The 46,148-nt window shown below is 68.7% G+C and carries 40 protein-coding genes and 1 pseudogene (1 of these 41 only partly in view); 16 read left to right on the top strand and 25 right to left on the bottom strand.

What is annotated here, in order from left to right:
• The 6 genes from ACE3PU_RS13205 to ACE3PU_RS13180 all read right to left on the bottom strand — a co-directional run.
• A partial coding sequence (locus ACE3PU_RS13205; RefSeq protein ID WP_374390520.1) for a glucan biosynthesis protein occupies positions 1 to 1,265 on the bottom strand: 1,265 nt, incomplete at its 3' end.
• Between the two features lie 108 nt (positions 1,266 to 1,373).
• Entirely contained in the window at positions 1,374 to 1,901 is a 528-nt protein-coding gene (locus ACE3PU_RS13200) for an extensin family protein (protein ID WP_374390518.1), read from the bottom strand.
• A gap of 290 nt (positions 1,902 to 2,191) precedes the next feature.
• On the bottom strand, positions 2,192 to 2,371 hold the full coding sequence (locus ACE3PU_RS13195; protein ID WP_374390516.1) for a DUF2256 domain-containing protein: 180 nt from the start codon (positions 2,369 to 2,371) through the stop codon (positions 2,192 to 2,194).
• A 50-nt stretch (positions 2,372 to 2,421) separates the two neighbouring features.
• Entirely contained in the window at positions 2,422 to 4,368 is a 1,947-nt protein-coding gene (gene rpoD, locus ACE3PU_RS13190; protein ID WP_374390514.1) for an RNA polymerase sigma factor RpoD, read from the bottom strand.
• A gap of 72 nt (positions 4,369 to 4,440) precedes the next feature.
• A complete protein-coding gene (gene dnaG / locus ACE3PU_RS13185; RefSeq protein WP_374390512.1) occupies positions 4,441 to 6,300 on the bottom strand; it encodes a DNA primase in 1,860 nt (619 codons plus the stop codon).
• Between the two features lie 156 nt (positions 6,301 to 6,456).
• Positions 6,457 to 6,804: an arsenate reductase gene (locus ACE3PU_RS13180; protein ID WP_374390510.1), complete on the bottom strand. Its 348-nt coding sequence runs from the start codon at positions 6,802 to 6,804 to the stop codon at positions 6,457 to 6,459.
• 120 nt (positions 6,805 to 6,924) lie between these two features.
• On the opposite strand from ACE3PU_RS13180, the pseudogene ACE3PU_RS13175 reads away from it, so the two are divergent.
• Positions 6,925 to 7,419: pseudogene (locus ACE3PU_RS13175) on the top strand (CHASE3 domain-containing protein); the annotation flags it as partial.
• Between the two features lie 256 nt (positions 7,420 to 7,675).
• Positions 7,676 to 8,722 (top strand): ATP-binding protein, encoded by a 1,047-nt coding sequence (locus tag ACE3PU_RS13170; protein ID WP_374390508.1) that lies wholly within the window; start codon positions 7,676 to 7,678, stop codon positions 8,720 to 8,722.
• Here the strand turns inward: ACE3PU_RS13170 and ACE3PU_RS13165 are convergent, their stop codons facing one another.
• Positions 8,723 to 11,356, bottom strand: a complete 2,634-nt coding sequence (locus ACE3PU_RS13165) for a TonB-dependent receptor domain-containing protein (protein WP_374390506.1) — start codon at positions 11,354 to 11,356, stop codon at positions 8,723 to 8,725.
• A 132-nt stretch (positions 11,357 to 11,488) separates the two neighbouring features.
• Here ACE3PU_RS13165 and ACE3PU_RS13160 point away from each other — a divergent pair, with 132 nt between their 5' ends.
• From ACE3PU_RS13160 to ACE3PU_RS13150, 3 genes are all read left to right on the top strand, one after another.
• Positions 11,489 to 12,031, top strand: coding sequence for an FKBP-type peptidyl-prolyl cis-trans isomerase (locus tag ACE3PU_RS13160; protein ID WP_374390504.1), 543 nt, complete (start codon positions 11,489 to 11,491; stop codon positions 12,029 to 12,031).
• A 74-nt stretch (positions 12,032 to 12,105) separates the two neighbouring features.
• On the top strand, positions 12,106 to 14,061 hold the full coding sequence (locus tag ACE3PU_RS13155) for a M61 family metallopeptidase (RefSeq protein WP_374390502.1): 1,956 nt from the start codon (positions 12,106 to 12,108) through the stop codon (positions 14,059 to 14,061).
• 68 nt (positions 14,062 to 14,129) lie between these two features.
• Positions 14,130 to 16,103: a M61 family metallopeptidase gene (locus ACE3PU_RS13150; RefSeq protein WP_374390500.1), complete on the top strand. Its 1,974-nt coding sequence runs from the start codon at positions 14,130 to 14,132 to the stop codon at positions 16,101 to 16,103.
• A 43-nt stretch (positions 16,104 to 16,146) separates the two neighbouring features.
• Here ACE3PU_RS13150 and ACE3PU_RS13145 read toward each other — a convergent pair whose 3' ends face one another.
• Entirely contained in the window at positions 16,147 to 16,530 is a 384-nt protein-coding gene (locus tag ACE3PU_RS13145; RefSeq protein WP_374390498.1) for a DoxX family protein, read from the bottom strand.
• Between the two features lie 87 nt (positions 16,531 to 16,617).
• Entirely contained in the window at positions 16,618 to 17,316 is a 699-nt protein-coding gene (locus ACE3PU_RS13140) for a pirin family protein (protein WP_374390496.1), read from the bottom strand.
• 114 nt (positions 17,317 to 17,430) lie between these two features.
• Here ACE3PU_RS13140 and ACE3PU_RS13135 point away from each other — a divergent pair, with 114 nt between their 5' ends.
• The gene (locus tag ACE3PU_RS13135) at positions 17,431 to 18,357 is read left to right on the top strand and encodes a LysR family transcriptional regulator (protein ID WP_374390494.1); all 927 of its coding nucleotides are present in this window, start codon (positions 17,431 to 17,433) and stop codon (positions 18,355 to 18,357) included.
• 3 nt (positions 18,358 to 18,360) lie between these two features.
• Here the strand turns inward: ACE3PU_RS13135 and ACE3PU_RS13130 are convergent, their stop codons facing one another.
• The 4 genes from ACE3PU_RS13130 to ACE3PU_RS13115 are packed head-to-tail and all read right to left on the bottom strand — an operon-like array spanning position 18,361 to position 20,973.
• Positions 18,361 to 18,666, bottom strand: coding sequence for a hemolysin (locus tag ACE3PU_RS13130; protein WP_374390492.1), 306 nt, complete (start codon positions 18,664 to 18,666; stop codon positions 18,361 to 18,363).
• Between the two features lie 24 nt (positions 18,667 to 18,690).
• A complete protein-coding gene (locus ACE3PU_RS13125) occupies positions 18,691 to 19,059 on the bottom strand; it encodes a hypothetical protein (RefSeq protein ID WP_374390490.1) in 369 nt (122 codons plus the stop codon).
• Complete coding sequence (locus ACE3PU_RS13120) at positions 19,017 to 19,475, bottom strand: DNA polymerase III subunit chi (RefSeq protein WP_374390488.1); 459 nt, start codon at positions 19,473 to 19,475, stop codon at positions 19,017 to 19,019. The genes ACE3PU_RS13125 and ACE3PU_RS13120 overlap by 43 nt, the downstream gene beginning before the upstream one ends.
• Positions 19,476 to 19,497: 22 nt before the next feature.
• Positions 19,498 to 20,973, bottom strand: coding sequence for a leucyl aminopeptidase (locus tag ACE3PU_RS13115; RefSeq protein ID WP_374390487.1), 1,476 nt, complete (start codon positions 20,971 to 20,973; stop codon positions 19,498 to 19,500).
• Between the two features lie 140 nt (positions 20,974 to 21,113).
• Between ACE3PU_RS13115 and ACE3PU_RS13110 the strand changes: the two genes are divergently transcribed.
• From ACE3PU_RS13110 to ACE3PU_RS13080, 7 genes are all read left to right on the top strand, one after another.
• Entirely contained in the window at positions 21,114 to 22,250 is a 1,137-nt protein-coding gene (locus tag ACE3PU_RS13110) for an LptF/LptG family permease (RefSeq protein WP_374390485.1), read from the top strand.
• Positions 22,247 to 23,386 (top strand): LPS export ABC transporter permease LptG, encoded by a 1,140-nt coding sequence (lptG, locus tag ACE3PU_RS13105; protein ID WP_374390483.1) that lies wholly within the window; start codon positions 22,247 to 22,249, stop codon positions 23,384 to 23,386. The genes ACE3PU_RS13110 and lptG overlap by 4 nt, the downstream gene beginning before the upstream one ends.
• Positions 23,387 to 23,430: 44 nt before the next feature.
• Positions 23,431 to 25,926, top strand: a complete 2,496-nt coding sequence (locus ACE3PU_RS13100; protein ID WP_374390481.1) for an LPS-assembly protein LptD — start codon at positions 23,431 to 23,433, stop codon at positions 25,924 to 25,926.
• Positions 25,927 to 26,005: 79 nt separating this feature from the next.
• A complete protein-coding gene (locus ACE3PU_RS13095) occupies positions 26,006 to 27,373 on the top strand; it encodes a peptidylprolyl isomerase (protein ID WP_374390479.1) in 1,368 nt (455 codons plus the stop codon).
• Complete coding sequence (gene pdxA, locus ACE3PU_RS13090; RefSeq protein WP_374390477.1) at positions 27,370 to 28,365, top strand: 4-hydroxythreonine-4-phosphate dehydrogenase PdxA; 996 nt, start codon at positions 27,370 to 27,372, stop codon at positions 28,363 to 28,365. Before ACE3PU_RS13095 ends, pdxA begins: the two co-directional genes overlap by 4 nt.
• An 8-nt stretch (positions 28,366 to 28,373) precedes the next feature.
• Positions 28,374 to 29,183 (top strand): 16S rRNA (adenine(1518)-N(6)/adenine(1519)-N(6))-dimethyltransferase RsmA, encoded by an 810-nt coding sequence (gene rsmA, locus ACE3PU_RS13085; protein WP_374390475.1) that lies wholly within the window; start codon positions 28,374 to 28,376, stop codon positions 29,181 to 29,183.
• A gap of 8 nt (positions 29,184 to 29,191) precedes the next feature.
• Positions 29,192 to 30,313: a pyridoxal phosphate-dependent aminotransferase gene (locus ACE3PU_RS13080; protein WP_374390473.1), complete on the top strand. Its 1,122-nt coding sequence runs from the start codon at positions 29,192 to 29,194 to the stop codon at positions 30,311 to 30,313.
• Here ACE3PU_RS13080 and ACE3PU_RS13075 read toward each other — a convergent pair.
• The 10 genes from ACE3PU_RS13075 to ACE3PU_RS13030 all read right to left on the bottom strand — a co-directional run bounded on the left by ACE3PU_RS13075 (position 30,310) and on the right by ACE3PU_RS13030 (position 41,278).
• A complete protein-coding gene (locus ACE3PU_RS13075) occupies positions 30,310 to 31,521 on the bottom strand; it encodes a cation:proton antiporter (protein WP_374390471.1) in 1,212 nt (403 codons plus the stop codon). The genes ACE3PU_RS13080 and ACE3PU_RS13075 overlap by 4 nt on opposite strands.
• A gap of 60 nt (positions 31,522 to 31,581) precedes the next feature.
• On the bottom strand, positions 31,582 to 33,339 hold the full coding sequence (locus tag ACE3PU_RS13070) for an ATP-binding protein (RefSeq protein ID WP_374390469.1): 1,758 nt from the start codon (positions 33,337 to 33,339) through the stop codon (positions 31,582 to 31,584).
• 204 nt (positions 33,340 to 33,543) lie between these two features.
• A complete protein-coding gene (gmk, locus tag ACE3PU_RS13065) occupies positions 33,544 to 34,185 on the bottom strand; it encodes a guanylate kinase (RefSeq protein WP_374390467.1) in 642 nt (213 codons plus the stop codon).
• Positions 34,175 to 35,059 (bottom strand): YicC/YloC family endoribonuclease, encoded by an 885-nt coding sequence (locus tag ACE3PU_RS13060; protein ID WP_374390465.1) that lies wholly within the window; start codon positions 35,057 to 35,059, stop codon positions 34,175 to 34,177. The genes gmk and ACE3PU_RS13060 overlap by 11 nt, the downstream gene beginning before the upstream one ends.
• A complete protein-coding gene (mltG, locus tag ACE3PU_RS13055) occupies positions 35,056 to 36,237 on the bottom strand; it encodes an endolytic transglycosylase MltG (RefSeq protein ID WP_374390463.1) in 1,182 nt (393 codons plus the stop codon). The genes ACE3PU_RS13060 and mltG overlap by 4 nt, the downstream gene beginning before the upstream one ends.
• Before the next feature lies 1 nt (position 36,238).
• On the bottom strand, positions 36,239 to 37,513 hold the full coding sequence (fabF, locus tag ACE3PU_RS13050; protein ID WP_374390461.1) for a beta-ketoacyl-ACP synthase II: 1,275 nt from the start codon (positions 37,511 to 37,513) through the stop codon (positions 36,239 to 36,241).
• A 130-nt stretch (positions 37,514 to 37,643) separates the two neighbouring features.
• The gene (locus ACE3PU_RS13045) at positions 37,644 to 37,883 is read right to left on the bottom strand and encodes an acyl carrier protein (protein ID WP_249749913.1); all 240 of its coding nucleotides are present in this window, start codon (positions 37,881 to 37,883) and stop codon (positions 37,644 to 37,646) included.
• Between the two features lie 170 nt (positions 37,884 to 38,053).
• Positions 38,054 to 38,794 carry a 3-oxoacyl-[acyl-carrier-protein] reductase gene (fabG, locus tag ACE3PU_RS13040; protein ID WP_374390458.1) on the bottom strand — a complete coding sequence of 247 codons (741 nt, stop codon included), beginning with the start codon at positions 38,792 to 38,794 and terminating at the stop codon, positions 38,054 to 38,056.
• 15 nt (positions 38,795 to 38,809) lie between these two features.
• Positions 38,810 to 39,754 carry an ACP S-malonyltransferase gene (gene fabD, locus ACE3PU_RS13035; RefSeq protein ID WP_374390456.1) on the bottom strand — a complete coding sequence of 315 codons (945 nt, stop codon included), beginning with the start codon at positions 39,752 to 39,754 and terminating at the stop codon, positions 38,810 to 38,812.
• 216 nt (positions 39,755 to 39,970) lie between these two features.
• Positions 39,971 to 41,278, bottom strand: a complete 1,308-nt coding sequence (locus tag ACE3PU_RS13030; RefSeq protein WP_374390454.1) for an Nramp family divalent metal transporter — start codon at positions 41,276 to 41,278, stop codon at positions 39,971 to 39,973.
• 100 nt (positions 41,279 to 41,378) lie between these two features.
• Between ACE3PU_RS13030 and lgt the strand changes: the two genes are divergently transcribed.
• The 3 genes from lgt to pgeF are packed head-to-tail and all read left to right on the top strand — an operon-like array spanning position 41,379 to position 44,082.
• Positions 41,379 to 42,245 (top strand): prolipoprotein diacylglyceryl transferase, encoded by an 867-nt coding sequence (gene lgt, locus ACE3PU_RS13025; RefSeq protein ID WP_374390452.1) that lies wholly within the window; start codon positions 41,379 to 41,381, stop codon positions 42,243 to 42,245.
• The gene (locus ACE3PU_RS13020; protein ID WP_374390450.1) at positions 42,242 to 43,315 is read left to right on the top strand and encodes a class I SAM-dependent methyltransferase; all 1,074 of its coding nucleotides are present in this window, start codon (positions 42,242 to 42,244) and stop codon (positions 43,313 to 43,315) included. The genes lgt and ACE3PU_RS13020 overlap by 4 nt, the downstream gene beginning before the upstream one ends.
• Positions 43,312 to 44,082: a peptidoglycan editing factor PgeF gene (gene pgeF, locus ACE3PU_RS13015; protein WP_292069260.1), complete on the top strand. Its 771-nt coding sequence runs from the start codon at positions 43,312 to 43,314 to the stop codon at positions 44,080 to 44,082. Before ACE3PU_RS13020 ends, pgeF begins: the two co-directional genes overlap by 4 nt.
• Here pgeF and lpxC read toward each other — a convergent pair.
• On the bottom strand, positions 44,079 to 44,978 hold the full coding sequence (gene lpxC / locus ACE3PU_RS13010) for a UDP-3-O-acyl-N-acetylglucosamine deacetylase (protein ID WP_292069261.1): 900 nt from the start codon (positions 44,976 to 44,978) through the stop codon (positions 44,079 to 44,081). The two genes, pgeF and lpxC, sit on opposite strands and share 4 nt — an antisense overlap.
• A gap of 202 nt (positions 44,979 to 45,180) precedes the next feature.
• On the bottom strand, positions 45,181 to 46,148 hold the 3' portion of the coding sequence (ftsZ, locus tag ACE3PU_RS13005) for a cell division protein FtsZ (RefSeq protein ID WP_374390447.1). The gene runs 622 nt beyond the window's last position; the window shows 968 of its 1,590 coding nt (coding positions 623-1,590); its start codon lies beyond the right edge, outside the window; the stop codon is at positions 45,181 to 45,183.

Raw genomic sequence — 46,148 nt, 5'->3', positions numbered from 1 at the left:
CGCCCGGCTCCGGGCGGCGCGCCAGGGGGGCCGGCCCGGCCGGCTCGCGTCGCCACCACTCGCCCGAGGTCGCGCAGGCCGGGGGCGTCCCCATCCCAGGTCAGGCGGTAGCGCAAGGTGCGCGTCTGGCCGGCTTCGGGGCGGACCGCCGGCGTCCAGAAGGCGACGATGTTGTCCAGCGTCTCGGTGCGGGTCGGCGCCTCGACCAGCCGGACGCTGCCTCGCCCCCAGTTTCCGATCGGCTCGACCCACAGGCTGGGCCGCCGGTCGTAATAGGCCTGGCTGTCCTGATAGTGGTCGTGGTCGCGGTCGCGCTGGATCAGGCCGAAGCCGCGTGGGTTCTCGTCGGCGAAGGTGCTGGTCACGACGCGCGGCGGATTCGACAGGGGCCGCCAGATCCGCTCGTCGGCGCCGGTCCAGATCGCCAACCCGTCCGAGTCATGGATTTCGGGCCGCCAGTCCTCGCGCGGGCCCGATGAGTTCTCGCCGTACCAGAACATGCTGGTCAGGGGCGCGATCCCGGGCTGTTCGAAGCCGCGCCGAAACACCAGCATGGCCTCGACGTCCTGAACCAGCGCCTCGCCGGACCAACCATGGGCGAAGCGGTAGGCGCCGACCACCCCGGGGCTTTCCATCAGGGCATGGACCACCAGCCGGCCATCCGCGTCCGGCCCCAGCCAGAAGCGCGTGAAATCCGGAAACTCCTCCGGCTGCTTGGCGTAGGTGTCCAGCGCCAGCCCTCGCGCCGACAGGCCGTACTGCGCGAACGGTGCGGGCGAACGAAAATATGACGCGCCCAGGAAGGACAGCCACTCCGCCCGCCCCGGCCCCGCAACCGCCCGAAATCCGGCGAAGCCGATGTCGTCAGGCAGGGCGTTGAACGGGCTGTCTTCCGGCACGATGAACCAGGACGGATCATACGCCAGCCGCCGGCTGACGCCTCCTTCCACCAGGTTGATCTCGACCGCGCGCCGCGTCAGCGTGCCCAGGGGGAAGAACTGCAGGCCCCAGTCGCCGCCCATCGTAACCGTCCGCCGCGGATTGAAGACGACGCGGAACCCTTCGTCATAGGTCAGGGCGTCAAGGTCGCCCGCCGCCTCGGGGCGTGGCACGTGCGGGCGCGCGGCCAGGTCTCGGGCCAGCGCCTTGAGGGTGTCGAAGCTGAAGGTCTCGCCGTCTTGGGCCAGCGCCAGCCCGGGCGGCAGGGCGAAGGCGGCGCCCAGGCCGGACAAGCCCTGGAGAACGGCGCGTCTGCGCAGGTTCATGCAAACCTCGTCGTGGACACCCCCGCCCGGAGGTCTAGAAAGCGGAGCCGCGCATCCGGTTCAACCTGCATCTCGCATTTGCGAAGGACGCGATGTCGCGCCTTCGCCTCAGCGGCAGAAGCGGGTGTCGGTCGCTTCCAGGTGCAGGTGATCGCGGTGAACGGCGTTGTAGTCGGGGCTTAACGTCGTGCCGAAGACGCGACAGGCGTCGTCGCGGATGCGGCGCAGGAAGCGGGCTTCGGCCGTATCGCCGCTCCAGTCGTCGGCGACGGTGATGCGTCGTCCGTCCCTCAGACGCACGCCGGCGAAGTCGAGGGCGGCCGCCTGGGCATGGGCGCTGATCCGCTTCGAGCCGACGCCGTTGTTCACGTTGCGGCACGCATAGGCGCCGAAATGATCGATCTGGACCACGTCCGAGCCCAGGATCTCGCGCGCCGCCGGCTCCACCGACTGGCGCCGCCAGATGCTCAGCGCCAAGGCGGTCTGGCAGGTCATGTCCACGTCGCCCGGCGCCATGCGCGCGACCGTCCCCATGTCCGCGCCCAGCACACCACCCTGCCGCAGGCCGCAGGTCTCGGTGTTGACGCGATCCGGCGCCGGACTGAACCGCACCCGGGCGGCCGTCAGTTGCGCCATGCATTGCCCCAAATCGGACCCGACCCGCACGACCGCGCCCTGCGTCCCTCTGTCGATCGGCCGATCCACCAAGCCGCCGACAAGCGGCGCGGGCGTCTGCGAATGGGGATAGGGCCTCGGGCGCAACGGTTCGGGCGGCCGCCGCACGCAGCCCGCCATCGTCAGCGCGCTGGCCAGCCCTAGACACAGGGCGACCCGGACGGCGCGGGACGGCGATGGGCGATGTGCGGAACGGCTGGGGATCATGGCGCCAGCCTACCCGATTCCGCCTGGGTCCCCAGCCCCATCGATCACGGCTTGTGAGCCTGCGCGCCCTTCGCCCGGCATCGATCCGAGCAGAAACGGACTTGCGCCCAGTCCCGCGCCCATTTCCTGCGCCAGGTGAACGGCAGACAGCAGGCGGCGCAGACCTTTTGCGGCAGATCGCCCTTCGCCGGCGCCTGCCCCAGATTGACGTGCTTTCGGCCCATGCCCTCTCGCCAAGGAAAAGGGCGGCCCCATCGGAGCCGCCCTGATCATCCTAGCTGTCCAGGAAGGACCGCAGCTTGCGCGACCGGCTGGGGTGCTTCAGCTTGCGCAGCGCCTTGGCCTCGATCTGACGGATCCGTTCGCGGGTGACCGAGAACTGCTGGCCGACCTCTTCCAGCGTGTGGTCGGTGTTCATGCCGATGCCGAAGCGCATCCGCAGAACCCGCTCCTCGCGCGGCGTCAGCGACGCCAGCACGCGGGTGGTGGTCTCGCGCAGGTTCGACTGGATGGCGGCGTCGATCGGCAGGACGGCGTTCTTGTCCTCGATGAAGTCGCCCAGGTGGCTGTCTTCCTCGTCGCCGATCGGCGTTTCGAGCGAGATCGGCTCCTTGGCGATCTTCAGGACCTTGCGCACCTTCTCCAGCGGCATGGCTAGCTTTTCGGCCAGTTCCTCCGGGGTCGGCTCACGGCCGATCTCGTGCAGCATCTGGCGGCTGGTGCGGACGATCTTGTTGATCGTCTCGATCATGTGCACCGGGATGCGGATGGTGCGGGCCTGGTCGGCGATCGAGCGGGTGATCGCCTGGCGGATCCACCAGGTGGCGTAGGTCGAGAACTTGTAGCCGCGGCGGTACTCGAACTTGTCGACCGCCTTCATCAGGCCGATGTTGCCCTCCTGGATCAGGTCCAGGAACTGCAGGCCGCGGTTGGTGTATTTCTTGGCGATGGAGATGACGAGGCGCAGGTTGGCCTCGACCATTTCCTTCTTGGCCTGACGGGCCTCGCGCTCGCCCTTCTGCACGGTCTGGACGATGCGGCGATAGTCGTCGATCGGCAGGCCGGCTTCCAGCGCCACGGCGGCGACGTCGGTGCGAATGGTCGCGATCTGGCTGGCTTCGTTCTCGCTGAACTTGGTCCAGCGGACGCCCATCTCCTTGACCCGTTCCGACCAGGTCGGGTCCAGCTCGGCGCCGAAATAGGCCTTGAGGAATTCCGGACGCGAGATGCCGTAGCTGTCGGCCAGGCGCAGCAGACGCCCTTCCAGACCGATCAGGCGCTTGTTGATCGCGTACAACTGCTCGACCAGCGCCTCGATGCGGTTGTTGTTCAGCTTCATCGTCTTCAGACGATCCGAGATGGCCGTCGTCAGCGCCTGATAGGCCTTCTCGTCCTTGGCGCTCAGGGTCTCGCCCTTCAGCCGCGCCTGCACCAGCTTGTCCTGCAGCGCCCGGAACTCGCCGAAGTCGGCGGCGATGGCGTTCAGAACCTCCATCACCCCGTCGCGCAGCTCGGCTTCCAGGGCCGAAATCGACATGCCGCCGCCGTCATCGAAGTCGTCGTCGTCGTCGTCGTCGGACTCGGGCTTGTCTTCCGCCGCCGGCTTATCCTCGGGCTCTTCTTCCTCTTCACCCTCTGACTGGGCGGCGCCCGGCAGGGAGGACGGGTTCAGCACTCCATAGGTGGCGTCGAGGTCGATGACCTCGCGCAACAGGATGCGGTTGTTCTCGAGCTCGTCGCGCCAGACCATGATGGCTTCGAAGGTCAGGGCGCTTTCGCACAGACCCGAGATCATGGCGTCGCGGCCGGCTTCGATGCGCTTGGCGATGGCGATTTCGCCCTCGCGGCTCAGCAGCTCGACCGAGCCCATCTCGCGCAGATACATCCGCACCGGGTCGTCGGTGCGGTCATAGGCGGCCTTGGCAGGCGTTTCGGCGACGGCGGTTCCGGCGGCGGCGGCGACGTCGGTGGACTGCTGCTCCTGCGCGTCCTCCTCGGCCTCCACGACATTGACGCCCATCTCGGACAGCATGGCCAGAGTGTCTTCAATGGCGTCGGGCGTGACTTCCTCGGACGGCAGGACCTTGTTCAGCTCCTCCATCGTCACATAGCCGCGGGCCTTGGCCTGCTTGATGAACTTCTTGACGCCGGCGTCCGTCAGATCGAGCAGGGGCCCGTCGGTCGCGACCTCGGTTTCCTGCGTTTCGGTCTGTGCGCTCATGTTCAGTCTGTCTCCGGTCGAGGAGGTGATCAGGCCCCCCGACGAAAATACAATGCCTGGCGGTCCGTAAGGTTACGAGCCCGCGCTGTCTTCCCATATCGTCCCGGCTTTGATCGCACGGCGAAGCGCATCCCGCTCGGCCTTCAGCCGGCGGAACGCCTCATCCTGCCCGGGCACATCGCGCGCCTGGGCCAAGGCGTCCTCCAACGCGGCGACGCGCGTCGAAGCGTCGAACGCCTGCGACCATCGGATCCTTGCCTCGGCGAGGGGCGCATTTGCGGCCAGGAATGGCGCGCCGGACTTCGCCGCCGCCTTCTCGACCTCGCGCACTAAGGCATCGTGACCCGATTGCGCCAGATGGCGACGCATGGCCGCAGAGTCAAGGGATTGTCCCGATAGACGAAGCCGAACCAGTTCCTGCGCCAGGCCGTCCAGCCCCTTGTCGCCGAAGCCGTGGGACGCGATCGCCTCCAGATGGTCGTCCATCCGTTCGGGATCGTCGATGGCGCCGTGCGCCAGCGCCGCTGGCACCGGCTCGATGGCCCGAAACAACGATTGCATGGCCTGCGCGCCCTCGACCGTCTGACCCAGCTTGGGCGGCGGGCCGGAACGTCCTCGCCCCTGCCCCGGCGTCCACGGCGCGCGCGCCGGGGCGCGGGGGAACAGGGCGTCGAAACGGTCGAACAGGTCGCGGCGGTACTGTTCGGCCAGATCGCGATCCTGAATGGCCGATGCGGCGTTTCGAAGCCTGGCCTTGAACCCGGCCTTGCGTTCCGGGGTGTCCAGCGGCTCCGCGTCCTGTTCGCGGCGGAAAAGAACCTCCGAGAAAGCATGGGTTTCGGCCAAGGCCTGTCGCAGCGCCGGCGCGCCCTTGTCGCGCAGGATGTCGTCCGGGTCCTGTCCGCCGCTCAGCAGCGAGAAACGGAACGACCGCCCGGCCTTCAGCAGCGGCAGCGAGCGTTCGATGGCGCGATAGGCGGCGCGCAGCCCCGCCGCATCGCCGTCGAAACACAGGATCGGCTCGGACGACACCCGCCAAAGCCGCTCCATCTGCTCTTCGGTCAGGGCCGTGCCCATCGGCGCCACGGCCGGCAGGCCCGCGCGCTGGCAGGCGATGACGTCCATGTAGCCCTCGACGACGATGATCGCCTGGTCGTTCTTCGACTCCGCGCCCAGGATTCGCCGCGCCTCGGGCAGGCCGTAGAGTGTGGCGCCCTTGTGGAAGAGCGGACTCTCCGGGCCGTTCAGATACTTGGCCCGGTCATCCGGGTTCATCGCCCGGCCGCCGAAGCTGACGATGCGCCCGCGCGCATCCAGGATCGGGAACATCAGCCGGTCGCGAAAACGGTCGTAGGGTTGCCCGCCGCTCTCGGGCGAGATCAGCAGACCGGCCTCGACCAGCTCGGACGGCTTGGCGCCGCGCTGGACCAGCGCCTGCTTTAGCCCCTCGCGGTCGTTGGGCGCATAGCCCAGGCCGAACCGCTCCCACTGGTCCTCGGGCAGGCCGCGCTTGTCCAGATACTCGCGCGCCGCCTTGCCGGGCGTGCGACGAAGGTTCGCGGCGAACCACTTCTGGGCCAGGTCCATCCAGTCGGACAGGCCCTGACGCTTCTGCTCGCGTTCCGCCGCCTGCGGGTCCTCGGCCGGCAGCTGCATCCCGGCCTCGCCAGCCAAGCGCTGGACCGCCTCGACGAAGCTGAGCCGCTCGGTCTCCTGGAGGAAGGAGATGATGTCGCCATGCTTGCCGGACGAGAAGTCGTGGAAGAAACCCTTGTCGTCATTCACGAAAAACGACGGCGACTTCTCCTTGGAGAAGGGCGACAGCCCGACGTACTCCCGCCCCTGCCGCTTGAGCTTCACCGTGCGCCCGATCACGTCGGAGGGGCGAAGGCGAGACTTCAGTTCATCTATGAAGCGGTCATCGAAGCGCACATCAGCACAAGTGCGAAAGGCGGCGAAAAAGGAACATTCGAAATCAGGCCGGGGTCGAGCGCCCACAGACGATGGGGCGCGGTTGTGGTTAAGTCGAGGGATAAGTCCGGTCGACGCCCGGTCCGGACGCAGCGGACACGGCCAGGCGAATCCGCGTCAGCCCAGCGCCGCCGCATAGACCTCGGGCTTGAACCCGACCAGCCGGCGGTCGCCCAGATCCAGCACCGGGCGCTTGATCATCGACGGCTGCTCCAGCATCAGGGCGACGGCCTTGTCGCGGTCCAGATCGCCCCTGTCGGCCTCGGGCAGCTTCCTGAACGTGGCGCCGGCGCGGTTCAGGACGGTCTCCCAGCCATGCTCACCGACCCACTGCTCCAGCTTCGCCCGGTCCACGCTCGCCTTCTTGTAGTCGTGGAAGGCATAGGCGACCCCATGCTGGTCCATCCAAACGCGGGCCTTCTTGACGGTGTCGCAGTTGGGGATGCCGTAGAGGGTGGCGGTCATTTCAATCCTTCAGGGAACGGGCGGGCGGAGCGGGATAGACGATGATCCTTAGCGCGATGGAAAGACAATATTTATCCTCGCCCCCTATTCCGGCCGGACGTCAGAAGTACGGTTCCGGACATGATAGATTCGCCCCCCCTCGGCCGCCTTCGCGCACTGGGTCGAACGCGCGCCGCGCGCTCGGCCGGCGTGATCGTGGCGGCCATGGTGACCATGGTGACCGTGCTCGTTTCCGTGGTTCATATGAACCTCGACACCATCGACGCCGCTGACCGGTCGGTTCAGCATACGGCGGCCGTCGAAAGGTCCACCGCCGATCTTCTCACGGCCGCCGTCGATCAGGAGACCGGCATTCGCGGCTACTCGGAAAGTGGCGGAAACCCCGCCTTTCTGCAGCCATACAACACCGGCCGGGCCGCCTTTGATGAAGAGCTGAACGTTCTGACCAGCCTCACAGCCGACAATCCAGCTCAGATCGCCCGCCTTGATGACCTTCGCCAGGCCATGGGGCGCTGGCGGCTCGACTACGCGGAACCACAGCTTTCCCGGCCGAAGACCGAGGCCGCAGACCCCGCCCTGGCCGAACACGGTCGACTGGCCATGGACGACATGCGTCGACTGCTCGCGGAACTGCGGGCGGAAGAAGCCATGCTGACCGTTGAACGAGAGGCCGAGCGCGAGCGCGCCTACGCCTCGGCGCGCGCCAGCGTCGTCGGCGTGGCGCTGGCCGCGCTGGGATTTCGGGGCCGGGCTCGCGGCATGGGCGGTGCGCGCGTCAGCCCGTCGCGAACGCGAGGCCCTGGCCTTCGCCAGGAGCAAGGCTCGGACCCTGGCGGTCGTCAGCCACGAAATTCGAACGCCCCTCAACGGCATGTTGGGCATGCTGCAGGTTATGGCCGCCGAGCCGATGCCCCTGACCCAGAAGCAGCGGCTGGAGGTCGCGCTGGAGTCCGGCGAAACGCTGACGGCCCTGCTGAACGATCTTCTGGACGCCTCCAAGATCGAGGCCGGGCGGCTGGAGCTGCTGGAGACCGACTTCGACCTGAACCGGCTCCTGACCCGCATGAAGGCGGCCTTCGGCGAGGTGGCGCGCAAGAAGGGCGTGGAACTGCTTATCGAGGTCGCCCCCGGGGTGGGCGGCGAATGGATCGGCGACAAGGTGAGGATCGGCCAGATCCTGGCCAACCTCATCTCCAACGCGGTCAAGTTCACGCCCGAGGGCCAGGTGACGGTCTCGGTCTCCGGTCCGCAGCAGGGCGGCCTGAGGATCTCCGTGCGCGACAGCGGCGTCGGCATGGACGAGGCCACCGTGGGTCGGCTGTTCGCACCCTATGTCCAGGCTAGCGCCGAGACATCCCACAAACACGGCGGCACGGGCCTGGGCCTGTCCATCTCACGCTCCTTGGCCCGGATGATGGGCGGAGACATCAGCGTGGAAAGCGCCTTGGGTCAGGGGTCGTGCTTCACCGTCGACCTGCCCCTGCAGCGTGGCAGCGGCGCCGAGGCGGAAACGGAACGCCCAGGCCTGGCCGGGCTGCACGTTCTTGCGGCCGACGACAACGCCGTGAACCGCCGCGTGCTGGCCGCCATCCTGCCGTCGCTGGGCGTGGAGGTGACAGTGGTGGAGGACGGCGACCAAGCCGTGGCCGCCTGGCGCGACGGAGCCTACGAACTGGTCCTGCTGGACCTGCGCATGCCCGTCTGCGACGGCTTCGAGGCGGCGCGCCGCATTCGCCAGGAAGAAGGGCCCGCCCGCCACACCCCGCTGGTGCTCCTGTCCGGCGACGTGTCCCAGACGGTGCGCGAGCAAGGCCGCCAGGCCGGGCTGGACGGCTTCGTCGCGAAGCCGCTGGAGATCCACGCCCTGATCGAAGCCATCAGCGCCGCCCTTCCCTCGGCGCACGCCCAGGCCGCCTGATCAGAACCGCTTCGTCACACCGATGCTGACGACGCGGCCGCGCGGGTCCGCGACGACGGGGTCGTAGCCGAGGGCGAACTGGGCCAGCGGCGGGTCCTCGTCAGTCAGGTTGACCACGCCCAGCGCAAGGTCGAGGTCGCGGCCGATGGCGCGGGTGTAGAGCACGTCGACCGTGGTCTGGCTTTCGATGTCCGGATCGGTGATGCCGCTGCGGTCGTTGATGTAGCCCGATGTGTAGTGGACCAGCGCCGTCAGGCTGTTGGCCGCGTCGGCCCACGTCAGGCCGAACTCGCCGCGGTCTTCAGGTAGGGACCGGCCGAGCGTGTTCAGATTGGTCGAGCCCAGGCCGGAGGTCGCCGCGGCGCCGGGCGTCAGACGGATGTCGTAGCGGTCGACGTGGGTCCAGGTCGCCGAGGCGGTGGCGACGCCGCCCAGCAGGTCACGCGAATAACGGGCGGACAGATCAAGTCCTTGCGTCTCGATCGACGAGGCGTTGGTGAAATACAGCTGGACGAAGGTCAGGGCCCCCGAGCTGGAGCGGGCGACGCGCGCTTGCGCCGGCGTGCCGGTCAGGCCGGCCGCGTCGTCGGCGGCGGCCTGGTTGATGATCGCCTGGGCCGATTCCTTCACCACCAGGTTGGCGTAGTCGAACCGCCAGGCGTCGAGGCCAAGCTCCAGCCCGGGCAGCGGCCGCCACAGGGCGCCCAGCGTCAGGCTTTCGGACTCCTCCGGCTTAAGGTCGGCATCGCCCGAGGTCAGGGTGTTGACGAACACGAAGGCGCCCCGATCGAACACTGAAGGCTGCGAGGCCTGGGCGCCGGTCAGGGCGTAGACCGAAGGAGCGCGGAAGCCCTGGCTCCATGAGGCGCGCAGGGCCAGGCGGTCGGTCGCATCCCAGCGCACAGCGACCTTGGGGCTCAGCTTCCCGTCGTCGCCGCCATAGGATTCGTAGCGCGCGGCCAGTTGCGCCTCGATTCGGTCGCCCAGATGGACGCGCGCCTCCGCGAAGGCGGCCAGGGCCTCCTGATCGCCGTCGAAATCGGGGGAGTAGCCCGCGGTCAGCAGGTCGCCGGCGTTGACCAGATCGCTCCAGTCGTGGCGGAAGGTGGATCGGCGGTACTGGGCGCCCAGGGCCACATCGATCGAGCCGCCGCCCCAAACGAAGGCTTCACCGCCGGTCGAGGCGTCCAGCGTCACCAGCCCGGCTGCACCGCGCAGCCCGGTGGAGCCGATCAGGCTGTCGACCAGGTCCGCGTCATTGGCCGCGCCCGTCCCCAGGTAGGCGCTGCCGAACGGGTTGAAGTAGCGGCAGGCGTCGACGCCGGGTGTTCCGGAGGCCGGATCGCAGCCAGGGCCGCCCAGGCCGTTCAGGGCGTTCTGCAGAGCGCTGCCGATGGCGTCGGGCTTGTCATAGGCGACATGCTGGCGGCTGGCGGTGGCGGACAGATCCCAGGTCCAGCCGCCCGAGAGGTCGCCCGACAGGCCGCCGGCGAGGCGCCAGGTCTCATAGGCGAAGTCGGCGATCGAGGCGCCGGCCTCCGCGCCCAGCAGGCGGCCGCGGAACAGCACATCCTCGCCGAACGGATTGTCGGGATGGGAGCCCGGCACGGTCAAGCTCCGCGCGAGGATCGGCAGGGACGGCGACTGGCGCGCGGCCGTCTCGGTCGAGGACCAGGCGCCCTGGAGCCACAGGTCGGCGCCCGCCAGCGGACGGCCGTAGTCGACGAACAGCTGCGTCCGCGTCTCTTGCGGGACCAGATCGAAGAAGTCGGAGTAGTCGAGGCGGCAGAAGGTATCGGCGGGACTGTTCAGATAGGCCTCGGCGAAGGCGGGATCGCCGCAGTCGGGATCGGGGGAGAAGCCTTTCGTGCTGGGCCGGAAATAGGAGCCGGGCTGGCCGTAGCTGGTCACGGCCGTCCACGGCGCGCGGCCGTAGGTCTCGGCCTGGGTGAAGGCGCGCTCGTCCGAGCCGAGGGCGGAACGGTGGAAGTGCGACGCCGCCAGGGTCAGGTCGCCGCCCGCCAGCGACAGGCCGCCGATAGCCTCGATCACGGATTCCTCGGACCCGTCGGCGACGGCGTATTTGGCGCTGATTTCGGGGCGGGTCACGCCCTTGCGGGTGATGAAGTTGACGACGCCGGCGACGGCGTCGGAGCCGTAGACGGCCGAGGCGCCGTCCTTGACTGCCTCGATGCGCTCCAGCGCGATCATCGGGACCAGGGAGTTGATGTCGACGAAGGCCGAGCCGTCGGTGGCGACCACGGCGCTGTTGGTCCAGCGCTGGCCGTCCACCAGGACCAGGGTGGAGCCGAGGCCGAGATTGCGCAGGTTGAATTGAGCGGTGCCCGAACTCTGGGGCTGGTTCAGTTGATCGACCTGAGCCTCTGAGCCGGAGTTGGCGGTCAGCAGCCGCACCAGTTGCGAAGCGTCGGAGACGCCGGCGGCGGCGAACGTCTGACGGTCCACGACATCGACCGGCGCCAGGCGATCGCCGCCGGCGATGCGGGAGCCGGTGACCACGACCTCGTCCAGGGACGCAGGGACGCTCTGGGCCCAAGCCGCCGGAGCCATCAGGCAGGCCGCCGCGATGCAGGCCCGGGCTGCGGTCGCCGTCAGAGCCAAGCGTCGAGTCATGAAATCCTCCCGTCGAATTCGGAGGCGGCTTCTAGACAGGCTTCGCCGTTTGCGAAAGTGCAAAGAGTCGATTTTGCAAATTCGCCATGCTTGCAGGTGGGCACGGACGCACGACCTGCTAAGGTTCTGCGCATGACCCTGCGATTCCTGGCCCTGAGCGCCTCCGCCCTGATCGTCGCCGCCTGCGCGCACACGCCCGTCAGCTATGAAGAGACGTCGCTGGCCGCCGCGCGCGCGGCCGACAACGTCGCCACGCCGGGCACGCAGGCGGGCTGGGACGCCGGCAATCGCGCCTATCTGGCCTGGAACGGCGCGCGACGCGGCTGGACCACCACCGAAAGCGGCCTGCAGTACCGTCGCGTCGGCAAGGCCCGCCCCGACGCAGCCCAGCCGGCGGCGACCGACACGGTCAAGGTCCACTATCGCGGGACCTTTATCGACGGACGCGAGTTCGACAGCTCCTATGCCCGCAACGAGCCGGCGTCCTTCCCGCTGAACCGGGTCATCAAGGGCTGGACCGAGGGCGTGGCCCTGATGCGCGTCGGCGAGACCTTCGAGTTCGTCATTCCCTCGGACCTGGCCTACGGCTCGCGCTGGGTGGGTGGCGACGAACTGCCGCCGAACTCGACCCTGCGGTTCACCGTCGAACTGCTCGAGATCAATCCGGCAGGCTGACAGGCGCTCGGGGTTGACGCCGGCGGGGGTGCGGCGGACTGTCGCGCCTTTCGTGTCCGTCCCAAGAGTATCCGATGCCCCCATCTCGCCTGAGCGCCGCCGGCTTCGCCGCCCTTCTTCTCGTTTCCACCGCGCCGGCCGCGCTGGCGCAGGCTGATGCGGGCGCCGCGCCGCCGGCCTTGCCGGTCAGCCTGCCGCCAATTCCGGCGGTTCGGGACGTCGCCTACCCGGGCGTGATCCGGCTGGAGGTCGACGCCACCAATCTGAGCCAGCACATCTTCGACGTGACCGAGACGATCCCGGTCGCGCAGGCGGGGCCGATGGTGCTGTTCTTCCCCGAATGGCTGCCGGGCAATCACGGGCCGGTCGGGCCGGTGCGCCAACTGGGCGGGTTGGAGATCACCGCCGGCGGTCAGCGGGTCGAGTGGGTGCGCGACACCCTGCACCCCCTGGCCTATCACATCGACGTTCCGGCGGGCGCGAGCGAGATCGTGGCGCGGTTCCAGCATCTTTCGCCGACCGAAGGCGCCCAGGGGCGGATCACCATGACGCCCGAGATGCTGAACATCCAGTGGGAGAAGATGCTGCTCTACCCGGCTGGCCACTGGTCGCGGAACATCACCCTGCAGCCCAGCGTCAAGCTGCCGACCGGCTGGCGATTCGGCACGGCGCTGGAGCCGGAGACGAAGGCCGGCGACATCCAGACCTTCAAGCCGGTGAACCTGGAGGTGCTGATCGACAGCCCGATGTTCGCGGGGCTGCACTATCGCCAGGTCGACCTGGATCCGGGCGGCCGATCGCCGGTGCGGGCCAACTTCGTCGCCGACAAGCCCGAGAGCCTGGAGGCCACGGAAGAACAGATCCAGATCCTGCGCAATATGGTCGACCAGTTCGACCGGCTGTACGGCGCGCGGCACTTCGACCACTACGACTTCCTGATCGCCATGACCGACAAGCTGGGCGGCATCGGGCTGGAGCACCACCGCAGTTCGGAAAACTCGGTCGATCCGGAGTTCTTCACCGGCTGGGCCACGCACCTGGGCGACCGGGATCTGCTGTCGCACGAGATGAACCACTCCTGGGACGGGAAGTGGCGGAGGCCCGCAGACCAGTATGTGCCCAACTTCAACACCCCGCTGCAGAACAGCCTGCTGTGGGTCTATGAGGGGCAGACGCAGTATTACGGCCAAGTGATCGCGGCGCGGTCGGGCCTGCTCAGCAAGCAGCAGGCGATGGACAGCCTGGCGATGACGGCGGCGACCTTCGACGCGCGCGTCGGCCGTGAATGGCGGGCGATGCAGGACACCACCAACGACCCGATCATCAGCCAGCGGCGCCCCAAGGCCTGGCTGAGCTGGCAGCGGGACGAGGACTACTATTCGGAAGGCCAGCTGATCTGGCTGGACGTCGACACCCTGATCCGCGAGCGGACGAATGGCCGCAAATCGCTGGATGATTTCGCCAAGGCCTTCTACGGCGTCGAGGACGGCAGCTATGAAGCCAAGCCCTACACCTTCGAGGACGTGGTCGCGGCGCTGAACGGAGTTGTCGAGAACGACTGGGCCGCCTTCCTGAGGACGCGGCTGGACGGGCACGGGCCCGGCGCGCCGCTGGACGGGCTGGCGCGCGGCGGCTGGCGGCTGGTCTATCGCGAGACGCCCAGCGACTACCAGAAGACGCTGTACGGAGAGCTGAAGCGCAACGACTTCACCTATTCGCTGGGCATCCAGACGGGCGCGTCGAACAATATCCGCAGCGTCCAGTGGGACAGCCCGGCCTTCAAGGCTGGCCTTGCGCCGGGCATGGAGGTGGTGGCCGTGAACGGTCGCGCCGCCGACGCCGATCGCATCGCCCAGGCGATCACCGCCGCCAAGGATCCGGCGACGGTGATCGAGATGATCGTCAAGGACGGCGACCAGTACCGCACCGTCGCCTTCGACTATCACGACGGCCTGCGCTACCCGCACCTGGAGCGGATCGAGGGGACGCCGGATCGCCTGGGCGACATTCTGACGCCCCGTCGGCGCTGACCGCGGGTTGACGAAGGGGAGGCGCGCGGTCGAGGTTGCGCCTCCTCCTTTTCAGTCCGGATGCCTCGATGTCGCGTACACGCCTGACCGCCGCCTGCCTCGCCGCCCTGCTCTGCGGCGCCGCCTCGCCGGTTCTGGCGCAGACCTTCCAGTCCACGCCGGTGGTGACGGACCCGTCCCAGGCCGCCCTGGCCCTGCCCCGGCCGCAGCCGGCCATCCCGGCGCCGGTGGACCGGCCCTATCCCGGCGTGATCCAGTACCGCGCCGATGTCACCGATCTGGATCGCCGCATCATCCAGGTCGAGCAGACCATCCCTGTCGCCCAGGCCGGGCCGCTGACGCTGCTCTATCCGAAGTATCTGCCCGGCAACCACGCCGCCACCGGGCCGGTGCAACTGCTCTCGGGCCTGACGGTGACGGCGAACGGCCAGCGGATCGAGTGGGTGCGCGACACCCTGGATCCCTACGCCTTCCATCTGGACGTGCCGGCCGGCGTCTCGGCCGTCGATGTGCGCTTCCAATGGCTGACCCAGCCGCCGGGACAGTGGCGGGTGGTGCAGGCGCCGTCGATGCTGAACATGCAGTGGGAGAAGGCCATCCTCTATCCCGCCGGCTATTTCGCCAATCGCATCGCGGTGGCGCCGTCGATCCGCCTGCCGGAGGGCTGGAGCCACGGCGTGGCGCTGCAGGCGACGGGCACGGACGGCCAGTGGGTCAGCTTCGCCCAGACCGACCTCTACACCCTGATCGACAGCCCCCTGTTCGCGGGCGCGCACCATCGGCGGATCGACATCGATCCCAGTGGCGACGATGTCTGGCTGAACCTGTTCGGCGACGAGGCGAAGAACATCCAGCCCACCGCCGAGCAACTGGGCTTCTATGAGAACATGGTGACCCAGACCGACCGGCTGTTCGGCGCGCGCCATTTCGACAGTTACGAATTTCTGTTCGGCCTGACTGATCAGATGGGCGGCATCGGCCTGGAGCACCATCGCAGTTCCGAGAACACCTCGGCGCCGGACTTTTTCAGCGCCTGGAACAAGAGCGCCGGCGACCGCGCCCTGCTGCCGCACGAATACACCCACTCATGGAACGGCAAGTTCATGCGGCCGGCCGACGAGCTGACCGCCAACCACAACGTCCCGACCCAGAACACCCTGCTGTGGGTCTATGAGGGCCAGACCGAATACTGGGGCGACGTGCTGGCGGCGCGGTCGGGCCTGCATCCCATGGACGAGGCGCGGGCGCTGCTGGCCACCATCGCCGCCTTCTACGACAACCAGCCGGGCCGAGAGTGGCGGCCTCTGCAGGACACCAACAACCACAATCTGCTGGGCTATCGCGTCCCGGGCCAGTGGACCTCGTGGATGCGGGGCACCGGCGACTATTACCGTGAGAGCCTGCTGGTCTGGCTGGACGCCGACACCCTGATCCGCGAGGCGACGAACAACCGCCGCTCGTTGGACGATTTCGCCAAGGCCTTCTTCGGCCACAACGACGGTTCGTGGACGCCGCAGGGCTACACCTTCGAGGACGTGGTCGCGGCGCTGAACGCCGTGCATCCTCACGACTGGGCCGGCTTCCTGCGCGAGCGGCTGGACGCGGCGGGGCCGGAGGCGATCGCGCCGCTGGCCGGGATCGAGCGGGCCGGATACCGGCTGACCTATACGGACGACCTGAACACGACCGAAAAGGCGGTGCAGAGCGGCTGGGCCAACGACTTCCAGTATTCGCTGGGCTTCACCCTGTCGGGCGACAGGATCGCCAACGTGCGCTGGGGCAGCCCGGCCTTCGACCAGGGGATCGGCGCCGGCTGGACCCTGGTGGCGGTGAACGGCGAGGCGGCCTCGGCCGAAGTCCTGCGCGAGGCGGTGACGGCCGCCAAGGGGACAAACGCGCCGATCGAACTGCTGGTGAAGACGGGTGATCGCTTCCGGACCGTCGCCTTCGACTACCACGAGGGCCTTCGCTATCCGCGGCTGGAGCGGATCGAGGGAACCCGCGACCGTCTGGCCGACATCTATGCCCCCAGGCGGCGATAGGCGAAGACGCCTCCCCTCGTTGGCGAGGGGAGGCGCGGAGACGTCAGCGCTTGTCCAGGCTCCACGCGCCGGGGCCGGCGGCGAAGATGTACAGGAAGACGAAACAGAACAGGATGGCCGCGTCCCCGCCGTTCGCCGCCGGATAGGGGCTGCTGGGGAAGTGGAACATCCAGTAGGCGACCGCCATCTGGCCGGAGGCGATGAAGGCGGCCGGACGGGTGAACAGGCCCAGGACCAGCAGGACGCCGGTCACCAGTTCGATGATCGCGCCGACGCCGAACAGCGAGGCGATCTCGACCTCGCCGGGCTGAGCGCCTTCGGGAAAGCCGAACAGCTTGACGACCCCGTGGGCCAGGAACAGCAGGCCCGCGGCGATGCGCAGGGCCGCCAGGGCGCGCGGCGACCAGCCGCTGACCGATTTAGCCATGGTTTATGTCTCCTACCCCGTTCAGCGGCCGCCCACTGGGGGTCGCCCGGCCAAGCCAAGCTTGACCGGGCAGGTTGATCCCAAAACTCAGGCCGCGTCCACCAGGACGATCTCGGCGTCCGACAGCGCCTTGACGGTGACGACGTCCTCCTGGGCGATGGCGGCGCCGTCGCGGGCGTTCAGCTTCACGCCATTGACCTCGACCTCGCCCTTGGCGGGCACCAGATAGGCGCGCCGCGCGGCGCCCAGCGGATAGTCGGCGCTGTCGCCGGCCTTGAGCGTCGCCGCCACGACCCGCGCGTCGGTGCGGATCGGCAGGGCCTCGGCGTCGCCGTCAAAGCCCGAGGCCAGGACCACGAACTGGCCCGACCGCTCCCCCTTGGGAAAGGGCTTGGAGCCCCAGCTGGGCGCCTCGCCGCGCTTGGTCGGCTCGATCCAGATCTGGAAGATGCGGGTCGTGTCCGGCTCGACGTTGTATTCGGCGTGGCGGATGCCGGTGCCCGCGCTCATCACCTGGACGTCGCCGGCCACGGTGCGGCCCTTGTTGCCCAGGCTGTCCTCGTGGGTGATGGCCCCGTCGCGGACGTAGGTGATGATCTCCATGTCGGCGTGAGGGTGCGGCGGAAAGCCCGTGCCGGCGGCGATCTCGTCGTCGTTCCAGACGCGCAGATTGCCCCAGCTCATCCGCTTGGGATCGTAGTAGTTGGCGAAGGAGAAATGGTGCTTAGCGTTCAACCAGCCGTGGTTGGCGCCGCCCAGGGATTCGAACGGTCTGCGCTCGATCATCGGAGTGTTCCTTTCGCGCCGGACCCGTCCGACGCCTCTGCTTGACGCCAAGATAGCGATCCGCTTCGGTTCAGAAATAGAAACGGCTGAAACTCATCGTTTCCAGGAGAAACCATGACGCGCCTGCCCGACCTCGAGGCCCTGGCCATTTTCGCCAAGGTGTCGGAAGCCCAGTCCTTCTCCGGCGCGGCCGAGGCGCTGGGCCTGTCGAAGGCGACGGTGTCCAAGGCGGTGACCCGTCTGGAGCAGCAGCTGAGGACCACCCTGCTGCACCGCACCTCGCGCCGCTTCGCCCTGACCGATGCGGGGCGAACCCTGGTGGGCCGGGCGGCCCATATGCTGGCCGAGGCGGAAGGGGCGGTCAGCGAGGCGCTGGACATGTCGGTGACGCCGCGCGGACTGGTGCGGCTGGCGGCGCCGATGTCGTTCGGCATGGGTTATGTCGCGCCGGCCCTGCCTGACTTCCTAGCCCGGCATCCGGACGTTTCCGTCGACCTGCACCTGTCGGACGAGGTGATCGACCTGGTCGGAGGCGGATTCGACTGCGCGCTGAGGATCGCCGCCCTGGCGGACTCCTCGCTGACGGCGCGCCGACTGCGGCCGGTGGAGCGGTTCGTGGTGGCCTCGCCTGACTATCTGGCTCAGCGCGGACGGCCCACCCACCCGGACGACCTGAAGCGCCACGCCTGCCTGGGCTACGCCTATATGCCGACGCCGGACGTGTGGCGCTTCGTCAATGACGCGGGCGAGGAGGTCGCGGTGCGCCCGGCGGGGCCGCTGAGGGCCAACAACTCCGACGCCCTGATCCCTTCGCTGTGCGCGGGGCTGGGGCTCAGCCCCCTGCCCGACTTCATCTGCTGGAAGGATGTGGCCGAGGGTCGGCTGGAGCCGGTCATGACCGACTGGCGCCTGCCCCCGATCGCCCTGCACCTGGTGGCGCCCAGCAGCGGGCCGCGCCCGGCGCGGGTCACGGCCCTGATGGACTTCCTGGCCCGGCGGTTCAGCGCGCCGCTGTGGCCCGGGGACACGGCCGGCCGCTAAGCGTCAGCCGCACTTCACCTCGCGGATCACGCCGCTGGATTCCTCGTAGACGAAGTTCACCCGGTTCTCGCGATAGTCCATGGTCGCCACGCAGGTGGTGCACAGAACGCGGAAGGTCTGCCCTTCCGGCGCAGCCGGGATGGTCGATCGGTTGCGGCCGACGTAGCTTTGGTAATCCTCGACCTTGCACGCCTTGAACGCGGTGTCCGAACCGGGGGTCGGCGTCGCTTCGCCGCCCTCCACCGGCGCACAGGCCGACAGGGCGAGGCCGGCGGCCATCAGGGAAGCCAGAACGAAAGCGGTCTTCATGGTCGTCTCCTCTCCTACGCCGCGTCAGCCGCAGCGTACCTGTTCGATGATGCCGGTTTCCCGGTCGTAGAAGATGTTCAGCCGATAGGCCGAGAACTCTTCGGTGATGGCGCAGGCCGTGCAGGTCACGCGCCGGTTCACCACATCGACTGGAACGGGAATCTCGGTGCGCGGTTTCCCGACCAAGTATTGCATCTCGCCCGCCTTGCAGAGGTCGGCGGTCTGGGCGGTGGGCATTCGGCTGCCGACTGGCGGCGTCAGCTGGGCCTTTTCGACCGTGCGCGGCGCGGTTTCATCGGCGGCGGGCGTGGACGAACAGGCGGCCAGCAGGGCCGCGCCGGCCAGGATGATCAGGCCGCCCTTTCCCAGCGCCCCTCGTCGGTCTGCCGCCAATAGGCCAGGTCCGCGCCCTGATCCTTCAGCGCCTTCCAGCGGCTGCGCGCCTGCTGCAGGGCCGGCTCGTCCCGACCGTCGAAAATGATGAAGCATCGTTCGAACCCTTCCGTGGCGCCCAGTTCTGCGTCGTCGAGGATGAACAGCGCCTGAGCGCCGTTCAGGTTCTCGCCCGTCTCGCTCAGAAGCACCGGCTGGCGTTCAGCGTGCGGCGTTCCTGCCCGGCCGTGGGGCAGGAAACTGTCTTCGCGATAGGTCCAGAGCTTCTCGTCGACGTCGTCCAGCCGATGCTCCGCCGACGCCTTGACCAGCGCGCGCCAGCCCCGCTCGAGAGTCTTCTCGAGCAGGGTCGGCAGCACCTGTTCCAGCGACGAACGCTCCAGGTGGTAGAACCAGATTTCGGGCTTCTCGCTCACCCGGCCTACCTCCCAGAAACACTCAACCTTCGTACTTGTCCGCCACCATCCGGTCGAGGGTGCGGACGGCGAAGCCGACGCCGCCTTCAGGGACGGTCGGGCTGGGGCTCTTGTTGGCCCAGGCGGTGGGGGCGATGTCCAGGTGCGCCCACGGCACGCCGTTGGTGAACTTCTGCAGGAACAGGGCGGCGGTGATGGAGCCGCCGGCGCGGCCGTTGCCCATGTTCTTCAGGTCCGCGATCTTGGACTCGATGTGCTGGTTGTAGATGTCCGGGATCGGCATCCGCCAGAAGTTCTCGCCGACCTTCCTGGACGCCTCCAGGATGTCAGCCGACACCTCGTCGGAGTTGGAGAAGATGCCGGCATAGTCGAGCCCCAGCGCCACGATCATGGCGCCCGTCAGGGTGGCCAGGTCGATCATGAACTTCGGCTTGAAGCGGTCTTGCGTGTACCAGAGGGCGTCAGCCAGGACGAGGCGGCCTTCGGCGTCGGTGTTGATGACCTCGACGGTCTGGCCGGACATGGACACGACCACGTCGCCGGGACGCTGGGCGTTGCCGTCAGGCATGTTCTCGACCAGGCCCAGCACGCCCACGGCGTTCACCTTCGCCTTGCGGCCGGCCAGCGCCATCATGGTTCCGGCCACGGCGGCGGCGCCGCCCATGTCCCACTTCATGTCCTCCATGCCCTCGGCGGGCTTGATGGAGATGCCGCCGGTGTCGAAGCAGACGCCCTTGCCGACGAAGGCGATCGGCTGTTCGCCGGCCGCGCCGCCGTTCCACTGGATCACCGCCAGCTGGCTTTCGCGGCGGCTGCCCTGACCGACGGCGAGCAGGGTGTTCATGCCCAGCTTCTCCATCTCGGCCTCGCCCAGGATCTCGACCTTGAGGCCCAGACGCTCCATCTCCTTCACGCGGCGCGCGAACTCGGCCGGATACAGGACGTTGGCGGGCTCGGACACCAGGTCGCGGGCGAAGATCACGCCGTCGGCCACGGCGGACAGGCCCTCATAGGCGGCGTCGGCGGCGCGGATGTCGGTGGTGACGACGCGCACCGTCTGGACCGAAGGCTTCTTGTCGGCCTTCTCGGTCGTCCGATACTTGTCGAAGCGATAGGCCGCCAGGCGTGCGGCGAAGCCGATGCGCGCGGCCTGTTCCGGCGACAGGTGCGAGGCGTCGATCGTCAGGACCTCGGCGCCCGAAGCCTTGACCGCCGCATAGGCGCCGCCGCCCACGCCCTCGATGGCCAGGTCGTCGAAGGCGTCGGCCGCGCCCGCGCCGACCAGGAGCACGCTGTCGGCCTCGACGCCCGAAGGGGCGGCGACGACCAGGCTCTGACCGATCTTGCCCGTCATGCGGCTCTTGGACAGCGCCTTGGTCAGGGCGCCGCCCGCCGATTGATCCAGACCGGGCGCGGCGCCGGCGAGCGCGCGATCCTCGTGGACCAGCACGGCGAGGACTTCGGCGTTTCCGGCGGCGGCGGCGAATTCGATCTTCATTCAACGGACTCCGGCCAGGCCCCACCTGGCGTCAGCTTGAAAAAACACAACGGCGCGTCCGCTTGTCGCCGACGCGCCCCGATGTGCTACTAAATGCGCCTCAATATCGCCGCCTGCAACCGGGCGAAATCTCACCGCCCATGACTCTGATTCAACGCTACCTTTTTCGCCAGATATCCCTGCCCGTGGTCGCGGCGTGCGCCGCGCTGGCCGGAATCGGGATTCTGAGCCAGAGTCTGGACCAACTGGAAGTCATCGTCGAACGCGGCCAGAGCGTGTGGGTGATGATCAAGCTGACGCTGCTGGCCCTGCCGCAGTTGCTGGCGGTCATCCTGCCCATCGGCCTGTTCATCGGCGCCTTGATCGCCCTGACGCGGCTGCAGCGCGAACAGGAGATGACGGCGGCGTTCGCGGGCGGCATGACGCGCTGGCAGGTGATCGCGCCCACGGCTCGGCTGGCCCTGCTGGTCGCCATCCTGGCGCTTTTCATCAATCTTTTCATGCTGCCTTGGGCCCAGCACGAGGTCCGTCGCCAGGCCTTCGCCATCCGCACCGACCTGGCCGCCCTGCTGGTCGAGGAGGGCCAGTTCGTCCAGGGCCCCAACGGGCTGACCGTCTATGTCCAGCAGATCGAGCAGAGCGGCCTTCTGGTGAACCTGTTCGTCTATCTGGTCGACGGCGACGAGGTGACGACCTGGAACGCAGGCGAGGCGCGTTTCGGCCGCGACGCCGCCGGTCAGCCGATCCTGACGATGCTCGACGGCTCGGCCCAGCGCTATTCCTCCAACGGCGTCCTGGAGACCCTGTCGTTCCGGCGCTACGATTTCCCGCTGGCCCCGTTCGCCGATGTGGCGGAGACGATCCGCTACAAGCCGGCGGACCTCTACATGCGCCAGCTGCTCAATCCGTCCCCGCGGATCCTCGAAAGCGCCGGCTCTCGCGGCGAACTTTTGGCCGAGGCCCATTCGAGACTGTCGTCGCCGCTCTATGTTCTGGTGGCCATGGCCATGGCGCTGGCGGCCATCCTGGGCGGAGCCTTCAGCCGCAGCGGCTACAGCTGGCGGATCGCCAAGGCGGCCGGGTTCTTTCTGCTGGCGCGGGTCATCGGCTACGGCCTGGTCGCGGCCAGCGCCTGGAACGGATGGATGAACGTGCTGCAGTACGCTGCGCCCCTGATCGCGCTGGCCATCGCCATGCGCGTGCTGTTCCGCGCGCTCAAGCCGCGCAAGAGCCGACTTCGCCCCGCCGCCCGGCGCCTGAAGGCGAGGTTCGCATGACCATGGCCCTGCCTTCCCTGTCGTTGCCGTCCGGCCTGCCGCGCATCGGCCGTATCGAGCGTTATGTGCTGACCCAGCAACTGCGCTCGCTGGCCACCGCCCTGGTCGTCATCTCGGCCCTGGTGATGCTGATCGACTTCGTCGAGGTGTCGCGCGGCGTCGGCTCCAACCAGGACCTGTCGGCCGTGCGCATCTTCAGCCTGGTGCTGGTGAAGTCGCCGGCGGTCATTGTGCAGCTGTTCCCGTTCGTCTTCCTGTTCGGAACGCTGGGCGCCTACATCGGGCTGAACCGACGCAGCGAGTTGATCGCCATGCGGGCGGCGGGGGTCTCGGCCTGGCGTTTCGTGCTGCCATCGGCGGGCATGGCCTTCCTGCTGGGCGTGCTGACCGTCACCGTGCTGGGGCCCATGGCGTCGGCCGGCGACGGCCTGTGGCAACGCGAGCGCGCGCGCATTTCCGGCGCCGCCCCCGGCGTCGGGCCGCCCGAAGCGATCTGGCTGCGCGAGGGAGACGACCAGCGCCAGATGATCATCCGCGCCGGGCGCCAGGACCGCGCCAACGCCCGCCTGAGGGACGTCACCTTCTTCATCTACACCACCCAGACCGGCGGGGGGCGCACCTTCTCCGAGCGGATCGACGCCGAGTCGGCGGCGCTGAGCGCGGGGCGCTGGCGGCTGGAGAACGCCACGGGCGCCACGGTGGGCCAGCGGGCGGTGACCTATTCGACCCTGGACCTGCCCTCCAGCCTGGCCGACGAGGAGGCGTTCGAACGCTTCGCCCGACCGCAGTCCACCCCCTTCTGGTCGCTGCCGAACCAGATCCAGCGCATCGAGAACGCCGGCTTCAGCTCGACGGCCTATCGGCTTCGCTTCCAGCAACTGCTGGCGACGCCGCTGGTGTTCGCGGCCATGTCCATCCTGGCGGCGGCTTTTTCGCTGCGGCTGATGCGGCTGGGCGACATGGCGCGGATGAGCGTGGCGGCGGTCGTGCTGGGCTTCGCCTTCTTCTTCCTGAACCAGTTCTCGGCGGCCATGGGATCAGCCGAAGTGGCGCCGGCCTTTGTGGCCGCATGGCTGCCCCCGATCCTTACGGCGCTCGCGGCCTTCACCTTGCTGTTCTATACCGAAGACGGCTAAGCGGACCGCCCGCTCCTCCAAACAGGCTCAATGACGGATGGCATATGCAGGGTGATCGCCGCGAGCGCCGCTCGAATGTCCTGAGACGCAGGCTGCTCGCCGGCGCGGCCCTTGCCGTATGCGCCCCCCTCGCCACGGGCGCGGTCGCCCAGACGGGTCCGGAAACCGCAGGTTCCTCCGACGGCCTGCCGCCCGACGCCGTCTATATCGAGGCGGAAAGCGCCCGGCGTGAAGGGGACGTCGTCACGGCCCAGGGCACGCCCGAAAACCGCGTCTATCTGCGCGCGCGAGGGCACACGCTGCGCGGCGAGAGCCTGTCCTACGACCTGTCGGCCGGAACCGCCGCCGCGGCGGGCCGCGTCGAGGCGGTGGCGCCCGACGGCACGGTCGTCCACGCCAGCCGGCTGGAGCTGGACCAGAACCTGAACGCCGGGGTCGCGGTCGATTTCGCCACGCGGACGCCCGACGGCGCCAGCCTGATGGCCGCCACGGCCGTGCGGCGCAGCGAGACGGCCAACGAACTGAACTACGCCGTCTTCACCCCCTGCCCGATCTGCGACGAGAACGGGCCCAAGACTCCCAGCATCTCGATCCAGGCCGAGAAGGTCGTCCAGGACGAGGAACTGCGCGCCATCCTGTACCGCAACGCGGTGTTCCGCATCGGCGGCGTACCGGTCTTCTACACCCCCTTCTTCGCCCACCCCGATCCGACGGTGGAGCGGGCTTCCGGCGTGCTGGTGCCGATCATCAACTATGACGAAGGGCGCGGGTTTTCGGTCGAGGTCCCGTACCTGCATGTCGTTTCGCCGTCCGAGGACTGGCTGATCAGCCCCCAGATCAACACCGAGGTCGCGCCCCTGTTGAACCTGCAGTGGCGCCGACGCTTCGCCAACGGCATGATCGTGGCGCGGGGCGGCTACACCTATGAGCGCGACTTCGGCGATTTCGACCTGGACGGCGACGGCGACTTCGAGAGCAATGTGCGCTTCGGAGACCAGGACCACCGCAGCTACCTTCTGTCCCACGGCCACTTCGACCCCGCGGGTCCGTGGCGGTTCGGCTTCACCGCCGAGCGCACCTCGGACAAGACGCTGTTCGACCGCTACGACATCCGCGACCCCTATCAGGACGACGGCCTCTATTACGGGGATCGACGTCGGCTGATCAGCCAGGTCTACGCCGAGCGGCAGAGCGAGCGATCCTATCTGTCGATCGCGGCCTTCTCGATCCAGAGCCTGCGGCTCGACCCACGCTTCGCCGACAACGACTTCCGCAACGCGGAAGGGTTCAAGGTGTTCGAGGACGATCACGCCCTGCCGCTGGTCGCGCCCCTCGTCGAGGCGCGGTGGGAGCCGGAAGGGCCTGTCCTGGGCGGCCGCCTGAGGCTGAAGGGCTCGGCCGTGTCGCTTTACCGCGACGCCTATGTCGGTTCGCCCGTACTGCGCCCCGACCTGTTGCCGCCGATGACGCTGGCCACCCTGCCCGGCGTCGACAGCCGCCGCATCACCGGCCAGTTTGAATGGCGCCGCGCCCTGATCTCTCCACTGGGCGTCCGATGGGAGCCCTTCGTGGATGGCCGGGCCGACGTCTATTCGGTCGGCGACCTGCCGCCGGTGCTGGGCGTCGACGCCGACGACGCCGCCATCAGCCGCACACGCTTCACCGCCGGCCTGGACGTCAGCTATCCGCTGATCCGTCGCACCGCCAAGGCGGACGTCATCCTGGAACCGGTGGCCCAGCTGTCGGTCTCGACCGACCCCGATCTGGACCCGCGCATCCCCAACGAGGACGCCCAGGTCATCGAACTGGACGAGTCCTCGCTGTTCCGTATCGATCGCTTCTCCGGCTACGACCTGCTGGAAGGCGGCGCGAGGTTCACCGCCGGCGGTCGCGCCACCATCCGCTGGGCGGAAGGCCGCAGCGCCAGCCTGTTCGTCGGCCGCAGCCACCGGTTCGACGAGGAAGACGCCTTCCGCACGCCGATCCCCGACGATCCCTCGCGGCTGTACGATCCCACGGGGCTGGCGTCCGAGACGTCGGACTGGGTGGTTCAGGGCAGCTTCTCGCGCTCCGACCGCATCCGCAGTTGGGCCCACGCCACCGTCGACGGCTCGGGCGACATCCGCAGGGCCGAGGCCGCGATGGACGGTCGCTGGGGCCGGCGCAACGTGGCGGCGATCAGCTACATCGTCGACCGGTCCGATCCGCTCTACGTCGACAGCCAGCCTGATCCGAACAACCCCGTCGGCCCGCCGGTCGGTTCGCTGAACCGGAACTACGAGTTCATCCAACTGGCCGCCCAACAGTTCGTCTATCGCAACTGGGGCGTCGCCGTCGCCGGCATCGCCGACCTGGAACGGGACGTGATCACCCGTTCGGAAGTGGGACTGCTGTTCGACGACGATTGTTTCCGCTTCGAGGTGGGTTTCCGGCGCGACAACACACGCGTGCGGCCCAGCGGACCTTCGGAAGGCCTCTATGTGCGCCTAAACCTCGCCACTTTCGGAGGTTCAGGTTATGGACAGAGCGAATTGCGTTGAGCATGACGCTTGACGGGGCGCCGTCATGCCGACGACCCGGCGCGGCCGGGTGGACCGCTTTGAGGAATCAGGACGACCGATGGGTTTGATGCGTTATTCGACGGGGGCTGCGCTCACGGCGCTCCTCCTCGCCGGTTCAGCCTATGGGCAGACGGCCCCGACCCCCGCGCCGACTGGGGCCCCGGCGCCCGCCGCGGGCGCCCCGAATCCCGCCGCCGAGGACGCGCCCGTCCGCCAGGCCGCCGCCCAACCCGAGTTCGAGATGGCCGACGGCATCGTCGCCGCCGTCAACGATCGCATCATCACCGGCTTTGACCTGCGTCAGCGCATGCTGATGCTCATCTCCTCGTCGCAAGTGCGGCCGACCGAGGAAAACCTGCCCGCGATCCAGCAGGCGGCGCTCAACGCCCTGATCGAGGACCAGCTGAAGTCCGGCGAAATGGCTCAGTACGCCGAACAGCTTCAGGTGACCGACGCGGACATCGACGAGGAGATCGCCGGCATGGCGCAGGCCGCGGGGACGACGCCCCAGGCCTACCTCGACTACCTGCGCGAGGGCGGCATCCAGCCGGAGACGTTCCGCAACGGCCTTCGCACCGAGATCGGCTGGAGCCGCCTGGTCGGCGGACGTTTCGGCAGCCGCGCCCGCCCGACGCCCGCCCAGATCGATCAGGAAGTCCGCCGCCTGAACGAGGCGGCCTCGCAGCCGCAGTATCTGGTCGGTGAAATCTACATCGAGGCCGCGCGCGTCGGGGGCCAGCAGGCCGCGCTGAACGGCGCCCAGCAGCTTGTGCAGCAGATCATACAGGGCGCGCCCTTCCAGGCTGTGGCGCGTCAGTTCTCCGCCGCCCCGTCCGCCGCGGCGCGCGTCCCCGGCGACGCCGGTTGGCTGGTGAAGGGCTCGGTCCAGCCGGCGCTGCAGGCGATTTTCGACCAGCTCCAGCCCGGACAGCTGTCGAACCCCATTCCCGTCGAGGGCGGCGTCTACATCATCTACATGCGCGACAAGCGCGACGGCGCGGCGTCCAGCCTGGTCTCGCTTCGTCAGCTGATGGTCGAACTGCCGGAGACCGCGTCTGAAGCCCAGATCGCAGAGGCGACACGCACGCTGGAGGGCCTGCGTCAGGGCCTGACCTGCGACAACATCCTGTCCCAGGCCCGGGCGACGCAAGGCGTCCTGGGCGGCGACCTCGGCGAGTCCGACGTCGCCGACCTGGCGCCGCAGTTCCAGCAGTTCGCCCGCACCGGCGAGATCGGCGCCGTGTCGACCCCGATCCGCACGCCGCTGGGCCTGCATCTGGTCTCCGTCTGCGGTCGTCGCGTCGGCGGTCCCGAAGCGCCGTCGCGCCAGCAGGTCGAGGGTCGGCTGCGTTCTCAGAACCTGGCGGTGCTCGAGCGTCGATACCTGCGCGACCTGCGCAACAGCGCCCTGATCGAGTTCAAGTGATCCGGCCTTTGGTCCTGACGCTGGGCGAACCCGCCGGCGTCGGGCCGGAGATCGTCGCCGCAGCCTGGCGCGCCCGCCCGCCTCAGAACTTGCCGTTCGCCGTCATCGGCGACGCCGATCTGATGCGCGGCCAGGGAGTTCCGGTCGCCGAGGTCTTCGCGCCGCTGGATGCGGCCGAGGCCTTCCCGCGCGCCCTGCCCGTCATCCATCGCCCCTTGCCCGCGCCGGTTCGGGTCGGCGCGCCCGATCCCGCCAACGCGGCCTCCGTCGCCGACGGGATCGAGGAAGCGGTCAGCCTTTGCCTGGCGGGCGAGGCGTCCGGCCTTGTGACCGCCCCCATCGCCAAGGCGCCGATGTACGCCTCGGGCTTTCGCTTTCCAGGCCATACGGAGTTCATCGCCGAACTGACCGCGGACGCGCCTTATCCCGGTGTGCGGGGACCGGTGATGATGCTGACGGCCCGGGACCTTCGCGCCTGCCTGGTGACCATCCATGTGGCGCTGGACCAGGTAGCGGAGCTGCTGACCGGGGAGCGCGTGGCCCGCACCGCCCGGGTGGTGCACGAGAGCCTGCGGCGCGACTTCGCCATCGCCCGGCCGCGCCTGGCCATGGCGGCGCTGAACCCCCACGCCGGGGAAGGCGGCGCCTTGGGCCTGCAGGAAATCGAGACCCTTATCCCCGTGGCCGAACAACTGCGCGCCGAGGGGATCGACATCACCGACCCCAGGCCCGCCGACACCCTGTTCCATGACGAGGCGCGCGCGACCTATGACGCGGCCATCTGCATGTATCACGACCAGGCGCTGATCCCGGTCAAGACGCTGGACTTCTGGGGCGGGGTGAATGTCTCGCTGGGCCTGCCGGTCATCCGCACCTCGCCGGACCACGGCACCGGTTTCGACATCGCCGGCAAGGGCGTGGCGCGGCCCGACAGCCTGATCGCCGCCATCCGCGTGGCGTCGGAGATGGCGGCGGCGCGCGCCGCGCGCTAACAGGGCGTGTGACCGACCTTCCCTCCCTTCGCGAAACCCTCGACGCCCACGGCCTGTCGGCCAAGAAGAGCTTCGGCCAGCACTTCCTGCTGGACCTAAACGTGACGCGAAAGATCGTCCGCCTGGCCGGGCCGTTCGAGGGCCGCGCGGTGATCGAGGTGGGCCCCGGCCCCGGCGGCCTGACCCGCGCCCTGCTGGAGTCTGACGCGGGCAAGGTGGTCCTGGTCGAGAAGGACCCGCGATTTATCCCGCTGCTGTCAGAACTGGACGACGGCGCCGGGCGTCTGACGATCGTGGAGGCGGACGCGCTGAAGGTGAAGGAGGCGGACCTCGTGTCCGGCCCCGCGCATCTGGTGTCCAACCTGCCCTACAACGTCGGCACCGCCCTGCTGATCAAATGGCTGACCGGCCCTTGGCTGCCGCACGCCCTGACGCTGATGTTCCAGAAGGAGGTGGCCGAGCGCGTGGCCGCAGCGCCCGGCGACGACGCATATGGCAGGCTGGCGGTGATCGCCCAGGCCGTCTGCACTGCGCGCATCGTCATGCACCTGCCCGCCGCCGCCTTCACCCCGCCGCCCAAGGTGGCCTCGGCGGTCGTGCATCTGGTTCCGCTGGCCGAACGCCCTTCGCCCGAACGACTGAAGAAGCTGGAACGCGTCACCGCCGCCGCCTTCGGCCAGCGCCGCAAGATGCTGCGCTCCAGCCTGAAGCAGTTGGGCGGCGCGGCCCTGTGCGAAGCGGCCGGCGTCGAACCCGACGTGCGGGCCGAGACCGTGGACGTGGCGGGCTTTCTGCGTCTAGCGGACGCCCTTTCCTGAGGCCTGTCATGACCGTCGAACCGTTCCGCGCCATCACCGTCAGCCGTCTGGCGCACCAGCTGAAAGCCGAGGGTCGGTCGATCATCCACATGGAGTTCGGTCAGCCCTCGACAGGCGCGCCCGCCGCCGCCATCGCCCGCGCCCATCAGGTGCTGGACGCGGACGCCATGGGCTATTGGGAAAGCCCCGACCTGCGCGGCCGCATCGCGCGCCTGTATCAGGGCCGCTACGACGTCTCGGTCGACCCTGATCGAATCCTGCTGACCTGCGGCGCCTCGCCCGCCCTGGTGCTGGCGCTGAGCGCGCGATTCCGACCTGGCGACCGCATAGCCCTCGCCCGGCCCGGCTATGTCGCCTATCGCAACGCCCTGCGCGCCCTGCACCTGGAGCCGGTCGAGATCGCCTGCGGTCCGGAGAGCCGGTTCCAGCTGACCGCCGCCCAGTTGGCCGTGCTGGACCCGGCACCCGCTGGCGTCATCATCGCCAGCCCGGCCAACCCGACCGGAACCATCATCCCTGACGCCGAACTGGCGGCCATCGCCGAGGTGTGCCGCACCCGTAACATCGCCATCGTCTCCGACGAAATCTACCACGGCCTCAGCTACGTGGGGCCGACGGCCTCGATGCTGCAGTTCGCCCCCGACGCGATGATCATCAACAGCTTCTCCAAATACTGGAGCATGGCCGGCTGGCGGCTGGGCTGGCTGCTTGTCCCCGACGCCCTGATCGACGCCGCCCGCGCCTATATCGGAAACATGTTCCTGACCCCGCCCAGCCTGAGCCAGCACGCGGGGCTGGTCGCCATGGACGCGACGGAGGAGCTGGAAGGCCACATCCAGACCTACGCCCGCAACCGCGACCTGATGCTGGAGGCCCTGCCCGCCCTGGGGCTGAGGAAGATCGCCCCGCCGGACGGCGCCTTCTACATCTGGGCCGACATCGGCCACCTGACCGACGACAGCGTCGCCTTCTGCGAACAATTGCTGCGCGACACCGGCGTCGCCACGGCCCCGGGCGTCGATTTCGATCCCGTAGAGGGCCGTCGCTTCATCCGCTTCAGCTTCGCCGTGTCGACGCCCGAGATACGCGAGGCCCTGGACCGTCTCCGCCCCTGGTTCGCCGCCCGCTAGCCCGCCTTCCTCGCCAGCCCGACCAGCCGGGCCAGCTTGGGCGTGACCAGCGGTATGGTCAGCATGGTCGAACCCACCGCCATCAGCAGCAGGGCGGTGAAGGTCTCGTTGGTGATGATCTGCCGGTCCAGCAGGATGTTGGCGAAGATGATCATGATCAGCGCCTTGGTCTGCAACAGCCAGCCGATGATCGAGGCCTCGCCCTTCTCCCATTTCAGAATGCGGCCGGCCATGTGCACGCCCGCCAGCTTGCCCGCCACCGAGGCGACCAGCAGCACGGCGGCCGCGCCGAACACCATCACCCCGCCCACGTCCCATTGGGTGCGCAGACCGGTGCTCAGGAAGAAGACCGGCATGATCGCCAGCAGCACATGATTGCGGAACAGATCCATCTTCTCCTGATCGAACCATTTGCCGTCCAGCACCGCGCCGGCCAGGAAGGCGCCGACCATGAAGTGCAGGCCGGACCAGTCGCCGGCGAAACCGCACGCCGCCAGCCAGATCAGGGCGACGTACCAGCGGTCACGCTCCGGAATGCGCTTCATGATCCAGCGCACGGCGAAGGCGGCGACGGCGAAGCCGACCAGGAAGGCGGCCTGACGCCCGACCCGTTCCCAATCCAGCAGGATGATGGCCAGCACGCCCCAGATGGCGATGTCGTCCAGGCTAGCGTAGCGCAGCACCCGCTGACCCAGCGGCTGGCGCAGGATCTCCAGCTTCTCCATGAACAGCACCAGGATGGGCAGGGCCGTCACGGCGCAGGCCATGCCGATGCCCAGCACCACCTGCCACGTCTCGCCGCGAGGGCCCGCCCAGCCGGGAAATTGCAGCATCCCGAGAGCAACGATCGAGCCGAAGATCAGCGGCGTGGCCAGCGCCAGTCCCGCGGTGACGCTCGTCTCGCCCTTCCGTTTCCAGGCCTGGCTAAGATCCAGTTCGAGGCCGGCGATGAAGACGAAGATCATGACCGCCCACCAGGCGACGCCGTTCAGCGCCGTGATGACGTCCGGCGTGAAGACAGTCGCATAATAGGCCGGAAAGGCCGCGCCCAGCACGCCTGGTCCCAGCAGGATGCCGCCGATGATCTGCACCACGACCAGGGGGGCGTAGTACTCGGTCTTCAGCCCCCGCCAGATCAGATACGGCACGCTGAAGATGATCAGCATGGCCACCAGATACAGCTCGGTCGTGGTTACGCCGTGATGCATCGCTTCCCCCCCTTTTTGGGCGAGGGTATGGGCATTGTCGGACCTATGGCAACGCTGAATCTAGGCCGCCCGTTCGACCTCCACGCGGCGGGCCTGCACCGCCTTCTGCAAGGCGTCGTAGAGCCGCTTCGGCTCCAGCGGTTTGGCCAGCCAGTCGGTCATTCCGGCGGCGTAGCAGGCCGACACCTGCTCCGCCTCGGTGCCGGAGCTGAAGCCGATCACGAGAACGCCTGCGTTCGGGCCGTTCGAGGCGCGCAGTCGTCGCGTGGTCTCGTTGCCGTCGATGCCCGGCATGTTGACGTCCATCAGCACCACGTCGAACGGCCGTTCCGCCAGCAGCGCCAGCGCCAGATGACCGTCCGACGCGGTCGCCAGTTCGACCTCAAGCGGCTGAAGCACCAGCGCGATGGTGCGTCGGTTGATCTCGTGATCGTCCACCGCCAGCACCCGGATGCGTTGGGACAGATCCGGGGCGGCGGCGTCTAGATCGTCATTGGCCTGGGTCGGCTCGCCGGCGGGCAGGTCCAGGCGCAGGGTGAAGGCCGCGCCCTGTCCTTCCACGCTTGTAGCCGTCAGGTCGCCGCCCATCAGGCGCGCCAGTTCCCGGCTGACCGTCAGGCCCAGCCCCGTGCCGCCATAGGTGCGGGCCACCTCGGCGGACCCTTGAGCGAAGGGCGAAAACAGGCGGTTCATCGCCTCGGCCGAAATGCCGGGCCCCTGGTCGACGACGGTCAGGGTCAGGCGGTGCGTATCCGCCCACGTCGGAGCCGAGACCTGAAGCCGGATTGTGCCGGCGGGCGTGAACTTGATCGCGTTGGAGACCAGATTGTTGACGACCTGGCGCAGGCGGTAGGGGTCGCCGCGAAGCCAGATCGGCGCGTCGTCCACCCCGGAAACCTCCAGCGTCAGCGCCTTTTCGGCCGCGGGCGCGGCCCAGAAGCGGGCCGTGTCGCGGATGAAGTCGCCCAGCTCGAAGTCCCGGCTCTCCAGTTGCATGGCCCCGGCCTCCATCTTGGAGTGATCCAGAAGGTCATTGAGCATGCCGGTCATCAGCCGCCCCGCGTCGATGATCAGGTCGGCCGTCTCTTCGCGGCTGCCCGGCAGCTTGCCCTCGCGCAGGACATGGGCCCCGGCGAGGATGGCGCTGACAGGGGTGCGAAGCTCATGGCTGACGATGGCGGCCATGGCGGCGCGGTCGGCCATCGCCGCCTGGGCCTGCTCCACTCGTCGTTCGGATTCCGCCAGAGCCTCCACCTCCGCGCGACGGGCCGCGTGAACCCGCCAGTAGACGTTCAGGATGGCGCCGGCGAACAGGGCGGCCGACAGGGTCATCACGATGACGCCGTGCAGGTCGCCCTGCACGACCTTCACGACCGGCATCAGCGCCAGAACCAGCAGATAGGGCGTGGCCCCGATGAAGAAGACCGCGCGCGAACCGATGCCCGACGCCACATTGGTCAGCAGCCCGCCGGCCAGCGTCAGGGCTGCCAGGGTCACCAGCGCCGGATGGTTGGTCGACCACACCATCAGGGCGACCCCGCCGTAGATCGCCGCCATGGTGGTGGTGGAGGCCAGCGCCAGGATGATCAGACGACGGTCGGCCGAGGGCTCGGCCCGCCGGAACGGAGCCATGGCGAAATATTCGAAGGCCTGGCCGACCGCCGCCAATGCCAGCCAGGGCGCGATCCAGCCCGAAAGCCCTGCGGCGTGCAGCGCCCAAACCACAACGCCTGCAAGCAGCAGCCGCACCGGAACTTGCTTCAGCCGCTCCTGCGCGCTGGCGGCCAGGATCGGACCTTTCGAATCGAGAAAACGCATCACCCCCCATTCGCCCGCTACCGTTAGGTGAAGTTGGCGAACAGCTTATGAATCCGGGGCGGACGAACGACTAGGCAATGTCCCGTACAGGCGTCTTTACCCTCTGGAACAGGACTCCGGGAGAAAACCGGGACAGTAGCGTAGCGTGGCGTAAAGCGTTGAGTACCGAGGCGGCGTCGCACCGAACCCCCGCGGCGTCGCCTCTCAAACAACCTCGCGCAGCAGGGCCGCGCGGTAGTTCTCCACCCACAGGTTCCGGAACCGCTTGGACCGTTCGGCGTGATAGATGTGCGCCAGTTCGGCGTACGACCGGTCGAAGTCCTCGTTCACCAGCACATAGTCGAAGGCGTCGCAGTGCTCGATCTCGCCCTTGGCGTTGGCGACGCGGCGTTCGATGACGTCCTCGGCGTCCTGCGACCGGGTCACCAGGCGGCGGCGCAGTTCGGCCAGGCTGGGGGGCAGGATGAAGACGCGCACCGCATCCTCCGGGCATTTCTCGGCCACGTCGCGCGCGCCCTGCCAGTCGATGTCGAACAGCACGTCGCGCCCCTCGGCCAGGGCCCGGTCCACCGGCGCACGCGGGCTGCCGTAGCGATTGCCGTGAACGTCCGCCCATTCCAGGAAGGCGTCGGCGTCGATCAGCCGCTGGAACTCGTCACGGCTGACGAAGTGATAGTCGCGTCCGGGAACCTCCCCCGGCCGCACGTCGCGCGTCGTCATCGACACCGACAGCTCCAGACCGCGGTGGTCCGCCATCAGCCGGCGGCACAGGCTGGTCTTGCCCGCGCCCGACGGGCTGGCGACGATCAGAAGGACGCCCCGCCGGGGCGTGTGTTCATTCGACATTCTGGACCTGTTCACGCAACTGCTCGATCACGGCCTTCAGTTCGAGGCCGACTCCGGTGAGCGCGGTGGTAGCGGATTTCGAGCACAAGGTGTTCGCCTCGCGCATGAATTCCTGCATCAGGAAATCAAGTTTCCGCCCCGCGGGCGGCTGGCCCAGCAGCTGACGGGCCGAGGCGACGTGGGCGGTCAGGCGATCCAGCTCCTCGCGCACGTCCGCCTTGGTCGCGAGCGCGGCGGCCTCCAGGAAGATGCGGTCCTCAAGGCCCGGCGATTCGGGTGCCAGCTCGGTGATGCGGCGGGTGAACCGCTCGCGGATGGCCTCGACCTGGGCTTGAGCCTCGCCCTCCGCCTGCGCCACCAGCGCTTCGATGCGGGCGATGAAATCCTCGAGCACCGGCTTCAGCTGGGCGCCTTCGCCCTGGCGAGAGGCCTTCAGGGCGTCCAGCGCCTGTTCGATGCTCCTGGCCATGGCGGCCTGGAGAAGGGCGCGCGCCTCGGGATCGTTCTCTTCTTCCGGTGTCTCGATCACGCCGCGCAGGGCCAGAAGACCGTCAGCGGAAGGGGGCGTGGCGCCATCCTCGGCCAGTTCATTGGCCAAGGTCAGATAGCGCGCCAGCAGCGGGGCGTTGATCGTCACCGCGACTTCGGCGCCAGCGGTGCGGCGCGCCTGCAGACCCAGCGTCACCTGTCCGCGCGCGAAGCGGGCCTGGCCGGCCGCCTTGGCCAGTCGGTCCAGGTCGTCGAAGCCGTTGGGCCCGCGATAGCGGACCTCCAGATTGCGGCCGTTGACCGAGCGCACCTCGACCGACCAGGTCCAGCCGTCGGCGGCGCCGTCCGCCCGGCCGAAGCCGGTCATGCCTGAAAGCGCGGTCATCGCGACCCTGCTCCCGCGCCCGTGTTGGGTCCCTGGCTTGCGCCGGCGGGCAGTGTGAGGGTCGCCTGGCCGCCGGTGACGGGCTGGCCCTGCGGATCGGTCATCGGCGCCGGCGACATGCCCGGCGCCGCCGGGGCCGGGGCCTCGGGCGGCAGTCCGGCCTTCTGGCGTTCGATCTGGCGCCAGCGGGCGACGTTGCGCAGATGCTCCTCATAGGTGTTGGCGAAGGCGTGGCCGCCCGTGCCGTCGGCGACGAAGAACAGGGCCGGATCGACGATCGGGTTCAGCACGGCGCGCAGGGCCTCACGTCCCGGATTGGCGATCGGCGTCGGCGGCAGGCCGTCGATCAGATAGGTGTTCCACGGCGTCGCCTGGGTCAGCTCCGAGCGACGGATGCCGCGGCCCAGCGGCCGGCCCTTGGTCAGGCCGTAGACGATGGTCGGGTCGCTCTCCAGCCGCATGCCCTGGCGGAGCCGGTTGGAGAAGACGGCGGCGACGCGCGGGCGTTCGGCGGCCAGGGCCGTCTCCTTCTCGACCACCGAGGCCAGGATCAGCGCCTCGTCCGGATTGCGGGCGACCGTGCCGGGCGCGCGCTGGGCCCACAGGATGCGAAGGTTCTCGCGGGCCGCGACCTGCATCCGCTCGATCACCGACTGGCGGCTTTCGCCCCGCGTGACCTCATAGGTGTCGGGCCAAAGCGTGCCTTCTTCAGGCGTCTCCGTCACGGCGCCGGTCAACACCGGCTGCCGCATCAGGATGTCCACCGCCTGGGCCGAGGACCAGCCTTCCGGAAGGGTCACGAAGTGGCGGACCACCCGCCCCTCGACCATCAGCCGCAACACGCCCGCGAGGGAGGTTCCAGACGGTACGTCATATTCTCCGGCCCGCAGCTTGCGGTCGGCCCCGGTCAGCGAGGCGGCGGCCTTGAATAGATCGGGCGAGCGGATGACGCCGGCCGCCTTCATCTGGGCCGCTATGGCCGAGACGCTGGAGCCGCTGGGCAGGGTCACGACGGTGCTGTCGCCCTGACGCGCCGACGGGCCGGGGCCGTAATAAACGCTCCATATCGCCACGACGGCCACGATCATGAACAGGGCGAAGGTGGCGGACCCCGTCAGAAGGGCGACCGTCAGTCCCGATCGCCGGCCCGGCTTCTCCACCCGCCCTCGCCCGAACATCTCAGTCCACGACCTTCTTGAAGATCACCGAGGCGTTGGTGCCGCCGAAGCCGAAGCTGTTGGACATGGCCACGTCGATCTTCATCGGCTTGCCCTTGTGCGGGACCAGATCGATCGGCGTCTCCATCTCGGGGTCGTCCAGGTTGATGGTCGGCGGCGCGATCTGGTCGCGGATCGCCAGCACGCAGAAGGCCGCCTCGATGGCGCCGGCGGCGCCCAGCAGGTGGCCGGTCATCGACTTGGTCGAACTGACGGTCAGGTTCCGCGCGTGGTCGCCGACCAGGCCCTCGATCGCCTTCAGCTCGATCCAGTCGGCCATAGTCGAGGTGCCGTGGGCGTTGACGTAGTCGAGATCCGACGGCGCCATGCCCGCGCGCTTCAGCGCCATCTTCATGGCCCGCAGACCGCCCTCGCCGTCCTCGGACGGCGCGGTGATGTGATAGGCGTCGCCGCTCAAGCCGTAGCCGACGACCTCGGCGTAGATCTTGGCCCCGCGCGCCTTGGCGTGTTCGTATTCCTCGAGCACCAGAATGCCGGCGCCCTCGCCCATGACGAAACCGGCGTGGCCTCGATCATAGGGGCGCGACGCCTTCTCGGGCGTGTCGTTGTAGGCGGTGCAAAGGGCCTTGCAGGCCAGGAAGCCGGCGATGCCGATCGGCACGACCGAGCTTTCGGCCCCGCCCGCCACCATCACGTCGGCGTCGTCCAGCGCGATCATCCGCGCCGCGTCGCCGATGGCGTGGGCGCCGGTGGCGCACGCGGTCACCGCCGCGTGGTTCGGTCCCTTGAGCCCGTGGCGGATCGAGATCTGGCCGCCGGCCAGGTTGATCAGGGCGCTGGGGATGAAGAAGGGGCTGACCCGGCGCACGCCCTGCTCCTTCAGGATGATGGCCGTGTCGGCGATGGGGCCCAGGCCGCCGATGCCGGAGCCGACCATGACGCCGGTCCGTTCCTTGTCCTCGTCCGTCTCGGGCTTCCAGTTCGCGTCGTTCAGGGCCTCATCGGCCGCGGCGATGGCGTACAGGATGAAGTCGTCGACGCGCTTGCGGTCCTTGGCGGACATGATCTTCTCGGGATCGAAGTCGCCCTCGCCGCCCCCGCCGCGACCGTCCACGCTCGGCACCTCGCCGGCGATGGTGCAGCCGTAGCCCTCGGTGTCGAACGCGGTGATCGGGCCGATGCCCGAGCGGCCCTCGACGATGCCCTTCCAGCTCTTCTCGACGCCCCAGCCCAGGGGGGTCAGCAGACCGATGCCTGTAACGACGACGCGCCGCATGGCTCCCGCTCCTTCACTCTCGCAATCACGTTCCCCGCGAATCCTGCGGGGGCCAGAAACAGTAAAGGCCGCCGGGCGTCTCCGCTAGGAGCGCCGGGCGGCCCTGACTATCGCCGATCGGCGGCTGGGATCAGCCGGCCGACTTTTCGTCGATGTACTTCACGGCGTCGCCGACCGTCTGGATGTGCTCGGCGGCGTCGTCCGGGATTTCGATGTCGAATTCTTCTTCGAAGGCCATCACCAGCTCGACGTTGTCGAGCGAGTCGGCGCCCAGGTCGTCGATGAAGCTGGCCTTTTCCGTGACCTTGTCCGGATCGGCGTCCAGGTGGTCGATGACGATCTTGCGAACGCGCTCGAGGGTGTCGGACATAAGTGTCTCTCTGCCTGTTTAAATGCGCCGTAGAGGCGGGGTCTCATCAAAAATCGCCGTCTCACGGCAGCGATGGCGACGCAAGCCCTGAAAGCTCGAAGCGCCAATGCATCCCGCCCTTTAGCACAGCCGTGGGGGCGGGAAATAGTCTGTTGCGTGTCGTGATCGGGTCAGATCATCGCCATGCCGCCGTTCACGTGCAGCGTCTGGCCCGTGACATAGGCGGCTTCGTCCGAAGACAGATAGACGGCGGCGGCCGCGATCTCGTCGCCAGTGCCCAGCCGGCCGGCGGGAATCTTGGACAGGATGGTTTCGCGCTGCTGCTCGTTCAGCACGTCGGTCATCGGCGAGGCGATGAAGCCCGGCGCGATGCAGTTGACGGTGATGCCCCGCGACCCGACTTCCTGGGCCAGCGACTTGGAGAAGCCGATCATGCCGGCCTTGGAGGCCGAATAGTTGGTCTGGCCCGGATTGCCGGTGACGCCCACGACCGAGGTCACGCCGATGATGCGGCCGGCGCGGCGCTTCATCATGCCCTTCACCGCCGCGCGGGTCAGGCGGAAATAGCTTTCCAGATTGACGGCCAGGACGGACTGGAAGTCCTCATCCTTCATGCGCATCAGCAGCCCATCCCGCGTGATCCCCGCATTGGCCACCAGGATGTCCAGCGGCGCGCCCGCCGCCGCCTCGGCCGCCGCGACAAGGCCGTCGACGGATTCCGGCTCCGACAGGTTGGCGGCGGCGAAATGGGCGCGCTCGCCCAGTTCCTTCGCCAGATCGGCCAGCACGGCTTCGCGCGTGCCCGACAGCACCACGGTCGCCGCTTGCGCGTGCAGCGCCCGCGCGACCGCGCCGCCGATGCCGCCCGTCGCGCCGGTCACCAGCGCGGTCTTGCCTGCGAGATTGAACATCCTGTTTCCCTATTCTCAGAGCGACTTTGCGAACGCTTCCAACTCTTCCGGCGTATTCAGCGGCAGGCTCTCGGCGTCCGGCGCGATGCGCTTGGCCATGCCGGTCAGCACCTTGCCCGAACCGACCTCGACGAAGCGCGTCACGCCGCCTTTGGTCGCCATCCATTCCATGCTTTCGCGCCAGCGCACGCGGCCAGTGACCTGTTCCACCAACAGGCGTCGGATCGCTTCCGGATCGCGCTCGGGCCGGGCGGTGACGTTGGCGATCACCGGGACGGCGGGCGCGACGATCGTCGCCGAGGCCAGGGCGGCGGCCATTTCGTCCGCCGCCGCCTGCATCAGCGGGCAGTGGAAGGGCGCCGAGACGTTCAGCGGGATCGCCCGCGCGCCCAGTTCCTTGGCCTTTTCGATGGCGCGGTCCACCGCCGCCTTGTCGCCCGAGATGACGATGTTGCCGGCGTTGTTGTCATTGGCGACGACACAGACGCCGACTTCCGAGCCGGCCGCCGCGGCCGCCTCGGCCAGGGCCAGGTCGGTCTTGGGCCCGATCAGCGAGGCCATCGCCCCCTTGCCGACCGGCACGGCCCGCTGCATCGCCTGACCACGCAGTTTCAGAAGCCGCGCGGTGTCCGACAGCGAAAGGGCGCCCGCCGCCGCCAGCGCCGAATATTCACCCAGCGAATGGCCGGCCACATAGGCCGCCGCCGCCGCGTCGAAGCCGAACTCGACCTTCAGCGCCCTGACCGCCGCAACGGAAACCGCCATCAGCGCCGGCTGGGCGTTCTCGGTCAGGGTCAGCTGATCCTCCGGCCCCTCACGCATCAGGACCGACAGTTTCTGACCCAGGGCCTCATCCACCTCGGCGAAAACGTCGCGGGCGGACTGGAAGGCGTCGGCCAGCGCCGCGCCCATGCCGACGGCCTGGCTGCCCTGTCCGGGGAAAAGAAGCGCGAGGGTCATGCGGTTTCGTCCGTCATCGTCCTGGAATCGAGCCGGGAGGGGTAGGCGAAAGCCTCCCCTACGGCAAGCCGGGCCGATAATGGGAGGCCAAGGGGCCGGCGTCAGTCCTTGATCTCGGCCGTGCACGGGCGGTCGTCAGGCCCGCCTCCCGTCGCAACGACGGCCCGCCAACAGGGTCTCGTCCGCCTGAACTATCATTGACGAGGATCACGCCGCCTACGGTCGAAGCAGGCCGACCAGTTCATTGCCCGCCAGCACCGCGAACAGCAGCGCCGCCGCGCCCAGGAGCAGGTTTGAGACCCAGCCGCTGCGCCACTCACGCGGTGTTCGGTCGCTGTTCAGCAGCCAGATCAGCGTGCCCGCCAGGAAGGGCATGAACAGGCTGCCCAGCACGCCATAGGCGATGATCAGGCCGAACGGTCGGTCCATGAACAGCAGGAGCATGGGCGGAAAGGTCAGCCACAGGGCGTAGGCGCGGAACGGCCGGGTCTTCTCCGCCGGCCCCTGTCCAGCGATGCCGCGCGCCAGTCCGCGCGAGCGCCCCGCGACGTGGCCGAAGAAGTCCGCGAACATGAGGCTGACCCCCTGCCATACGCCGATCAGGCTGGAGAAGCTGGTGGCCCAGAAGCCCAGCAGAAACAGGATGGAGATCGGCCGCCCGAACCGGTCACGCAGCACCTCGTCCAGATCCAGCAGGCCCCGCTCGCCGCTTCGCAGGGCGATGCCCGCCGAATACAGCAGTTCCGCGCCCACGATCAGCATGGCGATCACGAACACGCCGGTGACGACATAGGCCACCCTGTTGTCCAGCCGCATCACCCGCATCCAGCCCGGGCCGCGCCAGCCCTTGGCGTTCACCCAATAGCCGTAGGCCGCCATGGTGACGGTGCCGCCGACCCCGCCGATCAGACCCAGGGTGTAGAAGACCGATCCGTCAGGCAGGCTTGGCCACAGACCGGTCGCCATCGCCGGAAGGCTCGGCGCGACGATGATCGCCAGGCCGACCACGGTGATGAACATCAGGCCGACCAGGCCCGTCATCACCTTCTCGAACAGTCCATAGCCTCCGAACCAGACCAGCCCCAGCCCCATCAGCCCGCCGAGCATGCCCCAGACCTTCAGGTCGCCGCCGAACAGAGCCGCCAGCGGCAGGGCCGTCGCCGTCATCGCCGCCGCGCCGTAGACGAACCCCCACAGCACCACATAGAGGCCGAAATAGACGCCGGCCCAGTTCAGCCTTCCGCCCGTCCCGGGAATGGGCCAGCCGCCGCCCAGCGAGGACCAGCCGTCGAAGATCGTCCGGCCGCTGGCCAGGGTCCAGCGCCCCACGCCCTCGGCCAGGGCGATCTTGATCACGGTCCCGGCCAGCGCGGCCCACAGCAGGGCGTAGCCGAAGCGCGAACCCGCGATCAGGGTGGCGACCAGGTCGCCGGCGCCGACGCCAGTGGCCGCCACCACGATGCCTGGTCCGATCAGGGACCATCGGGCGCGGGCGGTCTGGGTCTCGTTCTCGGGTTCGGACATGACGCGAGCCTAGCCGCCCGCCAACAAGCCGTCACCTTCGCAGGCGACGGAGGCGGCGACGCTTGCTAAAGCGGGCGGCGATCCAGCTTCGAGGTGCGACTTGCCCTTTCCCGAATTCGACCCGGTCCTGATCCATCTCGGCCCCCTGCCGATCCGGTGGTACGCCCTGGCCTATGTGGCGGGGATCGTGCTGGGCTGGTGGTACGCCACCCGACTGGTGAAGACGGCCCGGCTGTGGGGCGGGCGGCCGCCGGTGACGCCGACCCAACTGGACGATCTGGTGCTGTGGATCGTCCTGGGCATCATACTGGGCGGGCGGCTGGGCTACGCCCTGTTCTACAAGCCGGTGATGTACGCCCAGCTGTTCACGGGCGACACCCTGGGCGAACGGTTCGAACTGTTCCAGCTCTGGACCGGCGGCATGAGCTTCCATGGCGGCTTCCTGGGCGTGGCCCTGGCCATCGTCCTGTTCTCGCGCGCGCAGAAGATCGACATGCTGCGGATCGGCGATCTGGTGGCGCCGGTGGTGCCCATCGGCCTGGGCTTCGGCCGACTGGCCAACTTCATCAATGGCGAGCTGTGGGGCCGCGAGACGACGGTCCCCTGGGCCATTCGCTTCTGCAACGACCGCATTCAGCAGATGTACGGATTCTGCCCGGCCGGCGACGCGCCGCGCCATCCCAGCCAACTCTATGAGGCGGGGCTGGAGGGAATCGTCCTGTTCGGCCTGCTGTCGCTGGCGGTGTGGAAGGGGCGGCTGCTGATGAAGCCGGGCTATGTCACCGGCCTGTTCCTGGTCGGCTACGGCGTCTGCCGCGCCCTGCTGGAGAATGTGCGCGAGCCGGACTACGGCATGCCCGACTTCCCGCTGGGACTGACGATGGGTATGATGCTGTCGATTCCGATGGTCCTGGTCGGTCTGTGGCTGATCTGGCGGGCCCGGAGCCGCCCGCCCGTCGTCGCATGAGCCTGAAGGCCAGGCTGGCGCGCGAAATCGCCCTGACCGGGCCGATGACGGTGGCCGACTATGTGACCCGCTGCCTGCACGATCCGCAGGACGGCTATTACGCCACCCGGCCGTCGCTGGGGGAAGGCGGCGACTTCATCACCGCTCCCCTGGTCAGCCAGATGTTCGGCGAGTTGATCGGTCTGTGGGCGGTGGAGACCTGGAACCGTCTGGGCGCGCCCGAGCGGCTGCGGCTGGTCGAGGTCGGTCCCGGCGACGGTACGCTGATGAGCGACGTCCTGCGCGCCGCCCGCCTGGCGCCGGGCTTTCTGGAGGCGGTCGATCTGATCCTGATCGAACCCAGCGGGCCGTTGCGCGATCTGCAGGCGCGGGCGCTGGCGGGGGCCGACGTCGCCCCGCGCTGGGTGCGCGACCTGACCCAGGTGGAAATCGACGCCCCCGTCGTGCTGATCGCCAACGAGGTTCTGGACTGCCTGCCCGCGCGCCAGTTCGTGCGCACCGACGACGGCTGGTTCGAGCGGCGCATCGGCGTCACCGACGAGAACGACCTGGTGTTCGGCCTGTCGGCGATCACCGGCGGGTTCGTCCGCCCGGCGTTCGAGGTTCAGGCGGGCCAGACGGTCGAGATTTCGGATCAGCAGGCCGCCTTCGGCCGCGACCTGGGCGCCCTGGTGCGTGCGGCGTCCGGCGCGGCCCTGTTGATCGACTACGGCCGCGCGCGGCCCGAGGCCGGCGACACGCTTCAGGCCCTGCGCCGCCATGCAAAGGTCGATCCGCTGGACGCGCCGGGGCAGACCGATCTGACCCAGTGGGCCGACTTTCCGACCGTGCTTGAAGCCGCCGTCCGCGCCGGCGCCGACGTGACCGGCTGCCTGGGCCAGGGCGAATTCCTCAAGCGACTGGGGATCGAACATCGCGCCGAAGCCTTGAAGCGGGGACGCCCGGACGCCGCGCCGGTGATCGAGCGCCAGTTGAACCGCCTGACCGCCGAGGACCAGATGGGAACCCTGTTCAAGGCCGCCGCTATCTTCTCGCCCCATTCGCTGGTCGCGCCCGGATGGGACGCATGACCCCGCCTACCCCCATCACCCACCCGCTGCTGAGCGCGGCCGGCATCGCCCACGGCTTCTTCACGCGGGCGGGGGGAATCTCGTCCGGCGTTTACGAAGGGCTGAACACCGGCGTCGGCTCCAATGACGATCCAGCCGCCGTTATCGAGAACCGTCGCCGCGTCGCTGAAGCAATGGGCGCGGACCTCGATCACCTGAACGGCTGCTATCAGATTCATTCCGCCGTCGCCCGCGTGGCCGAGGGGCCCTGGCGGGGCGACCGACCCGAGGGCGACGCCGTCGTCACGGCCGAGCCGGGCGTGCTGTGTTCGGTCCTGACCGCCGACTGCGCGCCGGTTCTGCTGGCCGACCCGGAGACGCGCATCGTCGCCGCCGTCCACGCCGGCTGGAAGGGCGCACTGGGCGGCATCGTGCATTCGGCCGTCGCGGCTATGGAGGCCCTGGGCGCGGCGCCCCATCGGATGCTGGCCGTCGTCGGCCCCTGCATCGCCCAGGACAGCTATGAGGTTGGTCAGGACTTCCAGGACAGGTTCACCCACCACGATCCCGGCAGCGACCGTTTCTTCCGCCCGGGGGCGACCCTCGACAAGCGCCAGTTCGACCTGCCCGGCTTCGTCCTGTGGCGACTGCAGCAAGCCGGGGTGCGCCAAGCCGTCTGGACCGGCCACGACACCTGCGCCGACGCCGACCGCTTCTATTCGAACCGCCGGGCCTTCCAGCGGGGAGAAACGGACTTCGGCCGGCTGATCTCGGTGATCCGGGTTTAGCCCGCCTGGGCCAGTTCCGGTACGCGGACGGCCTCGCGCCAGGCGTGCGGCGCGGCCAGAAGGGCGCGGACCAGCTTGTTGTTCAGGGCGTGTCCGGCCTTGTAGCCTTCGTACCGGCCCAGGATCGGCGCGCCCAGCACATAGAGGTCGCCGATGGCGTCCAGCGCCTTGTGCCGCACGAACTCGCGCTCCATGCGCAGGCCGCCGGGGTTCAGGATGTCGTCGCCGTCGATGACCACGGCGTTCTCCAGCGAGCCGCCGCGGGCCAGGCCGGCCTGGCGCAGGGCCTCCACCTCATGGGCGAAGCCGAAGGTGCGCGCGGCCATGATCTCGGTGCGGAAGGTCGCCTCGTCGACGACGAAGTCCACCACCTGGTTGCCGATGGCGGCCGACGGAAAGTCGATCTCCATGCGCATCTCGTAGCGATCGCAGGGCAGGAGCGCGGCGCGCTTGTCGCCCTCTTCCACCTGGATCGGCTCCAGGATCTCGATGTAGCGCACCGGCGTCGGCTGACGACGGAAGCCCGCCCGGTCCAGCAGGTTGACGAAGTCCCGCGCCGACCCGTCCAGGATCGGCAGTTCGGGTCCGTCGACCTCGATGACGGCGTTGGACACGCCCAGGGCCGCGAAGGCCGCCATCAGGTGCTCGATGGTCGACAGCCGCACGTCGTCGGCGTTGGCGATCATGGTGTTCAGTCGCGCATCGACCACCGCCTCGCCCGACACAGGGATGCGGTTGTCGCGGTCCGTCACGTCGGTCCGCACGAAGACGATGCCCGTTCCGGCCGGGGCGGGACGCACGGCCAGGCGTACGCGGCGGCCCGTGTGCACGCCCACGCCGGCGATGATCGCAGGCGCGACGAGGGTGCGTTCGTGATGGTCGTGGATGACCGGCAAGCTCAAACTCTCTGTCTGCGCGCTTCCGCCTCTGCGTGCGGATTGCGCCTCACCGCTGATCTAGCGGCCGGCCAGCAAGGAGAAAATGAAAGTCGGGTTTCGGATTGTTTCCGTAGCCGGGGCGACAATGAGGGCCCACGCAAATGAAAAAGGGCGACCCTGCGGCCGCCCTTTCCAGATCAGGACTTGTCGGTCCTAACGCCTAGTTCGCCAGACGTCGGAGAAAAGAGGGAATCTCCAGATCGTCGTCGGCCTGACCGGCCTCCGGCTCGGGTGCCGGCTGGGCGGCCGTTCGGGCGCCCGCGGTCGGGCGCGGCGCATAGGTCGGTTGCGGAGCCTGCGCCCGCTTGCGGCCGAACAGGCTCCAGCCGCTGCGGCGATGATCCCGGTCGTCATAGTCGTCAACCGGCTCGGCGCGATCATACAAGTCGGCCTGGGCGGCCGGCTGTGACGGAGCAGGCTTGCGCGTCGTCTCGTATTCCTCGACCCACGGATCGACGATCGGATCCAGGCTGCGCGCCTGGGGCTGCTCGTCCGCCACGCGGATCACCGGCTCGGGGCGAACCTCGATACGCGGCTCCGGCGCGGGGGCGGGCTCGGGCGCGCGGGCCACGGGCGGCTCGTAAGCGGGAGCGGCGGGGGCGACGGTCGGCTCAGGCGCACGTGTCGCCTCGGCGCGGGTCGGCTCGCGCCAGGCGTCGCGGGCGGGCTCGGGGCGTTGGGCTGCGGTTCCATAAAGGCCGCCGGCCGAACGACGGGCGTCGTGGTTGGCCAGGGGCGAACCGGTCCCGGTCGCGGGCGCGATCGGCTCGATGCGCTTGACCTCGCCCTCGTCCATGCCCGTGGCGACCACCGAGACGCGGATCTTGCCTTCCAGCGCCGGATCGAATGCGGCGCCGAAGATGATGTTGGCGTCGCCGTCCACCTCGGCCGAAATGGCGTTGGCGGCCTCGTCGACTTCCAGCAGGGTCATGTCCAGGCCGCCGGTGATGTTGACCAGCACGGCCTTGGCGCCCTTCAGGCTGGTCTCGTCCAGCAGCGGATTGGCGATGGCGTTCTGGGCGGCCAGCAGGGCGCGGTCGTCGCCCGAGGCCTCTCCGGTGCCCATCATCGCCTTGCCCATCTCGGACATGACGGCGCGCACGTCGGCGAAGTCCAGGTTGATCAGGC

Origin of the sequence: Brevundimonas sp., from assembly GCF_041911375.1 — a bacterium.
Classification (GTDB): Bacteria; Pseudomonadota; Alphaproteobacteria; order Caulobacterales; family Caulobacteraceae; genus Brevundimonas.
This window is presented reverse-complemented; position numbering and strand designations above follow the sequence as displayed.

What these genes read in the sequence shown, in the direction of transcription:
- ACE3PU_RS13200 (WP_374390518.1), bottom strand. Translation starts at nt 1,901, where the DNA reads ATGGCGCAACTGACGGCCGCCCGGGTGCGGTTCAGTCCGGCGCCGGAT.
- ACE3PU_RS13195 (WP_374390516.1), bottom strand. Translation starts at nt 2,371, where the DNA reads ATGGGCCGAAAGCACGTCAATCTGGGGCAGGCGCCGGCGAAGGGCGAT.
- rpoD (WP_374390514.1), bottom strand. Translation starts at nt 4,368, where the DNA reads ATGAGCGCACAGACCGAAACGCAGGAAACCGAGGTCGCGACCGACGGG.
- ACE3PU_RS13180 (WP_374390510.1), bottom strand. Translation starts at nt 6,804, where the DNA reads ATGACCGCCACCCTCTACGGCATCCCCAACTGCGACACCGTCAAGAAG.
- ACE3PU_RS13170 (WP_374390508.1), top strand. Translation starts at nt 7,676, where the DNA reads ATGTTGGGCATGCTGCAGGTTATGGCCGCCGAGCCGATGCCCCTGACC.
- ACE3PU_RS13165 (WP_374390506.1), bottom strand. Translation starts at nt 11,356, where the DNA reads ATGACTCGACGCTTGGCTCTGACGGCGACCGCAGCCCGGGCCTGCATC.
- ACE3PU_RS13160 (WP_374390504.1), top strand. Translation starts at nt 11,489, where the DNA reads ATGACCCTGCGATTCCTGGCCCTGAGCGCCTCCGCCCTGATCGTCGCC.
- ACE3PU_RS13155 (WP_374390502.1), top strand. Translation starts at nt 12,106, where the DNA reads ATGCCCCCATCTCGCCTGAGCGCCGCCGGCTTCGCCGCCCTTCTTCTC.
- ACE3PU_RS13150 (WP_374390500.1), top strand. Translation starts at nt 14,130, where the DNA reads ATGTCGCGTACACGCCTGACCGCCGCCTGCCTCGCCGCCCTGCTCTGC.
- ACE3PU_RS13145 (WP_374390498.1), bottom strand. Translation starts at nt 16,530, where the DNA reads ATGGCTAAATCGGTCAGCGGCTGGTCGCCGCGCGCCCTGGCGGCCCTG.
- ACE3PU_RS13140 (WP_374390496.1), bottom strand. Translation starts at nt 17,316, where the DNA reads ATGATCGAGCGCAGACCGTTCGAATCCCTGGGCGGCGCCAACCACGGC.
- ACE3PU_RS13135 (WP_374390494.1), top strand. Translation starts at nt 17,431, where the DNA reads ATGACGCGCCTGCCCGACCTCGAGGCCCTGGCCATTTTCGCCAAGGTG.
- ACE3PU_RS13130 (WP_374390492.1), bottom strand. Translation starts at nt 18,666, where the DNA reads ATGAAGACCGCTTTCGTTCTGGCTTCCCTGATGGCCGCCGGCCTCGCC.
- ACE3PU_RS13115 (WP_374390487.1), bottom strand. Translation starts at nt 20,973, where the DNA reads ATGAAGATCGAATTCGCCGCCGCCGCCGGAAACGCCGAAGTCCTCGCC.
- ACE3PU_RS13110 (WP_374390485.1), top strand. Translation starts at nt 21,114, where the DNA reads ATGACTCTGATTCAACGCTACCTTTTTCGCCAGATATCCCTGCCCGTG.
- lptG (WP_374390483.1), top strand. Translation starts at nt 22,247, where the DNA reads ATGACCATGGCCCTGCCTTCCCTGTCGTTGCCGTCCGGCCTGCCGCGC.
- ACE3PU_RS13100 (WP_374390481.1), top strand. Translation starts at nt 23,431, where the DNA reads ATGCAGGGTGATCGCCGCGAGCGCCGCTCGAATGTCCTGAGACGCAGG.
- ACE3PU_RS13095 (WP_374390479.1), top strand. Translation starts at nt 26,006, where the DNA reads ATGGGTTTGATGCGTTATTCGACGGGGGCTGCGCTCACGGCGCTCCTC.
- ACE3PU_RS13080 (WP_374390473.1), top strand. Translation starts at nt 29,192, where the DNA reads ATGACCGTCGAACCGTTCCGCGCCATCACCGTCAGCCGTCTGGCGCAC.
- ACE3PU_RS13075 (WP_374390471.1), bottom strand. Translation starts at nt 31,521, where the DNA reads ATGCATCACGGCGTAACCACGACCGAGCTGTATCTGGTGGCCATGCTG.
- ACE3PU_RS13070 (WP_374390469.1), bottom strand. Translation starts at nt 33,339, where the DNA reads ATGCGTTTTCTCGATTCGAAAGGTCCGATCCTGGCCGCCAGCGCGCAG.
- gmk (WP_374390467.1), bottom strand. Translation starts at nt 34,185, where the DNA reads ATGTCGAATGAACACACGCCCCGGCGGGGCGTCCTTCTGATCGTCGCC.
- ACE3PU_RS13060 (WP_374390465.1), bottom strand. Translation starts at nt 35,059, where the DNA reads ATGACCGCGCTTTCAGGCATGACCGGCTTCGGCCGGGCGGACGGCGCC.
- mltG (WP_374390463.1), bottom strand. Translation starts at nt 36,237, where the DNA reads ATGTTCGGGCGAGGGCGGGTGGAGAAGCCGGGCCGGCGATCGGGACTG.
- fabF (WP_374390461.1), bottom strand. Translation starts at nt 37,513, where the DNA reads ATGCGGCGCGTCGTCGTTACAGGCATCGGTCTGCTGACCCCCCTGGGC.
- ACE3PU_RS13045 (WP_249749913.1), bottom strand. Translation starts at nt 37,883, where the DNA reads ATGTCCGACACCCTCGAGCGCGTTCGCAAGATCGTCATCGACCACCTG.
- fabG (WP_374390458.1), bottom strand. Translation starts at nt 38,794, where the DNA reads ATGTTCAATCTCGCAGGCAAGACCGCGCTGGTGACCGGCGCGACGGGC.
- fabD (WP_374390456.1), bottom strand. Translation starts at nt 39,754, where the DNA reads ATGACCCTCGCGCTTCTTTTCCCCGGACAGGGCAGCCAGGCCGTCGGC.
- ACE3PU_RS13030 (WP_374390454.1), bottom strand. Translation starts at nt 41,278, where the DNA reads ATGTCCGAACCCGAGAACGAGACCCAGACCGCCCGCGCCCGATGGTCC.
- ACE3PU_RS13020 (WP_374390450.1), top strand. Translation starts at nt 42,242, where the DNA reads ATGAGCCTGAAGGCCAGGCTGGCGCGCGAAATCGCCCTGACCGGGCCG.
- pgeF (WP_292069260.1), top strand. Translation starts at nt 43,312, where the DNA reads ATGACCCCGCCTACCCCCATCACCCACCCGCTGCTGAGCGCGGCCGGC.